We start from the raw sequence: 55,621 nt of genomic DNA, 5'->3' as shown, positions 1-55,621 counted from the left end.
GACTCCCAGGAAGGCTCCATACCGGTCCACTGCATCCTGCACGGCGTCCTCCGCAGCCGGTCCCGCGGCAGCGAAAAGCCTGATATCCAGCTCACAACGGCCGGCGAACATGGTGTGCCGCCAGGAGCCGGCCATCCGCCCGTCCAGCAGGACCACATGAATCGGCGCCCCGGCAACCGGGAAAGCCGGAGCGGTACCACCCAGATAGTGCCGCGTTGCCGAATAGCCCATCACGTATTCGTCGTAGCACTGGATCAGGTCGATCCGCGGTCCGGCTGCCTGTCCGGGCGCCTGCCCGGCGCCGCCGTCCGCAGCAGCGTCGAAATAATGCGCGACGCCGTCAATCACCAACGTTGCCAGCGTTTCGGGGGCTGCCGCCAGGGACTGTTGAACGCCGAGCCGCACGTCGGCCATGGTGAGCCCGGACCAATCGGCGCAGTCCTTGACCGTGGCCGGGCCGCGGCTGGTGAAGTAGCGCCGGACGAGTTCGCTGAGCGCTTCGGTCCGGGCGGGCGGCATGGCCGGGCCGGGAGGCACACGCTCGTCAAAAAGCGCGTAGGTCTGCTTCAGGGCACCGCCAGCACTGCGCACCGGTGACCCGCTGGCCAGGATCCCGCTGACCTCGGCGTGCATGATCAGGTAGGCCAGCCCGACCCCGGTGGCCGCGAACCCTTCGTCCTGCAGCCGCGCGGCCAGCTGTTCCCGGGTCAGGTGCTGCCCGCCCCGGACGGCTTCGGCCAGGACCTGCCCGCTCCGTTCAGCGGCGGCTGCATCAATCCCGCTCTGCCGGTACATGCCCGCGTTGCCCTGGTGAAGCCGCGGCGCCGACAAGGCCGTCAGCCAGCGAAGATCCTCGCGGTGCACAAAATGCCAGGTGGGCCGCAGGATATGGGTGCGCAGGATGCGCCCGTCGGACACCGCCTCCTCCACCACCGCGGCAGTGGCCACCGCAGCCTCGGCAGCAACACGATGAGACGGGTCCCGGACGGCAGCTCCAAGCCTGGCCCGTTGCGCCAGGCTCCAGCGGGCGTAGGGAAACTCCTGCGCCTGGACCGCCAGCAGGTGCCGGACGGCGTCCTCCGGGGAGCCCAGGCCGGGCCCGCGCAGCCGTTGGGCGTGAAGCCGCCGACGCACCACCTCATCCGGCTCCATGCCTGTCCGGGGGAGCTGTCCCTGGCTCATGCAGTCCGCCGCTCACGCCGCTAGCGCCGGGCGTCGGTGGTGCCCAGCGGCCCCTCGCCGGAACCTAACGGAACGCCCGGGCCGAACACGGGTCCCGGCGTCGGGCGTTTTGCGGTGATTCCGTCGCCGGAGGAGCGGTGGCGCAGCCGCCGCACCACCCACGGGACAAAGTACTCGCGGGCCCACACGAGGTCCTCGGAGCGGGCTGCCCGCCACGTGCGGGCGGGCAGGGGCTTGGGCCGGAGCGGCTCAAGCGTGTGGTCCACGTTCAGCGAATCCAGCACCATGGCAGCGATGGTGTGGTGTCCCAGCGGCGAAAAATGCAGGCGGTCCTCGTCCCACATCTGCGGATCGTTCAGCTGCTTGAGCGACCACATGTCGGCGATGATGGCGTCATGGCGGGCGGCCACTGTGCGGAGGTTCTCGTTGTAGATGGCCACCTTGCTGCGGATCCTTCCCAGGACCGAGGAACCGGTATCCGGGCCGTTGAACAGCACCACCGTGGCGCCGCCCATGGCCAGGATCTGGACCACTGAATCAAGTTTTTCGGCGAGGGCGTCGGGGTCGCCGCCGGGCCTGATGAGATCGTTGCCGCCGGCGGAAAGGGTTATCAGGTCCGGCTTCAGCGCCAGGCATGGAGCGAGCTGCTGGTCCACGATCTGCTGCAGCAGCCGGCCGCGGACGGCCAGGTTGGCATAGGCGAAGTCGGCCTGGCCCCGGCCCAGTTCCTCGGCCACCCGGTCCGCCCAGCCGCGGAAGCCGCCTGGGCTTGTGGGGTCGGGGTCGCCGATACCCTCGGTGAACGAATCTCCCATCGCTACATAGCGGGTCCAGGGGTGGGCTTCCGGGGCCCTGGGCGGGCTCTGCATGGCTTTTGCTTCATTCACGGTCCTATCCTGCCTCCTTGCTCACAAGCTACGCCACCGTAGGTAGTTACCGCCGGGTAACTGTAAGAATGGAAACCATGACTGACGCCCAAGTATTTCCCGCCCCCGTTGTTCTGTGGTCCCGGCCGGAGGACCAGCGCGCCGGAAAGCCGCTGCTGGTGCTGCTGCACGGCTACGGCGCCAACGAACAGGACCTGCTGAGCCTGGCGGATATGCTTCCCGAAGATTTTGTGGTCGCCTCACTCCGGGCGCCCCTGCCCACGGGCCCTGGGTTTATGTGGTTCCCCTTGACGGACTCCATCGAATACACCCTGGACGCGGTCAAGGCCGCAGCCGCATACGTGCAGGACTGGATTGATACCGTCAAGGCCAACCACCCGACGGTCACGCTGCTCGGATTCTCCATGGGAATGGCGATGGCCACCACGTTGCTCCGGCAGCGCCCCGCTGACTACGCCGCCGTCGTCGGGCTTTCCGGTTTTGTGGTCAACGCGGACGGGGACCCCACGTTCAAGGATGGCGAACTGGACGGTACGGTGCCGCTCTTCTGGGGCCGGGACCAGCAGGACCCTGTGATCACGCCCGACAAGATCGAGTACACCATGGGCTGGGTGCGCGGGCACGTCAAGCTCACCAAAGTGCTCTACACGGGCATGTGGCACGGCATCAACCAGCAGGAAATCGGGCACGTCTCCGAGTTCCTGACGCACGAGGTGCTGAACAAATAGCGTACGACGGCGGCCGGCGGCACAGTGCGCCGGCCGCTTACGCTGCCTTCACCGGCTGAGCTGAGCCAGGCCTGTTAGATCAGGCCTCCGGTGCCACAACCTGCACGGTCTGCCCGTTGACCGTGACAGTGTCGCCGTTGTGCAGCTGGCGTCCGCGGCGGTCGTCGATCTCGCCGTTAACCTTGACGAGTCCGTTCTTGATCAGCTCGGCGGCTTCCACGCCGTCCTCCACCAGGCTGGCGAGCTTCAGGAGCTGGCCAAGGCGGATCATGCTGTCGCGGATGGGGATCTCTTGAATGTCCTGGTTGCTCATACAAGCAATAATGCCTGACGTAAGGTGAATCCAATGACCCACACCCCACGGCTGTCGCGGTTCGCGGGGCTCCCGCTGGCCGTCGGCGCGGGACTGGCCATTCCGGTCCAGGGCCGGATCAACGGCGCACTTGGGGCCCGGCTCAATGACGGGATCGCCGCGGCGGTGGTGAGCTTCAGCACTGGTCTGGTCCTGATGATCCTGATTTCCCTGGCCCTTCCGCGCGGGCGCGCCGGCCTGGCCAGGATCATCCCCGCCGTCCGCAGCCGCGCCTTCCCGCCCGTGTATGTCCTGGCCGGCGGGATCGGGGCACTCTTTGTCTTTGCCCAGACCTTCACCGTTGGCCTCCTGGGCGTGGCCCTGTTCACCGTGGCCACCGTGACCGGCCAGACCGTGAGCGGCCTGCTGGTGGACCGGCTGGGGATCGGCCCCGCGGGCAAGAAGCCGGTGACCGGCATCCGGATCACAGGCTGCGTCCTCACCATCGCCGCCGTGGCATGGGCGGTCTCGCCCCGGTTCGAGGCTCCTGCAGCGGCCTCAGCTGGAGCTTCCGGAGCGGCCGCCGGGCCGGAGACGCTGCTGCTGCCGCTCCTGCTTCCAGTCCTCGCCGGATTCCTGATGAGCTTCCAGCAGGCCATGAACGGAACAGCCACCGTCCACTACGGCACGCCCATCGCGGCAACGCTGGTCAACTTCGTGGCCGGCACCGTGGTGCTGTGGACGGCGTGGGGCATCAAGGTTGCCGTTGCCGGGCTTGGCAGCCCCTTGCCGGGGGAGTGGTGGTATTACCTGGGCGGGCCCATGGGCTGTGTGTTCATCGGCCTGGGCGCACTCCTGGTCCGCAGCCTCGGAGTCCTGGTGACCGGGCTCGGCATGATCGCCGGACAGCTCCTTGGCTCCCTGGGGCTGGACTTCCTGGTGCCGGCGCCCGGGAGCGTCGTGGCCCCGGCAACCGTCCTGGGAACACTGTTGACGCTGGCCGCCATCATCCTGGCCACACTGCCGTGGCCGCGGGGCGCCTTCCGGAGGCAGGCAGCTTCCGGAGGCAGCGGCCGGTAGGCTAGGACACGCAGTTCTCTGCATCTCGTTCCTTCGCCCGCCCCGCCCGCACCCAGCGGTGATGCACCCACGTGCAGCGGGGCCAGATACCCGCGGACCGCACCCAGCGGCCCTGTAGAAATTGGAGTCCACCATGGCAGCAAAATCCGTACTCGACCAGGTCATTTCCCTTTCCAAGCGAAGGGGTTTTGTGTTCCAGGCCGGTGAAATCTACGGAGGCTCCCGCTCTGCCTGGGACTACGGACCACTCGGCGCCGAGCTGAAGGAAAACATCAAGCGCCAGTGGTGGCAGTCCATGGTCCGCGGCCGCGAGGATGTGGTGGGCCTGGATTCCTCCGTCATCCTGCCCCGTCAGGTATGGGAAGCCTCCGGCCACGTTGATGTCTTCTCGGACCCGCTCGTGGAGTGCCTCTCCTGCCACAAGCGCTACCGTGCCGACCACCTCGAGGAAGAGTACGAGGAAAAGAAGGGCCGCCCCGCCGAGAACGGCCTGAAGGACATTGCCTGCGTCAACTGCGGCACGCGCGGCGAATGGACCGAACCCCAGGAGTTCTCCGGCCTGCTCAAGACCTTCCTCGGCCCGGTGGCAAGCGACGAAGGCATGCACTACCTCCGCCCCGAAACGGCCCAGGGCATCTTCGTGAACTTCAGCAACGTCCTGACCACGTCCCGCAAGAAGCCGCCCTTCGGCATCGGCCAGATCGGCAAGTCCTTCCGGAACGAGATCACACCGGGCAACTTCATCTTCCGCACCCGTGAGTTCGAGCAGATGGAAATGGAGTTCTTCGTCGAGCCCGGCACGGACGAAGAGTGGCACCAGTACTGGATGAAGGAGCGCATGTCCTGGTACACCGGCCTGGGCATCCGGGAAGAGAACCTTCGCTTCTTCGAGCACCCGCTGGACAAGCTGAGCCACTACTCCAAGGGCACCACGGACATCGAATACCGCTTCGGCTTCCAGGGCTCCGAATGGGGCGAGCTCGAAGGCATCGCCAACCGCACCGACTTCGACCTCTCCACGCACTCCAAGGCCTCCGGCCAGGACCTGAGCTACTTCAACCAGGCCACCAACGAGCGCTACACCCCGTACGTGATCGAGCCCGCCGCAGGCCTGACCCGTTCCTTCATGGCGTTCCTGGTGGACGCGTACACCGAGGACGAGGCACCCAACGCCAAGGGCGGCGTCGACGTCCGTACCGTCCTGCGCCTTGACCCGCGACTGGCCCCCGTCAAGGCTGCGGTGCTGCCGCTGAGCCGCAACGAGGACCTCTCGCCGAAGGCCAAGGACCTGGGCGCGCAGCTGCGCAAGAACTGGAACATCGACTTCGACGACGCCGGCGCGATCGGCCGCCGCTACCGCCGCCAGGATGAGATCGGCACCCCGTTCTGCATCACCGTGGACTTCGACACCCTCGAGGACCAGGCCGTGACCATCCGCGAACGCGACACCATGAGCCAGGAACGCGTCTCGCTGGACAAGGTGGAAGGCTACCTGGCCGCCCGCCTGATCGGCGCCTGAGCATGGCCATCGAATACCGCGAATGGGTTGAGGGCAATGACCTGACGCTGCTGGAAATCTGGGGCGGCCCGGAGACCGAACAGGCCCGGCAGTTCCGCGGTGCCCTGGCCGTTTCCTCGGCCGGCACGGACGGCACGCCGTGGCGCCGCTGCATCGTGGCCGAGGACGTCATTGACGGCATCGGTATTCCGGTGGCGGCAGGCGTCGTCTACGAGGCCTCGCTGCACCCGGAGCGGCTGTGGACCTACATCGAGGTGGCGCGCGATCACCGCCGCGCCGGCATCGGTGCCACGCTCCTGACCATGCTGCGCCGCGAAGCCGAGCAGGCGCCGTCGGGCGTTACCCGGCTGCGCGCGAAGGTGCAGCCGGGCACTCCGGGGGCCGCGTTCGCCGAGGCGTTCGGGCTCGCGCCCATCCAGCGTTCCCGGCTGGTGGTGGTGGAGCCGGGCGCGCTCAAGCTGCCCGTGTTCCCTGCGAAGAACGACGGCGGCGGGCTGGCCAACGACGAAAACGCCGGTTCCGACGTCGTGATGGACCTCGCCACGGGCTCCGTGGAGCTGACCGACGTCGTGGGGCGGTACTACACGTCGATCCACGACTGGGATTCGCCGGGCGTGCTGTCGGTGGGGCAGGTCCAGAAGCTGTTCCTGGATGATCTCACCGGCGCCCACGGTGCGCTGGTGCTGCGCGCCGAGCCGGGATCCGCCTTTGGCGCTGGGGTTTCCCCCAGCAAGAAGGGCCGGATCCGCGCCTTTGCGGTGAGCTATGCGGAGGCAGCCCAGGACCCGACGTCGGATGCGTCGGCGCAGGGCGCGAAGGCCACGGATGTGTTTGTCGGCCACGAACCCGCGCTTGAGGCGGACGACGCCGCAGCCGCCGTCCGTGACCTGCTCTCGCTCCTCGCGTACCAGCACCCGGTCATGCTGGAACTGGACGATTCGATGACAGCGCTGCGCGCCGCCGTCGAGCCCCTGCTGGAATCCGGCAAGGCGCGCCAGGCCGGTGCCGAAACGCTGATCGTCTCGGACTGACCCCACCCCCAACTGGGTCGCAGCAGGTGTCGTTTTGAGCGCTCATAACGACCTGCTGCGACCCGGTTTTGTTGGGGGCGGTCACCGGCGTTTGGGCGGCCACGGGATGAAGCCGCTGGTGGCCTCGACATATTCCCGGTAGCCGGGCCGGCCGGACATCGCCTTTTCCGTGAGGGGCTTCCCGGTCTTTCCAGCCAGCGTCCACACCATCAGTGCCGGGGACAGGATGGTCAGGGTGCCCGGCCAAGAGTCTGCTGCAATGAGGAAAAGCCCCGTCCAGATGGCCGCGTCGCCGAAATAGTTGGGATGCCGGGTGTACCGCCACAAACCGGTGTCCAGCACCGTGCCGCGGCGGGACGGATCCTTCTTGAACCGGGCCAGCTGCCAGTCGCCCACGGTCTCGAACACAAACCCCGTCACCCACAGCAGGACGCCGAGCACGGCCACCCACCCCACAGGCCCGGCGGCGAACATCCCCACCTGCAGCGTCAGGGACACAAAAAACATCACCACGCCCTGCGGCAGGTAGACACGGCGGAGCGCAAAGGCGTTCCTGGATCCGGGCGCGGGGTCCAGCAGGGCCTTGTAGCGCGGGTCTTCATGTCCGTCGCGGGCCCGCCAGCCAATGTGGGCTCCGAGCCGCAACCCCCAGACCGCCGTCAGCAGAAGCAACAAGGCGCGGCGGGTGTCATCGCCCGATCCGGCCGACAGGATCCAGGACACCGCGGCCACCGCAACACAGCCGGGGCCCCACGCGACGTCCATCACCGAGTGCCGCCCCTGCCGGACGGCCACGCCGAACGTCAGCGCCAGGACCGCCAGCACGGCCAGTGCCGTCCAGGGCAGCGACGCGGCGAACGCCGGCCAGGGAAAAGGGCTCACAGGGCCACCTCGGCGGCGGACCCGGGCACCAGCTCAGCCAGCGTGCGAGCGGCAGGGTGTGTGAATCCCGCGCGCTCGGCGAAAGCCTTCATCACAAAACCGGTGGCCAGCGTGTGCCACAGCCGACCGCGGCGGACCATAAAATGCCCGGCACCGTGCAGCGAAACGTACTGCATGGAGGCTGTTGCCCGGGTGGCTCGGCGCGCAAACGCCAAAGACTGGGACGGGCTGGTCATATGGTCGCCCGTGCCGTGGACCATCAGGACCTTGCGTCCGGCGAGCGGAGTGACGGGTGTCTCCGGGCTGAGCCACGGGGCCAGCGCCACCACGGCGTCCACCTGCGGATGGTCCGCGGCGCTCACGGCGGTGAGGCCGCCCATTGAGTGCCCCACCAGATACACGGGAACCCCAGGGTGCTGCGCACTGATTTGCTGGAGGGCCCAACGTGCATCCTGCAGTGCGGACCTGTCCGGCCCGTTCCAGCCACGCACGCTGTTCCGCAGGGACCACACCGCCAGCCCGTGGTCCTTCCCGGCGCGGTGCAGGTGAAGGGCGAACGTGACCATGCGCAGCGGGCTCAGGTGGCGGGCCTCCACGGGCTCAAAGCTGTGTGCTTTACCCCCGTGCAGGACCAGGGCCACGCCCCGCGTTGTCCCGGGGGCCGCCAGCACAGTGAGTGCCGCCTCCCGCCTCGCAGCAGGTCCGTTGGTGTGGAATTCAGTCCTGCGGTCCGTCACGCGTGGCTCCTCCCGGTTCCTGCCATTTACCAACCCTAAGGCGCCGGACGTAGAGTTCAAGGTATGAGGTTCAACTGCTGATGGGCTCCGGTCACACCCACGTTTCAACAGATCATTCGGAGCCGACGCCCCAGGCGATTGCTGCGCGCCGGAAGGCAAACAGCATCCTGGCCGCGGTGCTGGTGCCGCTGACGCTTCTGACCCTGGCGGGAATGGCCATGCTGTGGCCGTCCGGGTCCAAGGACGGCATCTCCCTCGCCAACCCCTATTCGGCGGCGCCCGGCGTCACGTTCGATACGGGCAAGGTCCAGAGCGTCGTGGAAGAAAGCTGCACGCAGGGCTCCACCGCCCCCGGCCAATCCCCGGACACCAGCGGCCAGCCCGCCCCCGCCGGGTCCGACTGCATGTTTGCCTTTACGGAACCGGACCGGGGCGGCAGCCCCGTCAAAGTGGTGATCAACCCGGATGTGGCACAATCCCATGGCGTGAAGCCGGGGGACCAGATCCGGTACCTCAACCTTTCCAATGCCCTGGGCGCCACCGCGTCGCAGGGCTCCCCGGCCTACATTTTCGTTGACTTCGTCCGGACCCTGCCCATCGTGATCCTGGCGCTCCTTTATGCCCTGGTGGTCATCGCGGTGGCGCGCTGGCGGGGACTCCGGGCACTGCTGGGGCTGGTGGGCGCGTATTTCGTCCTGGCCAGCTTTATGCTGCCCGGGCTGGTGGAGGGCAAACCTCCGCTGCTGCTGGCACTGGTGGGATCAACGGTGATCATGATCGGGGTCCTGTATTTTGCCCACGGATTCTCAGCCCGCACATCAACGGCGCTGCTGGGCACCATGTTCGGCCTGGCCATCACGGCGCTGTTGGCAGCCTGGGCCACCGACGCCGCCAACCTCGCCGGAGTGGGCAGCCATGACGCCACCACCCTGATCAATACCTCGGCCAACATCTCCATTTCCGGGGTGATCCTGTGCGGCCTCATCATCTCCGGCCTTGGCGTCCTGAACGACGTCACCATCACGCAATCGTCCGCCGTCTGGGAACTCTACGAGTTGGCTCCCGGCACCAGCGCCCGCAAGCTCTTCACGTCCGCCATGCGGATCGGCCGGGACCACATTGCTTCCACGGTCTACACCATCGCGTTCGCCTATGCCGGCGCAGCCCTGCCCATCCTGATCATTGTGATGCTGTACGACCGGCCGCTGGGGGACACCCTCACCAGCGCCGAACTGTCCGAAGAAGTCATCCGCACCCTCGTCGGCTCCATAGGCCTGGTCCTCGCCATTCCCGTGACCACCCTGATCGCCGTGCTGGTGGTCAAAGCCACCGGCATCCGGACGGCCGGACAGTCCGCCATCGGCGTCCCGGACCAAGGCCGCCGCCCCGACGGCGCCTCGGGCGCCGCCGCCATCAACGCGGACGACGTCGACGATACCGGTGCGCTCGCAGCGGCCACATTCGATAGGCGGTCACGGCAGTCCACCGAAGGTTCCGCCGGTCCCGCCACCACCCAAAGGGGACGCCGGGCAGACCGCGGTTGACCGGCAGCCGGACGGAGCCGGGGGACCCAAATAGGCCCGGCGAGCCGATTTGCCCGTCTTTGCGACAATGGACAAGTGACTGTTACCGCAACGCCTCCCGCCCCCAAGCTGGAACTCCCGCCCCTGAAGCTGGGCCCCATCACGGTGGACACCCCCGTGATCCTGGCTCCGATGGCGGGCATCACCAACTCCGCGTTTCGTCGCTTGTGCCGTGAATACGGCGGCGGCCTGTACGTGGCGGAGATGGTCACCTCGCGCGCCCTGGTGGAACGCACGCCCGAATCACTGCGCATCATCTCGCACGACGACGACGAAAAGGTCCGCTCCGTCCAGCTGTACGGCGTGGACCCCGTTACGGTGGGCCACGCAGTGCGCATGCTGGTCGAAGAGGACCGCGCGGACCATATCGACCTGAACTTCGGCTGCCCCGTTCCCAAGGTGACCCGGCGCGGCGGCGGGTCCGCGCTGCCCTGGAAGACCGATCTCTTCACGTCGATCGTCCAGACCGCGGTCAAGGAAGCGTCCAAGGGCAACGTCCCGCTCACCATCAAGATGCGCAAAGGCATCGACGATGACCACCTGACGTACCTCGACGCCGGCCGGATCGCCCGCGATGCCGGGGTGGCCGCCGTCGCGCTTCACGGCCGCACCGCGGCGCAGTTCTACTCCGGCCAGGCGGACTGGACCGCAATCGCCCGCCTGCGCGAAGCCCTGCCGGACATCCCTGTCCTGGGTAACGGCGATATCTGGTCAGCGGAGGACGCCGTCCGCATGGTCCGTGAAACCGGCGTGGACGGCGTGGTGGTGGGCCGCGGCTGCCAGGGACGCCCGTGGCTGTTCGGTGACCTCATGGCAGCCTTCGAAGGAAGCGACGTCCGCCACAAGCCGGACCTGCACCAGGTGGCCGAGAGCGTCTACCGGCATGCCGAGTTGATGGTGGAAACCTTCGGTGACGAGGGCAAGGCCCTGCGGGAGATCCGCAAGCACATGGCCTGGTACTTCAAGGGTTATGTGGTGGGCAGCGAACTGCGGACGAAGCTGGCCATGGTGACCAGCCTGGAGGTGCTGCGCGAGACCCTGGACCAGCTGGACCTTGACTCGCCGTACCCCGGCGTGGATGCCGAAGGCCCGCGCGGCCGCGCAGGCTCGCCCAAAAAGCCGGCGCTGCCCAAGGACTGGCTGGAATCCCGTGCGCTTAACGCCGCGCAGTCCCAGGACATCTCCGCCGCGGAGCTGGATGTTTCCGGTGGCTGAGACGCGCACCACGGCACAGGCGCTGCCCGGCTACGAGGCCCACGATTCCGCTCGCTGGGTGGAGGAACCGCCCAAAAACAACTACCGCTCCGATTTTGAGCGGGACCGCGCCCGGGTGCTGCACTCTTCCGCCCTGCGCCGCCTCGGCGCGAAAACCCAGGTAGTTGCCCCGGACACCGACGACTTCGTCCGCACCCGCCTGACGCACAGCCTCGAGGTTGCCCAGGTGGGACGGGAACTGGGCCGCGCCCTGGGCTGCGACCCGGACGTGGTGGACACCGCCTGCCTGAGCCATGACCTGGGGCACCCGCCGTTCGGCCACAACGGCGAGTCCGCCCTGAACGAGGTGGCACATGCCATCGGCGGTTTCGAAGGCAACGCCCAGACCCTCCGGCTCCTCACCCGGCTGGAGCCCAAGGTCCTGGCCACCGACGGCCGCCCGGCCGGCCTGAACCTCACGAGGGCCAGCCTGGACGCGGCCGCGAAATACCCGTGGTCGGCACTAAACGCGCCGGTCATCCACGGCCAGCGCACCAGCAAGTTCGGCGCCTATGAGGACGATCTGCCCATCTTCAACTGGATCAGGGAGGGCGCGCCGGAACGCCGCTCCTGCCTGGAGGCGCAGGTTATGGACCTGGCCGACGACATTTCGTATTCCGTGCACGACGTCGAGGACGCGATCGTGGCCGGGCACTTCCAGCTGCGCTGGATGGACAACCCGGACCACCGGGCCCGTGTGGTGGGCTACGCCAAGCAGTGGTATCTCCCGCACAACGACCCCGTCGCCATCGACGCCGCCCTGGCCCGGTTGGAAGCCACCGACGTGTGGGTCCGGGAGGCCGACGGCAGCCGCAAGTCCATGGCCGCCCTGAAGAACATGACCAGCCAGCTGATCGGCCGGTTCTGCCAGAGCGCCCTGGAGGCCACACGTGCCGTCTACGGCCCGGAAAACCTCACCCGGTACAGCGCTGAGCTGATGGTCCCGGACGAGACGGTCATGGAGATCGCGGTGATGAAGGGGCTGGCCACCACGTTTGTGATGACCACCGAACACCGCCAGCCCATCTACGAGCGCCAGCGCGAGGTGCTGCACGCGCTGGTCACCGCCCTGAGCGCCACGGGGGACCGCCACCTGGAGCCGATGTTCGCTGCCGACTGGCGGGACGCGCCCGACGACGGCGCACGGCTCAGGGTGGTCATCGACCAGGTGGCGTCGCTGACAGACGGCTCGGCGCTGGCTATGTATGAACGGCTCGTGGGGAGCCTTCCCTCGCTGTGGTGACAGACGCCATAGCGACGCGTTCGCTGTCGTGCCCCGGGACTAGGATGGCTCTGTGGCTGGCCTGATCAAACGTGAAGACATAGACGAAGTACGCCAGCGCACGGACATCAAGGAAGTGGTTGACGGCTACGTCACGCTCAAGGGTGCCGGGCTGGGGACCTACAAGGGCCTGTGCCCGTTCCACGACGAGCGGTCGCCGTCGTTCACCGTCCGCCCCCAGGTGGGCAGATACCACTGCTTCGGGTGCGGCGAAGACGGGGACGTCATCGCCTTTGTGCAGAAACAGGACCATACTTCATTCCACGAGGCAGTGGAAAAGCTGGCTGCCCGCATCGGGTACGAACTGCGCTACGAAGACGGCGGCACCGGCCCCAACCGTGAGGAAGTGGGCAAACGCCAGCGCCTCCTGGATGCCCATAAAATCGCCGATGAGTTCTTCCGCGCCCAGCTGCTGACGCCGGGGGCCGCCGAAGGCCGGAACTTCCTGCACGGCCGGGGCTTTGACCGGGCCGCCTCGGAGCAGTTCGGCGTGGGCTACGCGCCGCAGGGCTGGGATGCGCTGCTGAAGCACCTCCGCGGCCGTGGCTTCACGGACCAGGAGCTGAAGCTGACGGGCATGTTCTCCGAAGGCAACCGGGGGATCTACGATCGTTTCCGCGGCCGCCTCATCTGGCCCATCCGCGACATCGCCGGTGACACCATCGGCTTCGGTGCCCGCAAGCTGTATGAGGACGACCAGGGCCCCAAGTACCTCAACACCCCGGAAACCACGCTCTACAAGAAGTCCCAGGTGCTCTACGGGATCGACCTCGCCAAGCGCAGCATCGCCAAGGACCGCCAGCTCGTGGTGGTGGAGGGATACACCGACGTGATGGCCTGCCACCTGGCGGGAATTCCGACGGCGGTGGCCACCTGCGGGACCGCTTTCGGCACGGAGCACATCAAGATCGCCCGCCGCCTGCTGTCGGACGACGGCACCGGGGGAGAAGTCATCTTCACCTTTGACGGCGACGCCGCCGGGCAGAAAGCGGCCCTGCGGGCCTTTGAAGAGGACCAGCGGTTCACGGCCCAGACCTATGTGGCGGTGGAGCCCACGGGCGCCGACCCCTGCGACCTGCGCCAAAGCAGGGGCGACGCCGCCGTGCGGGACCTGATCGCCACCCGCCGGCCGCTGTTCGAGTTTGCCATCAAGGCCACGCTCAGGCGCCACAACCTGGACACCGTGGAGGGCCGGGTGGCCGCGTTGCGGGAATCGGCTCCGGTGGTAGCCCAGATCCGCGACGCAGCCATCAGGCCCGAGTACGCCCGGGAACTGGCCGGCTGGCTCGGCATCTCGGTTGAAGACGTCAGCCGGGCTGTGGGCGTCGCCATGAAGCGTGCCGCCCCGGGCGGGCCGGCTGCACCGGGGATGCCCGCCGGCGCCCCGGGTCAGGTGCCGTCCGCCCAGTCGGGGGCCGTGCAGTCGGGTTCCGCCCAGGCGGGCGGACCCGGCGTGGCTGCCGGCCCGACGTCGGGCGCTGTCCCTTCGTACCAGCGGCCGGACCCCCGGGACCCCGTGGCCTCCATGGAGCGGCAGGCGCTGGAAGTGGCGCTGCAGGAGTCCGCCCTCCTGGGCGGCGGCATCTGGGAGCGCTTCGCGGCCGCACGGTTCGTGACGCCGGCGTTCCAGGCTGTCCATGACGCCATGCGCGCCTCCGGTCCCGGATTGATCGGGGAGCCCCTGCGCTGGGTGGAGCAGGTGATGCACGAAGTCCCGGATCCCCTGCGGCCGCTGGTGTCCGAGCTTGCCGTGGTGCCGCTGCCCGCGAGCACCGCTGAAGCCGTCCAGAAGTACTGCAAAGATATTCTGTCCCGGCTGTTCGAGCTCCAGATCACGCGGGTCAAGGCGGACAAGATGGGCCAGCTGCAACGGCTGGATCCGGCGGCGAACCCGGCGGATTTCCAGCGGCTCAACAGGGAACTGATGATGCTCGAAATGGAACGCCGGGCACTGCGCTCGGACGCCTGAAACGCGCCGATTTCACTCCTGATTTCGCTTCCAGCCGGTGTCTTTGCTAGGCTGATACCCGCTTCATTCCTCCTTAGCTCAATTGGCAGAGCATTCGACTGTTAATCGAAGGGTTGCTGGTTCAAGTCCAGCAGGAGGAGCGCACAATCCCCGTTCCGGGTCTCCGGAACGGGGATTTTTTTATACCCGGGGAGGGTATTTCGTCGTGCGCAGCGGTCGATTTCACATTCCAGGGAAACCTTTGCTAATGTCGTACCTGCTTCATTCCTCCTTAGCTCAATTGGCAGAGCATTCGACTGTTAATCGAAGGGTTGCTGGTTCAAGTCCAGCAGGAGGAGCAAACAAACAAAAGATCCCCGTCCTCCTCTGTGAGGGCGGGGATTTTTTGCATTCACACAAAGTCCATTTCCACCTGCAGGAACCGCTCAGCCTCGGCTATGGCCGCCTGGAAGGCGTCCTGCTCGGTGGGGTACTTGCGCGGCTCGCGCGGATGCCACTCATGGGGTGCTGAGTACACGCGGACGAAGCCGGAGGCCGGTGGTGCGTAGAAGATCCCGAAGCGCTGCACGGGCCACTCGGGCGAGGTCTCCGGGGCCACCAGGAGGGCGGCGTTGAAGGCGGCGTTGAACCACTGCGCGATGGGCCGGCGCCGGTCGTCCGTGAAGAGCCCGGCGGCATAGAGGGCTGCGGACTGCTGGCCGGTTTGGGCGCACAGCCGGTCCCACCACATGGGCAAGATACCTGAGTCGCAACGTTGCCATGTGGCCGGGGGTGGCGAGTGGAACTGCCAGCTGGGCACGGATTTATTTTATCGTGGGAAAGCTACCGGGCGGCAGGGGTGGGCCCCTCCCCGGCGGACCGGGATTCGGCGCCACGTCCCAACAGCTAGGGACGGTTCCAGGGGCCCGGGTTGACCCGGTACAGCAGGGCAGCGCCTGCCAGCGTGCCGAGGATGATGCCGATGGCGCCACTGCCGAACACTCGCCCAAGGAAGTAACCGGCGACGGCGCCCAGCACCGCCCCAAGGAACAGTCCCCGGGGGTTGCGGTGCGGTTTGCGTTTCATGGGTTTCATCAATGCGTCGACTGGCTTCAGTGGATCGAGGGTACGGTGCGGGGCCTGACGACCAGCCAGAGGCCTGCTATCGCGACCAGTATGCACGCGGCCTGCACGGCGCCCATGGGGGTGGAGCTGGTGATGCCCAGCCAACCAGCCACCGGTGAAACCAGGCCGGCCATCAGGAAGGTCGCGGCGCCCAGGAGGGATGCAGCCGTCCCGGCCTGTGCGCCGTGGCTGCTGAGGGCCAGCACCTGCACGCAGGGGAATGTAAAGCCTGCGCCCATGATGTAGAACCAGAGCGGAACCATCACGCCCCAGAGTCCCAGGCCGGCCTGGTCAAAGACGACGATCAGCAGCGCCATAAGGAACATCCAGGCCGTGGAACAAGCAAGGATCCATTGCGGCGGGACAGTACGGATGAGCCTGGAGCTGGTCTGGACGCCGGCCACAATGCCCAGGGAATTGATGCCGAACAGCAGGCCGTATTCCTGCGGCGAGAACCCGAAGATGTCCTGGAACAGGAACGGCGACGCGGACAGGTAGGTGAAGAGGCCAGCGAAGTTCATGCCGCCCACCACCAGCAGGCCCACGAAGATCCGGTCCGTGAAAAGCACCTTGTAGCGCTGGCCGGCGGTCATACCGGTCAGGCCGCGCTTCTCGGGTGGCAGTGTTTCGCGGACCAAAACGAGCGCGGCGATGATCACCACGGTGCCGTAGCCGGCCAGGAACACGAAGATTCCCGGCCAGGGCATCACCAGGAGCAGCTGTGATCCGATCACGGGGGCCAGGATCGGTGCCAGCCCGTTCACCAGGGCCATGCGCGAGAACATCCGGACCATGGCATAGCCGGAGAACAGGTCCCGCACCATTGCCATCGCCACCACGCCGCCGCCCGCAGCACCCACGCCCATGAGGACGCGGAAGAGGCCCAGCGTGGAGATATCGGTGGACAGGGCTGCTCCCACGGATGCAGCGATGTGCAGGGCGGTGGCCAGGATCAGCGGGAGCCGCCGGCCGAACTTGTCGCTGAAGGGGCCCACCACCAGCTGGCCGAGGGCAAAGCCCACGGTGGTGCCGGCCAGGGTCAGCTGGACCTGGGCCTCGGTGACCCCAAGGCTCGCTTCCAGTGCCGGGAACGCAGGCAGGTACAGGTCTATCGTGAACGGACCCAACGCGGTGAGGGCGCCGAGGAGGAGGATGTACAACAGTTTCCGGCGGCGGGTCAGCGAATCGCCCGGATTCGAGGGAATGGTCACGGAGATCAATCCTAGGCCCGGAAGTTCCATCTTTCCGGGGTTGCAGGCGCGCCGTGCGGCCAACCCGGAAGTTTGTCCTGAACCTGAATGATAGTTTTGGGGGCGGGACCGTGCATCCGCGGGCTCCCACAGCACACGGATGCCGAACCGACCAGGCAGCAGACTACGCAACAAGTTAGGCGGGAACCGATGAGCGGACGTCACACCGGGCGCACCAGCCAGGGATTGCGGATCACCGCGCTGCCCAGGACGCTGAAACTTCTTTTCCGTCTGGCCCCTCGCCAACTCAACGATGAAATCGCCTTCGCCAAGATCGAGCTCAAGCGCAAGGGCATCCAGGTAGGTGTCGCCGCCGCCTTCTTCGCGGTTGCGCTTATTTTTGTGGCGTTCCTGGTGGTTGGCCTGATCGTGGCCGCCGTTATGGGCCTGGCCACCATCATGCCGGCGTGGCTCGCCGCGCTGCTTGTCTGCGCCCTGTTCCTGGTCATCGCCCTCATCGGCGGCCTGATCGGCGTCCGCAAATTCAAGCAGGCCATGCCCCTGGTCCCGGCCGAGACCATCCGCGGTATCAAACACGATCTCGGCATCGTCAAGGAAGGCTCGGACTTCAACGCCGCCTTGCTCGATCCTGCCAGCCCGGAGGCCAAGGCCGCCAAGGCTGCCAAGGCTGCCAAGGCCGAGGCTGCCGCGAAGGCCAAGGCCGAGAAGGAAGCCAAGGCCGAGGCGCACAAAATAGAGTTCCCGCAGGCGTCCGAGCCCGAGCTTCACCGCCGCCTGGAACAGCGCCGGCGCCACCTGGCCCAGGTCCGCGACGAACTGGATGCCGAGCTCGACGTCAAGCCGCAGGCCGTGTTCCTGCTGGGCGCTGCCAAGGAAAAACTGGGGGAGGGCAAGGCTGCCGTTGAACATGGCGCTGCCAAGGCCAGCCAAAAGTTGGCTGACTTTTCCGGATCCCAGGACGGCGCCGGCCTCCGCTGGAAGCCACTTGCCGCACTTGCAGCCTCCGCAACGATCTTTGTGGTGCTCCTGCGCAGGCTGCTGCGGAACCCCTAACAACACACCACGTGACACTGGGCACTGAAGTCACACTGGGCTCTAAGGAAGGGGACGGATTGAGGTTCATCGGCGCTGGTGCGCGGCCCGGCCGCCCCCAGGTTGACCACGACCGCGTCTTCACTATCCCCAACGCCCTGACAGTGCTGCGCTTTATGGGCGTACCACTTTTTGTCTGGCTCGTGCTGGCCCGGAAGGAATATGGGACCGCCGTTGTGGTCCTGCTGGTCATGGCGGGAACCGACTGGATTGATGGCTACGTGGCCCGCCGCTTCGACCAGGCGTCCAAGCTCGGCCGCGTCATGGATCCGCTGGCTGACCGGCTTGCCCTGATCGCGGTGGCGGTCACCCTGGTGATTGCCGGCGTCGTCCATTGGCTGTACCTGGCCGCCCTCCTGGTGCCTGACGCCGTGCTCCTGGTGCTGACGCTCTCCTACTTCCGGGGCCATCCGGACCTGCCGGTGAGCCGTGTGGGCAAAGTCCGCACCGGACTCCTGCTCCTGGGCACACCGCTGCTGGTCCTGTCGCGATTGGACACCCCGTTTGCCGGACCGCTGTATGTTGCAGCCTGGATCGTGCTGGGACTTGGGCTCACCGGCCACTGGATCGCCGCGTACAACTATTTCTGGGCCATTCTGCGGAAGGGCCGTCAGCAGTCCCATCACGACGGCGGCACCGCCTGATGGTATGGGTGGCGGTCCTGCTGGCGGTGCTTGGCGCATTCTGCCTTGCCCTGGGTGCGCAGAAGCAGGGGAGCGCCGTCAAAGCCGACACCGGCGGGCTGGCGCTGAGTTCAAACGGCTTCCTCCGCCTGCTCCGCAATCCGCGGTGGGTGCTGGGACTTCTCCTGCTGAGCCTCGGGATGGGAATGAACGCGGTGGCCCTGGTCTCCGCGCCGCTGACGGTGGTGCAGCCGATCGGCGCCATTGCGCTGGTCATTACCACCGTGGTGAACGCCCGCGACCAGGACATCACCATCAACCGGGCCACCATGGTGTCCATCGCGGCCTGCGTGAGCGGTTCCGCACTTTTTGTCCTGCTCGCCGTCAACGTGACGCAGGAGAACCACCATGTGAGCCAGGAGGACGAGCTCACCATCGTGCTGCTGCTGGCACTGGCCGTCGGCGTGTTCGGCACCCTGGCGGTCATGTTCCGGCACCGGATGAGCGCGTTTGTCTACATCCTCGGCGCCGGCGTCCTGTTCGGCTTTGTCGCGGTGCTGACGCGCATCATCGGCAAGCACCTGCTGGACCCCAACGGGCTGGCACTGCTCAATGTCCAGTGGTATTCGGTGGTGGCCATCGCGGCGGCCGGCGGCCTGGGTTCCTGGTTTGTGCAGAGCGCCTACTCGGGCGGTCCGCCGGACCTGGTCATCGCCGGGCTGACGGTCATCGACCCGATCGTGGGTATCGCCATCGGCATCGTGATCCTGGGCGAGCTGCGCCCGGACGTCCACGCCGTGATGGCGATTGCGATGGCTACGGCGGCTTCGCTTGCTATCGTGGGGGTGATCGCCCTTTCCAGGCACCATCCCGAGGTCACCAAGCGCAGGAAAGATGCGCGGAAGGCGGCGGGCAGGGCGTCCCACTAGCTTGTTACCCAACTCGCGCACTTTCATGACCAGTCGATTCCAAGAGGCCCCGCGCCACCGTGCCGGCGGCCCACCGGTGCGGCCAGCGACAGCTGCCCGTGCCGTGACCTTCAGGAGCTCTTCACGTGACAACGCCCTCTGACCAGCCTCCCCTGACCGTCCTGATCGCCGCGGATACGTATCCGCCCCACATCAACGGGGCCGCGCAGTTCAGCTACCGTCTGGCCAACGGCATGAGCGGACGCGGCCACAACGTGCATGTGCTGGCTTGCCGGGCGGACGACGGCGCGAGCTTCACAGAGTTCCGCTCGGAGGCCACCGTGCACCGGCTTCGTTCCCACGGGGTCTTCACCCACGAGTACTTCCGTATCTGCTTCCCCTGGGAAATCAAGAAGGAGATCGGCCTCCTTTTCGACCGGATCAAGCCCGATGTGGTGCACATCCAGAGCCACTACATGATCGGCGAGCACGTCCTCTACGAAGCGGCGAAGCGGGGCATCAGGATTGTGGCCACCAACCACTTCATGCCGGAAAACCTGAACCCGTTCCTGCCGTTCCCGCAGTGGTTCAAGGACATCATCGGCAAGATCTCCTGGAAGGACATGGGCAAGGTCATGGGCCAGGCCGACGTCGTCACCACGCCCACCCCCCTGGCCGCCAAGGCCATGCACCAGCACGCTTTCCTGCACAAGGTGCTGCCACTCTCCAACGGCATTGACTCCGCAGCCTATGAGCTGCAGCCTGGCGAAGTGATCGAACCGCACGAGCACCCAACAGTGGTGTTTGCGGGGCGCCTGGCCGAGGAAAAGCACGTGGACGTGCTCATCAATGCCGTGTCCAAGACGCCCGCGGAGCTCAACGTCCACCTGGAAATTGTGGGCGGTGGCGAAGTCCGTGCCGCTCTTGAAGCGCAGGCGGAACGGCTTGGACTCGGGGAGCGGGTGAAATTCCTGGGACTGGCCAGCGATGAGGACCTCCGTGAGGCCTACATCAAGGCGGATCTGTTCTGCATGCCGGGCACCGCCGAGCTTCAGTCCCTGGTGACCCTGGAGGCGATGTCGGCTTCCACGCCCGTCCTGTTGGCGGATGCCATGGCCCTCCCGCACCTGGTGCGCGACGGCGAGAACGGCTATCTGTTCACACCCAACGACAGCGACGACCTCGCAGCCAAGATCACGCGGATCCTCCAGCTGCCGGCCGAGGAACGGGCGGCAATGGGCCGGGCAAGCCGGCGGATGGTGGAACCGCACAGCATCGAGGGCACGCTGCAGACCTTTGAGGACCTCTACCGGGGTGCAAGTTACGACGACAAGGCCCTCTGACAGCGGTCTCACACGGGCCCGCTCCAGCCTGACCGGGGCGTGGCGTCCTGACTGCGTGGTCTTGATGCCCGCCACTGTTTGCTAGAGTGTTTTTGCCCTGCAGAAGCCGAAGTCCTCCGCGGACCTGGTTGGCAGGGCGGGGGGCTATAGCTCAGCTGGTTAGAGCGCGGGACTCATAATCCTAAGGTCCTCGGTTCAAGTCCGAGTAGCCCTACCATTTTGAATGCCCTCCGGATTGCGGGAACGCAGCCCGGAGGGCATCCCTGTCTCAGAACGATGTCTTGTCAAGAATGGCAGTCGTGAGCTTTTGGCGGATCACGTGTTCTTCCCCGTTCCCGGTGGTCGGTAGCCGCAGGAGCGAAATGCCGTGCACGAGGCAGATCGCGTCCTTGAGGTCGTCCCGGACTCTTTGCACAGGATCAGCCTCGTGGAAGGCAAAACCGTCAACTTCCACAGCAAGGACAGGCACATTGGTGATGCGGTTGTATATGACGAAGTCCACCGTGGCGCGGTTCCGCACGTAGGCCATCTGCCGGGGCGTGAGCCTGGACAGGTCCGGGAGCAGATTGCGCAAAACGACCTGCTGAGCCACGGCCAAATCCGTATAGTTTGCCTCAGCAAGAATTTCGAGGAGCAGCGTCCACACGATGTTTTCAGAAGCAAACTTGGACGTGTTCTGAATGCGGGCAGCCAAAGGCCTGAGCAGCGCTGAGTATTCCTTGTAGAGGAGATCGAATACGGAAAGGACTGCGCTGTCGAACACACCGTGCTCGGGATCCTGGTATTGGATGAACTGGACCAGATCGCGGAGGTGACGGCTGGCTGGCAGCATGTCGTAATTCGTGACCAGAACAAACCGTTTAACCGCCCGGGATACTGCCACGTTCACCAGCTGGGGGTTATCCACAAATTCAACCCCGAAACGTCCGCTTTTGGTTTCGTCCAGGACCGTGCTCATGATGATGACTTGCTTCTCCAGGCCCTGGAATTTGTGGACGGTATCAGCCTGGATGGTGTTGACGAGGGCTTCCGCCACTTTGTCCACTTGCAGACGGTACGGGGTGACCACACCTATGTCTTCAGGCCGCGTGTCAGAGCAGAATTCCTGGAGGACTTCCTGCGCAATGACGTCCGCTTCCCTCTGATTGGTGCGACCGCCCACATGCTGCCGCATGTGGTTTCCTTGGACAGTGCGTACCACTACGAGCGCCTTATTTGCCGGGTCGCTGATGGTGTAGGGGACGAGTTGGCCACCATAAAACTTCTTGTTGCAGAAGTCGATGATGGCGGGGTCGCAGCGGTAGTGCTCCCGGAGCATTGTGCGCGGGAGGCCGGTGCCGAAGCGCTCGATGACTGAGGACAGGATGCTGTGCCGCCCGTAGTCGTAACTGGGTGCAGGTGCTGGCCGGGCACGTTCTGCTGCATCCTCATTGGCAATGTGTGGGAGCTGCTGCAGGTCGCCCACCACGATGACGTTCCGTGCGCAGGCAAGCGCCACGCCCGCTACGAGCAGGTCCACCTGGGAGGCTTCGTCAATGATCAGGTAGTCCAGCAGGAAACCAGCCGGGATGCTTCGCAGTAGCGAGTGGCAGGTACTCAAAATCACCGGATAGTCGTTGGCAAAATTTTTGAAGTCCCGGCGATAGGTGTCCTCCGAATAACCTCTCGACCGGCCACCGGCATAGCGCTGGTGCAGGCTTGCGTCCAGCGCTTGCCGTGACAGGTTCCTCAATTCGTTTTCGAGACCGGGAGTATGGTTCTGATCGAGCTGTGCTTCCGCTTGCTCAATCTGCTCTTCCAATTCCGCAATTTTGCTGTCGTAGAAGGCAGCCTGGAGACGCAGGACTACATCGGTGCTGTTGGGATCGATGTGCTTTGTGGATCCATAGCGGAGTCGTCCCCTGAAGCGTCGAAAAAATCGCTTGAAGGGACTTTCATCGGCTGGAACTGACGCTGTCTCCGCGAGGAATTCGAGGATACGGCCCGACGGCCGCTGCAGGATCGTCAAGGCTGGCAGTGGCGGCAGATTATGGCTGTCGACGTGGTGGCGGAAGTGACGCCGCTCGAGTCTGTAGGCGGCCACCTCCTGCCGCCGAATCGCCAGCTCCCTGGTCAGCACCTGCAAGTGCTGGAGGCGCTCGTCGAGATCCGAAATCCGTCCGGCTGCCGGCATGGACACAGAGGAGCTGCCGGCGTGGCGTTGCGCCTCAACATTCTCGGCATGTTGTCCCGCGAAGAACTTACGTCTCACGTCGCTGCGCCCCAGGTCTGCAACGACATGGCCGAGCCCTTCCCGTGCAAGCTTGTCGCGGACGTTTTCCACCGCAGCATTGTTGGAAGACACAATGCCCACAGTCTTTCCCGGGGTGCGGATGATGTTGGCAACCAGGCTGAGTATTGTTGCCGTCTTACCAGTTCCGGGAGGCCCGTCGATGACAGAGAGACGGTGGGTGAGACCTTTTCTGAGGGCTTCGCGTTGGCTGAGGTTGGATGGGAACGGGAAGATCAATTCTTCGACGTCGGCGGACGTATCCACAGCCTCCCCGCGAAGATACAGATCGAGGACGCTCCCCGGGGGAACTGTCTTGAACTGTTGGTAGAGCGGGCCCAAGGGATCGGTCGTTTTCAGATGGGTAACGACGTCTTGCCAATAGTTGAGGACTTCATACGCTTCGGTGGGGAGCTCAGTGGCCTGGATGATGCTGAACTCATCCTGCCCACACGTTTGATAGCTCTCGCGTTCGCCAGCTCTTGAGAAAACCCGCCACCACGTCTGGCCAGGACCATCGAAGCGCCAGACTTCCGTCACTCCCTGCACGAACTGCCTTCGGATGCTGACGCGGTCCCTGTTCCCCAGTACGTGCCGTACCGGGTTGCTGAGAATCATTACTCTCTGGGCCGCGTACCTGTACTTCCTCGGTCCGTTGGCCGGCAGGAAAGTTACGTGGGTGAAGTCTGCGCCCGCAACGTATTCCAGGACTTCGGAGGTCTTGTCGTCAAAAGCTGAGCTATCGGGGCGCCGGATGAGGACCGCCTCGCGGCGCGGGTCAGTCATTTCAATTCCCCCAAGTACAAGACGCAACATCCTTGCACCCGACGTTATCGAAGTTCGCGGCACCGTTCGACTGCCGCGGCGTTTGCAACTCCAGTTTCCTTCCATCGCCGTTGCATACGGTAAGGGCGATGCGATAAGTTACTCACCAGTAACTTAATGGACTTCGGGGGATGTTCACGCCTTGGAGCCGTTCACCAGCATCGATCCCTAGCGAGGAAAACCATGTCCAAAGCTTCTGTTGACATCAACAACCTTCCGTACGCCGACGGCGACTTCTTCGCCTTCGAGCAGCTTCTCACCGCCAAGGAGCAGGACCGGCTCGCCGAGATCCGGGGCTTCCTCGCCCGAGAAGTCCGGCCGATTGCCGTGGACTGCTGGAACCGCGGCGAGTTCCCCATGGAGCTCATTCCCAAGCTGGCCGAAATCGACCTGGTGAGCCCCGTGCGGCGCCAGGGCTACTCCAACCTGTTTGCTGGCCTGGTCCATGCCGAGGCTACGCGCGCCGATACCTCCATCGCCACTTTCATGGGCGTGCACGACGGACTGTTTACCGGCTCCATCGAAGCCCTGGCTTCCCAGGAACAGCAGGACGCCTGGCTTCCGGATATCTATTCGCTGAAGAAGATCGGCGCGTTCGGGCTCACCGAACCGCTGGGAGGTTCCGACGTCGCCGGCGGCACGCGCACCACGGCACAGCGCGACGGCGACACCTGGATCCTCAATGGCGCCAAGCGCTGGATCGGCAACGCTACCTTCTCGGATTGGGTGGTCGTCTACGCCCGGGACCTCGCCGACAACCAGGTCAAGGGTTTCCTCGTGGATACAGCGCTGCCGGGCTTTAGCGCCACCAAGATTGAAAACAAGATCTCCCTTCGGACCGTCCAGAACGCGGACATCGTCCTGGAGAACGTGGTGGTTCCGGACTTCTTCAAGCTGGCGGGCGCCAACAGCTTCCGCGACACCAACAAGGTCCTGAAAGTCACTCGGCTGTCCGTCGGCTGGCAGGCAGTCGGCCAGCAGCTGGCAGCCTTTGACGTGGCCCGCCGCTATGCCGTGGAACGCCACCAGTTCGGCCGCCCGCTCGCGTCGTTCCAGCTCGTCCAAAGCCAGCTGGTCCAGATTCTGGGGAACGCCGTGAGCTCCATGGGCATGATGGTCCGGCTTTCCCAGTTGGAAGATGCCGGCCAGGCCAAGGATGAACAGTCCGCCCTGGCTAAGGCATTCACCACCGCCCGGATGCGCGAGAGCGTAGCGATCGGCCGCAGCCTCCTGGGTGGCAACGGCATCGTGACCGACTTCGAGATGGCAAAGATCTTTGCAGATGCCGAAGCCATCTACTCGTATGAGGGAACCCACGAGATCAACACGCTCGTGACCGGCCGCGCCATCACCGGGATCTCGGCGATCGTCTAGAGCCGTAAGCCGTAAGCCGTAAGCCGTAAGCCGTAAGCCGTAAGCCGTCAGCCGTCAGTCGTCGGCGGTCAGCCAGTGTCCAGCCCCAGGGGCAGCAGGATGGACGGGCGGAGGTCGGTGACGAATTCCAGCGGATTGATGTAGGCGTCCCCCTGCCTCAGGCCCCAGTGGACGCAGGCAAGAGCGCCGCAGTGCCCGGGTTGCTGCGTTCCGATGGTTTCGCCCTTCGCCACCACGGCCCCGGCCGTGAGCGGGCTTTCGACTGGCTCAAAACTGCTGCGGAGACCGCCCCCGTGATCGATGGTGATCACGGGGCGGTCCACCACTACTCCCACGAAACTGACGGTGCCGGATTCCGGCGAGGTGACCGGGACGCCGTCGTGCGTTGCCTCAAGGTCCACGCCGCGGTGCCCGCTCATCCATGGCTTGTCCGGCGGGTCAAAGGCGCGCAGCACCGCGGGCCTGGGGGAGAGCGGCCACTCCCAGGAACCGCGCGGTGCTGTATCCGCTGGAGCCGCCGCGGCCGGCAGTAAGAGCACTGCCGCGAGGGCAACAATTGCTTTCATAAACCCAGCTTTGCCTGCCGGATCCCGCAGCGGGAGTGCGCACTTCGGCCATGTGGAAAACGCCCGTCGAAGGCCTTCGGGTTGTTCTTCGGCTATTGGCTCCTGTTGTACACTTGACGGAGCAGTTTGCTGTGCCCTCAACGCTTGCGTCGGCACGCCTCATTCAGGAATGCGGGGGAGCAGCAACTGACTACGCGTATCCAGCCCTCCAAATCTGAAGCCCCGGCTTTGTATGAGGAGGATTGTGTCTCTTGCGGTCAGGGCCTCGCGGTCCTGATTAGAGTCGCAATGGATGCCAGGAGCACGGCCCGCCTTGGGCCACGCTAATCAACCGTCAACTATTGGCAGGGTAAGAGGGCCGCAAGGCTTTCTCATGAATGACCTGCCGGAAGGAGCGCCGGCATGCCCGTCGTAACTATGCGCCAGCTGCTTGACAGCGGCGTCCACTTTGGACACCAGACCCGCCGTTGGAACCCGAAGATGAAGCGATTCATCTTCACGGAGCGCAACGGCATTTACATCATTGACCTTCAGCAGTCGCTGTCCTACATCGACCGCGCCTACGAGTTCGTCAAGGCCACCGTTGCACACGGCGGCACCGTACTCTTCGTCGGCACCAAGAAGCAGGCCCAGGAATCCATCGCTGAGCAGGCTACCCGCGTTGGACAGCCTTACGTGAACCAGCGCTGGCTCGGCGGTATGCTGACCAACTTCCAGACCGTTTCCAAGCGCATCCAGCGCATGAAGGAACTGGAAGAGATCGACTTCGACGACGTCGCCGGTTCCGCGTACACCAAGAAGGAACTGCTGCTCCTTCGCCGTGAACTCACCAAGCTGCAAACCAACCTCGGCGGTATCCGCAACCTGACCAAGGCACCTTCCGTGCTCTGGATCGTGGACACCAAGAAGGAACACCTGGCCGTTGACGAAGCCAAGAAGCTGAACATCCCGGTTGTGGCCATCCTGGACACCAACTGCGATCCTGACGAAGTCGACTTCCCGATCCCGGGCAACGACGACGCCATCCGCTCCGTGAACCTGCTGACCCGCGTTGTCGCCGACGCCGTTGCTGAGGGCCTCATCGCCCGCCACAACCGCGCCACGGGCACCACGGAAGTTCCGGAAGAGCCGCTGGCTGAGTGGGAGCGCGAACTCCTCGAAGGCAGCAAGACTGAAGAAGCACCTGCCGCTGAGGCTGCTCCGGCTGCTGAAGAAGCTGCCGCTCCGGCAGTCGAAGAAGCTGCTCCGGTTGCCGAGGAAGCTCCGGCTGCTGCCGAGGCTCCCGCCGCCGACGCTGACAAGTAACACGAGTAAATCCGGATTCTCCGGCGCTGCCTGCAGCGCCGGAGCACCTGACAGGATGGCGGCTCACCCGGTGAGTCGCTGTCCTGTCGGTCCGTACACCACATACATTTTCTAGACAGAGGGGTTCACATGGCGAACTACACTGCCGCTGATATCAAGGCTCTGCGCGAGCGCACCGGCGCCGGCATGATGGATGTCAAGAAGGCTCTTGACGAAGCCAACGGTGACGCCGAAAAGGCTATCGAGATCATCCGCATCAAGGGCCTCAAGGGCGCTACCAAGCGCGAAGGCCGCTCAACCGCCGAAGGCCTGGTGGCCGCAAAGGTCAGCAACGGCGTCGGCGTGATGATCGAGGTCAACTGCGAGACCGACTTCGTCGCCAAGGCTGACAAGTTCATCCAGCTGGCCGACAAGGTCCTGGCCGTGGCTGTGGAGTCCGGCGCTGCCGACCTCGACACCCTCCTGGCCATCGAAGTTGATGGCAAGCCGCTGTCCGAGGTTGTCGTCGAAGAAGGCGCAATCCTCGGCGAAAAGGTTGTTGTCCGCAAGCTGTCCCGCATTGAGGGCGGCACTGTTGACGCTTACCTGCACAAGACGTCCAAGGATCTCCCGGCCCAGGTCGGCGTCCTGTTCGCTGTTGACGGTGAAGGCGAAGCCGCTGCCACCGCCGCACACGACATTGCAGTGCACATCGCAGCGATGTCCCCGAACTACCTGACCCGCGACGACGTTCCGTCCGACCTGGTCGAGTCCGAGCGTCGCATCGCCGAAGAGACCGCCAAGGCTGAAGGCAAGCCCGAGGCCGCAATGTCCAAGATTGTGGAAGGCCGCGTTACGGGCTTCTACAAGGGTGAGGTCCTGGTTGACCAGGCTTTCGCTAAGGACGCCAAGAAGTCTGTGGCGCAGGTCCTCGAAGAGGCCGGCGTCAAGGGTACGTCCTTCGCACGTTTCCGCGTCGGCTCCTAGTCGAATCCGCAAAGGGGTGGCCACTTCGGTGGCCGCCCCTTTTGCATGCAACGGCTAAACGTCCGATGAGACCTTTGGCCATCCGGCACGATAACCTTTTTCAGAGTTCACCAACGGGAAGGCACCCATGGAAGCCGTCAATTCTTCAAGCCAGCCAGAGAAAAGCAGGCGCCGCGTCCTCCTGAAGTTGTCGGGCGAGGTCTTCGGCGGCGGCAAGCTGGGCGTTGATCCCGACACCGTGCGCGACGTCGCCAAGCAGATCGCCGCAGCGGTCCCCGAAGTGGAAGTTGCCATCGTCGTCGGCGGCGGCAACTTCTTCCGCGGCGCGGAACTGTCCCAGAGCGGCATGGACCGCTCGCGCGCCGACTATATGGGCATGCTCGGCACCGTCATGAACTGCCTGGCGCTGCAGGACTTCCTGGAGCAGGCCGGCGTTGAAACCCGCGTCCAGAGCGCCATCACCATGGGCCAGGTCGCCGAGGCGTACATTCCCCGCCGGGCCATCCGCCACATGGAAAAGGGCCGCGTGGTCATCTTCGGCGCCGGTGCCGGCCTGCCGTACTTCTCCACGGACACAGTGGCCGCCCAGCGCGCCCTGGAGGTCCACGCGGACGTCGTCCTGATGGCCAAGAGCGGCGTGGACGCCGTCTACACCGCGGATCCCAAGAAGGACCCCACTGCCGAGAAGCTGGACACTCTGAGCTACGACGACGCCCTGCGCCGCGACATCAGGGTCATGGACCAGACCGCAATGACCATGTGCAAGGACAACAACCTGTCCATGGTGGTTTTCGGGATGGAAGGCGAAGGGAACGTCACCCGCGCGATCCTGGGCGAAAAGCTCGGTACCCTGGTGACCCCGTAGCTGCGGCTAGGATGATCTGAGCACGGTTCCATGCCCGCAACAGGGCAACAATGGAGCCAGGAACCATGAACCAAGATTGTGCAGGAAACCGGTACCCGGACTGCACTGATTTCTGAGGAGAGACAGTGATCGAAGAAACCTTGCTCGAAGCCGAAGAGAAGATGGACAAGGCGGTAGAGGTAGCCAAGGAAGACTTCGCCTCGATCCGCACAGGACGGGCAAACCCGGGCCTTTACAACAAGGTCCTGGTGGACTACTACGGTTCGCCCACCCCGCTGCAGCAGCTTGCCTCCTTTGCCATTCCGGACGCGCGCACCATCCTCATCACGCCGTTCGATAAGACCGCACTGCGCGACATCGAGCGGGCCTTGAGCGATTCCGAGGTGGGTGCCAACCCCTCCAACGACGGCAACGTCATCAGGATCACCATCCCGGACCTGACCCAGGAACGCCGCAAGGAATACGTCAAGATCGTCAAGACCAAGGGCGAGGACGCGAAGATCTCCATCCGCAACATCCGGCGCAAGGCCAAGGAAACGCTGGACAAGCTCGTCAAAGACGGCGAAGCCGGCGAGGACGAAGGCAGCCGCGCCGAAAAGGAACTGGATGGCCTGACCAAATCGCACGTGGACGGCATCGACGAGCTGCTCAAGCGCAAGGAAGCAGAGCTGCTCGAAGTCTGATGAGCCAGGCAGAGCAGGCCCCCACCCAACGGGCGCGCACCAGGGGGAAACAGTTGCGGAGCAATCCGACGCCCAAGGCCGGCCGGAATCTTCCGGCAGCCATTGTGGTGGGCCTGGCCATGCTGATCGGTGTGCTGGGCGGCCTGGTTTTCCTCCCGCTCGGATTCGTGGCTGTCACCACCGGGTTCGCGGTTTTCGGAGTCTGGGAGATCTTCCGTGCCCTGGAGGCGAACGGGACCAGGATGCCCATCGTCCCGGTCATGGTGGGTACAGTGGCCATGCCGTTCGCCGCCTATCTCGGCGGTCTTGAGAGCCTGCTTTTCGCCATGCTCCTGAGCTGCGTGGCAGTCCTCCTCTGGCGTTCAGTGGAGAACCCCGCCGGATCAGCGAACAGCATCTTTGCCGGCGTGTTCACGCTGGGCTGGGTCCCGTTCTTCATCAGTTTCGCCACATTGCCGCTGCACGCCGTCGGCGTCGCCACCCCGGTAGGCCTCTGGCCTGGCGGAACCGTGCCGCCCGGGGCCTGGCAGGTGGCCGTGATGCTGCTGCTGGTGGTCTCGAACGACACCTTCGGGTACCTCGTGGGCGCATCGCTGGGCAAACACCCCATGGCCCCGAAGATCAGCCCCAAGAAATCATGGGAAGGCTTCGCCGGTTCCATTGCCGGGGCCATGCTCATCGGCGTTCTTGCCAGCATTTTCCTGCTGGGCAAGCCCTGGTGGGTGGGTGTGATCCTCGCCGTGGGCGTCGTTGCAGCATCCACCGCAGGGGACCTGGCGGAGTCGATGGTCAAACGTGAACTCGGGATCAAGGACATGAGCAGCATCCTGCCCGGACATGGGGGCGTCATGGACCGCCTGGACTCCATCGTCTTCGCCTGTCCCGTGGCCTTCGTGCTGTTCGCACTGGTTGCGGGCGTCTGACGCGACCGTCTCGGACCATCTTCGCCGGACCGCCGGCAGCGCCAATAGACTGGTGCGTAACCTGACCCAGCTGAAGCAACAAAGGATCAACAGTGGCATTGGACTTTCAACGGAAAATCCCCGCGTCGTTTGAGCGCGTGCGGGGCAACGAATTCGGGTACAACGCCAAACAGGTGGACCAGTTCCTCCAGCGGGCCAGGGTGGCACTGGAGACGCCGAACGCCGCCATCCACGCCGTCACCAGCGCCGATGTCCGAAGCGTCTCCTTTGACCCGGTCAAGGGAGGCTATGCTGCCGCCGTCGTCGACGCAGCGCTGGACCGGCTCGAAGACGCCTTCGCCCGCCGCGAACGGGACGAACTGATCGCCGCCAGGGGCGAGGATGCCTGGCTGCGGGAGATCGGCAGCCTCTCCGGGATCCTCCGGGGCCGCCTCCACCGGCCTGACGGTGAGCGCTTCCGGCGCCCGTCAAAAAAGAAGGCCCGCAGTTACAACATCCTGGACGTGGACAATCTTTGCTACGACCTGATCGGCTACCTCGAGAAGGACAAGCCCCTCAGCGTGGACAATGTCCGCAGGGTGGTCTTCCGTCCCGCCGTGGGCAAGGACGGTTACGAAGAGACCCAGGTTGATGCCTTCCTGGACCGCGTGGTTGAGCTCATGGCGGCCATCGACTGACTGCCCCTTAGCTGGTCACGGGACTCAGCGTTCGGTCACCAACGGCCGTTCGGGAGTGTGCAGCCGGGTCATGACGCGGCTCATGGTCCGCGGAATCCGGTGTTTTGTCCCCCGGGAGACAATCACCATCACGGCGAAGGCGGCGGGAACCGTCCACGCCGCCGGCTGGGCCAGCCAGAAGGGCGTGCCGGCAGCGCCCAGGACCGTTCCCCACACCATGGCGCCGCCGCAGAGGACGCCGCCGGTCACCATTCCGGCAATGGCGCCGGCATCGGTGAGTCCCCGCCACCAGATGCCCAGCAGGAGCACCGGGCACACAGTGGAGGCGGTAAACGCGAACACCAGGCCCACACTGCCGGCCAGAGCCAGGGAATCAGTCATGACGGCAAATCCCAGCGGAACCACAGCGGAGACGACGGCGGCGAGCCGGAATCCCCGCACGCTGCCGCCCAGGACGTCCTGGCTGATCACGCCAGCCAGCGAGACCACCAGGCCCGAGGTAGTGGACAGGAACGCGGCGAAGGCCCCGGCCACCACCAGCGCTGAGAGCAGGTCGCCCGCGGTTCCACCGAGCAGCTGCCCCGGCAGCAGGAGAACCACCGCGTCCGCCTGCCCTGACCGGGCAAGTTCGGGCGCGAACATCCGCCCCACCAGCCCGTAGGCGGTGGGAAACAGGTAAAAAACGGAGAGCAGCCCGAGCACGATCAGCGTGGTCCGCCGTGCCGAGTGTCCGTCCGGATTCGTGTAGAAGCGGACCAGGACGTGGGGGAGCCCCAGAGTGCCGAACAGCAGCGCCACCAGCAGCGAGATGTTCTGGTACGGCCCGGCGGGGGCCAGTCCGGTGGGATTCACGACGGCGGGGGCCACGGCGGCGCTCCCGTCACCGGCGAGCGTGAACACTATGAACAGGACGGGCACGGCAAGGGCGGTGAGCTTCAGCCAGAACTGGAAGGCCTGCACAAAGGTAATGGAGCGCATGCCGCCGGCCACGACAGTCAGGCACACTACGACCACCACGGCCACGGAGCCTACCCAGGCCGGCAGCCCGGTGGTGATCCGGATGGTCAAGGCCGCGCCGTGGAGCTGAGGCACAATGTACAGCCAGCCCACCACAACCACCACCACGCTGGTCACACGGCGGACCGCGCGCGAATCCAGCCTCGCTTCGGTGAAGTCCGGGATCGTGTAGGCGCCGGACCGGCGCAGCGGCGCAGCCACAAACAGCAGCAGCATCAGGTAGCCGGCGGTGTAGCCCACGGGAAACCACAACGCGTCGGTACCGGACAGCAGGATCAGCCCGGCCACGCCCAGGAAGCTCGCCGCCGAGAGGTACTCCCCGCCGATGGCCGAGGCGTTCCACCATGGCTTGACGGTCCGGGAAGCCACGTAGAAATCGCCGGTGGTCCGGGAAATCCGCAGGCCGTAAAACCCGATAGCGGCTGTTGCCAGCGAAACCGACACGAGAGCGATCACACCCACTGCGGGATTCATGAGGTGGTCACTCGTCACCGGCCAGGTCCCGGTAGCGGGCTTCGTTCCGGGCGGCGGTCCGGATATAGAGCCAGGCGCTGAGGCCGATGACGGGATAAATGCCTGCGCCGAGCAGGATCCAGTCGAACGGGATCCCCGCGATCCGGGTCTCGGCGAGGCCCGGTAGGGCGGCCAGCAGCAACGGGAACGCGCACAGGATGAGCATAAAGCCGATGGCCACCACCAGGGCCAGCCGCAGCTGGGAACGGATCAGGGAGCGGACGAAGACCTGCCCCACCTCGGATTCCTCCGCCGCCTCGCGCGACTCCCGGGCCGGCCGGGGTGCCGAGCGCGGAGCGGTGACACGGACCCGCGTCATGCCTGCGGCCGGATGCGGGTGGCTTCCAGTTTTTCCCTGACCGTGGGAAGGTGGCGGCGGCTGATGGGCAGGCCGGCTCCCGCGACCGAGACGCTGGGTTTGTCCGCCGTCAGCTTCATGGACTGCACATGCTTCAGCGCCACGAGGTAGGACCGGTGCGTCCGGATAAACCCGGCCCCGGCCCACTGCTGCTCCAGGTCTGCCAGCGGAACCCGGATGAGATAGCTGGCATCCGCGGTGTGCAGCCGGGCGTAGTCGCCCTGCGCCTGGACGTACGTGACGTCGTCGCGCCTGATCATCCTGGTGGTGCCGCCCTGGTCAACGGTGATCATCTCGGGGGCGGGGCCGCCGCCGTCGCGCAGCAGCTCGCTGATCCGTCCCACCGTCCGGGACAGCCGTTCGGCCCGGACGGGCTTCAGGAGGTAATCCACGGCGGCAAGCTCGAACGCCTCCAGGGCGCAGTCCTCGTCCGCCGTGACGAACACCACCACCGGCGGTTTGCTGCTGCGCGCGATGGCGCGGGCGACATCAAGGCCGGACACGGCGGGCATGTGAATATCCAGGAAGACGGCGTCAACCGTTGCGGTGTTCAGGGCCCGCAGCGCTTCGGTGCCCGAAATGGCCCGGTGGATGACCCCGATCCGGTCATCCTTGCCCAGGAGGTAGGCCAACTCCTCCACGGCGGGTAACTCGTCGTCGGCGACGAGGACATTAATCATGGTCCTACATTAGCCGCCGCAGGCGGCTGGAATCAGGCGGCTGAGATCGTACAGCTGGGTTCAGGCGTCGTGGCCGGGCTGGGACTTGGGCACGCGCATGGTGATCAGAGTGCCTTCGCCCGGGGCCGTCTCGATCACCAGGCCGTGCTGGTCCCCGTAGACCTGCCGGAGCCGGGCGTCAACGTTGCGCAGCCCCACGTGGTCGCCGTCGTGGTGCCCGGCCAGCATCGCCTGGAGCTCGGCAGGGTCCATCCCCACGCCGTCGTCCTCTATGGTCACTTCCGCATAGGCGCCCGAATCATTGGCCGTGATGGTGATGTGGCCCGCCCCTTCCTTGGCCTCCAGGCCGTGCCTGACGGCGTTCTCCACCAGCGGCTGCAGGCTCAGGAACGGGATGACGGTGCTCAGGACTTCAGGCGCGATCCGCAGGCTGACCTGGACGCGGTCACCGAAACGGGCGCGCTCCAGCAGCAGGTACCGGTCGATGCAGCGCAGTTCCTCCGCCAGCGTCGTGAAGTCACCGTGGCGCCGGAACGAGTACCTCGTAAAATCAGCGAACTCCACCACCAGCTCGCGCGCCCGCTCCGGATCCGTGTTGATGAACGACGCGATCGCGTTCAGCGAGTTGTAGATGAAATGCGGACTGATCTGGGCACGCAGCGCCCGCACTTCGGCTTCCATCAGCAGCGTCCGGGACGCGTCCAGCTCTGCCAGCTCCACTTGGACGGCCACCCAGTCCGCCACTTCGCTGGTGGCACGGACCAGGCCTGCGCCCGCCGCCGGGGCAAACGCCGCCACAACGCCCACCACCCGTGAGCCCGCACGGACCGGCGCGATGACGGCGGCGAAGCTTCCGGAGGCATGGCCCGTCCCCAGGTCCCGCGCCTGGAGCACCGCCGTCCGCCCGCCGATCAGGACGTCCGCAGCCAGTTCCATCAACCGGGGCTTCAGTTCCTCGGCGGCACCGTCCCAGGCCAGGACGCCCGCCGTATCGGTGATGGCCAGCGCATCACAGCCCAGCAGGTTCCTGAGCTGCCGGCTCGCCTTGGCGGCGCCCGCCGGATTGAGGCCCGTACGCAGATGCTGGCCGGCACTCGAGGCAGCGTGGAGGGTGTTGTACGTGGCGCGCTCGGCGTCGGTGCCCAGCTCACGGAAGGACCGGAGCAGCTTGATGCCAACACCGACGACGACGGCGATCGCCAGCACAATCACCGCAACTGCGGCGGCGGTCAGGAGCGGGGAGTCCGGCATGGTGCCCAGCGTAGCGGCGGGTGCCGTTAGTCGCAGCATCGTAACCGCTGAGCGACCGTTCCGGCCATGGTTCTGGAATAGACGACTACCGCAGCGCAGAGTGATTGCAGTCACATTGTCCGTATCCTGTCCGCAGGCCGGTCCGTGTGAACCAGGCAAGTCTCAATGAGGAGGAACGATGGGTAACGATGCCCACACTCCGGACGCAGCGGCGTCCGTGGACTTCGAACAGGTCCAGTCGACAGAGCGGTTCCAGGAACTGCGCAAACGTCACCGCAGCTTTGTGTTCCCCATGGCCGTGGCATTCCTGCTGTGGTACTTCGCGTATGTCCTGCTGGCTGACTACGCCGTCGAGTTTATGTCCACCAAAGTGTGGGGCAACATCAACGTCGGCCTGATCCTGGGCCTGCTGCAGTTCGTCTCCACGTTCGCCATCACCGGCTGGTATGTCAGCTACTCCAACCGGAAGCTGGACCCCATCGCGGCGGAGATCCGCAACGAAATCGAAGGCCATGAGTTTGATAAGGACGGCAACATCATGAGCGGAGTGACCAAATGATCGGGATTGCCACGGCTGTGGACGTCGCCGACCTGAAAGAAACCACGCTGCTCAACATGGGCATCTTTGGCCTGTTCGTTGCTGTGACCATGGTCATTGTGCTGCGGGCCAGCCGCAACAACAAAACCGCCGCTGACTACTACGCGGCCGGCCGTTCCTTCACCGGCTCGCAGAACGGCACGGCCATCGCCGGCGACTACCTTTCCGCGGCCTCGTTCCTGGGCATCACCGGTGCCATTGCCATCAACGGCTATGACGGCTTTATGTACTCCATCGGCTTCCTCGTGGCCTGGCTTGTCGCCCTGCTGCTCGTCGCCGAACTGCTCCGCAACACCGGCAAGTTCACCATGGCCGATGTCCTCTCCTTCCGGCTCAAGCAGGGCCCCGTCCGCATCGCTGCGGCCATTTCCACGCTGGCTGTCTGCTTCTTCTACCTCCTGGCGCAGATGGCCGGAGCCGGCAGCCTCATTTCACTGCTGCTGGGCATCAGCGACTGGGGCGGACAGGCACTGGTAATCATCGTCGTCGGCGTCCTGATGATCACGTACGTCCTGATCGGCGGCATGAAGGGCACCACCTGGGTCCAGATCATCAAGGCAATTCTGCTGATCGCCGGCGCGGCCGTGATGACTTTCTGGGTCCTGGCAATCTACGGCTTCAACCTCTCCAGCCTGCTCGGTGCAGCCGTGGAGACTTCCAACAACCCGGCGGTTCTGAACCCCGGCCTGCAGTACGGCAAGACCGGGACCTCCAAACTGGACTTCATGTCCCTGGGTCTCGCCCTGGTCCTGGGTACCGCTGCCCTGCCGCACGTCCTGATGCGTTTCTACACTGTGCCCACGGCCAAGGAAGCCCGCAAGTCTGTGGTGTGGTCCATCTGGCTGATCGGCCTCTTCTACCTGTTCACCCTGGTCCTCGGCTACGGTGCGGCGGCCCTCGTCGGTGCGGAAACCATCAAGTCAGCCCCCGGCGGCGTCAACTCCGCAGCTCCGCTGCTCGCCTTCCACCTCGGTGGCCCGCTGCTCCTGGGCTTCATTTCCGCCGTGGCTTTCGCCACCATCCTGGCAGTGGTGGCCGGCCTGACCATCACCGCCGCGGCGTCCTTCGCCCACGACATCTACGCCAGCGTCATCTCCAAGGGCAAGGCCGACGCCGACACGGAGGTCAAGGTGGCGCGGCGCACCGTGGTGGTCATCGGCGTCATGGCCATCTTGGGCGGCATCTTCGCCAACGGTCAGAACGTGGCCTTCCTGGTGGCTCTGGCCTTCGCCGTCGCGGCGTCGGCCAACCTGCCCACCATCGTTTACTCGCTGTTCTGGCGGCGGTTCACCACCCAGGGCGCGGTCTGGAGCATGTACGGCGGTCTGGGTTCGGCCATCATCCTGATCATCTTCTCGCCGGTGGTATCGGGTGGGGCGACCTCCATGATCAAGGACGCCAACTTCGCCTTCTTCCCGTTGAGCAACCCCGGCATTGTGTCCATCCCGCTGGCGTTCCTGCTCGGCTGGCTCGGAACGGTGTTGGACAAGAAGCGCGAGGACACCGCCAAGCAGGCCGAGATGGAAGTACGGTCCCTGACCGGTGTGGGTGCGGAGAAAGCCGTGGACCACTGATAGATGACTGAGTCAGAGAGCCCCTGTGCCGCATGGCATAGGGGCTCTCTGACGTTCCAGCTGCAGGCGACGCTCAGCCGCAGGCGACGTTCAGCCGCAGGCGACGTTCAAAAGGCGGGGGCGTCAGCGCTGATGGTGGCCCGCCGGCATGGCCGGACCGCCGTGCCGACCATGCGGCACCGCAAACTGGCCCGCTGTGGAAGCGGCGAGTCCAGGCGTCGCGATTCCGGCCACCAGCAACGGCACCGGCGAAAGCGGTGACCAGCAGGATGCCCGGGCGGGCAGCGGCGGGCGCCATGCCGTCGTCGTCCATTCCCCGGAGCCGGCGCCCCTCTGCCAGGGGCCCGACGCGACAATCATGAGCGTGAGCAGCAGCGCCGCGAGGTGGCTGAGGAGATAGACGGCATCGACGCCGGTGTTGACCGTGCGGGCCATGGCCGTGCTTTTCAGGCCCGCGTACAGAAGTGCGCCGCCGATCGCGAGGTGGATGACATTGTGCAGCGGATTCACTTCAAGAATGATGAGGTTGGCGCCCTCCGTGGCGAAGAAGCCGATGCCGGAGGTCACCACGAAACCCCGGAGACCGACAAGAAGATCAACGGGCCCGTGAGGATGGCGTGCGGGCTTGGGCTGTGTGGCGCTAGGCCTGGGGCTTGAGCTTGATGTTGATCATTTTCAGCTCGTCGGTGCCTTCGAAGCGGTAGACGAGGTCGATCTTCTTGTCGCCGTCGCAGGTGATGAGGCCGGCGACGTCGGCCGACTTGGTGCCGTTCTCGGTGCTTGCCTTGACCTCGTTGTAGACAGTCTTGCAGGTGCTGTCCATCGCCAGGGTTTTGATGCCGGCGATGAAGTCCTCCTTGGTCAGCTGCTCATGGAGGGCGGGGTCAAGATAGTCGTCGTAGGCCCTGGAACTGTCGCCGGCAATCACCAGCTTGGTGAAGCTGTCAGCCAGGCCCCGGGCATGGTTGGTGGCGCCGTTGACAATGTTGACCAGGATGAGGACGCCCACGACCGCCAGCAGCAGGACACCTCCCACAACGCCGAGGATGGTCCACAGCTTCCGGCGGCTTTGCGCCGGGGGCTCTTGTCCAGGCAGGCCGAACGGCCCCTCGGACGAGTATTGCGCGGGCGCACGGAACTGCGCGGGCGCACGGAACTGCGACGGTGCACCGTGCTGTGGCGGGTTGCCGGGCAGCGGTGGCGCGCCATGCTCCCCGGGGTTGCCGGGCTTCCCCGTTGGTTGCGCGGGCTGCCCCGTTGGTTGCGCGGGCCAGGCCGCCGGCTGGACCGGCTGGTACGGTCCCTGAGGATTGCTCACGATGGAGCCTTTCCGGCAACGCACTGGCACTGCCTTATTGTTGGGACCCGCTGAAGAGCACCCATGGATTCACCTTGGAACAGCCTATAACCCAGCCCGCCGGGGCCGGGTATCGGGGGCGGTAGTGGGGGCTGCTGGCCCTATGTGTCTTCGGATCCCCGCTCGAGCAGCGGCTGGATGCGGAACGGGATGAGTTCGCTCATGGCCAGTGCCGTGTCCGTCCTGTCCACTCCATCGCACGCCAGGATTTTCCCGTTGATCCGGAAGAGGTCCTCGGCGTCCAGGGCCACTACCCGGAGCAGGAGGTCAGCAGAGCCGGTGAGGCCGTAGCCTTCCAGGATTTCCGGAATGCCGGCGAGGTCATGGGCCAGCTGTCCCAGTTTCTGCTGCTGGACGTGGACGGAAATGAACGCCATGAGCGGATAGCCCAGGGATGCCGGGTTGATACGACGTTCGAAGGACAGGAAGACGTGCTTCTTCTCCAGCTGGGCCATGCGCGCCTGCACGGTGTTCCGGGACAGTCCCAGCTTCTGGGCCAACGCCACCACGGTCCGCCGGGGGTCGCGGGCAAGGGCCGAGAGTAGCCGTGTGTCGGTGCCATCCAAAGCTTGCATAATGCGCAACGTTAGCACGGTGAGAGCGGTGCAGATAGGGCATAATGCGCAGTATCCACGGCGGTGGTTGTACCCATTGAGCATTGTGAGTAGGGTCACAATTATCCGGGGCAACGGCGCCCGGGCGGCCGGCGGCGGGCGGGACCACAAGTCCCCAGGCTCCGGTCAAACGACGTGAGAAGGTTGCGTGCCATCGTGTCTACAGACAGGAACCTGATCCAGCTGGTTACCCCGGCAGGGGAGCGGATCAGCCACCCGGAGTTTGATCCCTGGGTGAAGGACATCGGGGATGAGCAGTTGTGTTCCCTCTACGAGGACCTGACGGTCATCCGGCGGATCGATGTTGAGGCCACCGCCCTCCAGCGTCAGGGCGAGCTCGGTCTTTGGCCCCCGTTGCTGGGGCAGGAGGCGGCGCAGGTCGGTTCCGGCCGGGCCCTGCGCGAGGACGACTTTGTCTTCTCCAGCTACCGGGAAAACGGCGTGGCGTACTGCCGCGGCGTGGACCTGACGGACATCACCCGGGTGTGGCGCGGCACGGCATCCTCCGGGTGGGATCCGTATACCGTGAATATGGCCACCCCGCAGATCATCATCGGCGCGCAGACCCTGCATGCCACGGGCTACGCCATGGGCATCCAGAACGACGGCGCGGACTCGGTGGCGGTGACATACTTCGGCGACGGTGCCACGAGCGAAGGCGACGTCAACGAGGCCATGGTCTTTGCCGCCAGCTTCCAGGCGCCCGTAGTCTTCTTCTGCTCCAACAACCACTGGGCCATCTCAGAGCCCGTGCGGCTGCAGTCCCACATCCAGATCGCGGACCGGGCCGCCGGGTTCGGCATTCCGAGCCTCCGGGTGGACGGCAATGATGTGCTGGCCGTGATGGCAGCCACGCGGGTGGCATTGGACCGTGCCCGGCACGGCGGCGGGCCCACCTTCATCGAAGCGGTCACCTACCGTATGGGACCTCACACCACCGCCGACGATCCCACCCGCTACCGTGACGCCAATGAACTGGAGGACTGGGCTGCCAAGGATCCCATCCTGCGGGTCAAGGCCCTGCTGGAACGCAAAGGACTCCTCACGGATCGGGTCCAACAGCACGTTCACGACAAGGCGGAGTCAGTCGCCCGCGAACTCCGTTCGGGTTGCATCGGCATGCCCGATCCCGAGCCGATGGACATCTTCAAGCACGTGTACAGCGAGCCCAACTCGTGGTTGGACCGGCAGCAGGACCACTACGCCCGTTACCTGGCTTCCTTCGGCGATCCCGCGGGAGCCACCTCAGAAGAAGGTGCACGCTGATGACCCAGATGACCTTTGCCCGTGCCATCAATTCCGGCCTGCGCAAATCCCTTGAAAACGATCCAAAAGTCATCCTCATGGGCGAGGATATCGGTACCCTCGGCGGTGTCTTCCGGGTGACCGACGGCCTCCAGAAGGATTTCGGCACCCACCGTGTGGTGGACACGCCGCTGGCCGAGTCGGCCATCATGGGCACCGCCGTCGGCCTCGCCTACCGCGGTTACCGCCCGGTGGTGGAGATCCAGTTCGACGGCTTTATCTACCCTGCCTTCGACCAGATCGTGAGCCAGGTGGCAAAGCTGCACTACCGCACCCAGGGGGCCGTGAAGATGCCCATCACCATCCGCGTCCCGTTCGGAGGCGGCATCGGCTCGCCCGAGCACCACTCCGAGTCGCCCGAGGCGTACTTCACGCATACGTCGGGGCTTCGCGTGGTCAGCGTCTCCAACCCGCAGGATGCCCACACCGTGATCCAGCAGGCCATCCTGTCCGATGACCCGGTCCTGTACTTCGAACCCAAGCGCCGCTACCACGACAAGGGTGAAGTGGATGAGGGCATCGATCCGCGCACCGCGCTGCCCATGGACTCCGCCCGAGTTGTCACCGAGGGTACGGACGTGACGCTCGTGGCCTACGGGCCGTTGGTGAAGACGGCCAGGGACGCAGCAATCGCGGCCGCCGACGAAGGCGTCTCCATCGAGGTCATTGACCTGCGCTCGCTGGCACCCGTGGACTACGCAAGCGTTGAAGCATCTGTCCGGAAAACAGGCAGGCTGGTGGTCACCCATGAAGCCGGCCAGTCCGGTGGCCTGGGCGCCGAAGTTGCGGCCAGCATTACGGAGCGGTGCTTCTACCACCTCGAAACCGCCCCCGTCCGTATCACCGGGTTCGATATTCCCTACCCGTACTCCAAGCTTGAAATGCACCATCTGCCCGGCCTGGACCGGATCCTCGACGGCGTGGACCGCGCCCTCGGACGCCCGAACTCCCTCAGCGGGTTGGAAGGATGAGCGCCACCATGATCAAGGAATTCAGGCTCCCGGACCTCGGCGAAGGCCTCACGGAATCAGAAATCCTCAGCTGGAAGGTGGCAGTGGGGGACACGGTAACGCTGAACCAGGTCATCGCCGAGGTTGAAACCGCAAAGGCCGTCGTGGAGCTGCCGTCACCTTTCGCGGGCGTGATCACTGCGCTGCATGAAGAGCCGGGAACAATCGTGGAGGTGGGCAAGCCGATCGTCTCCTTCGAAGTAGCGGACGACGGCGGCGCCTCACGTTCAGGGGCGGCGCCCGCCGGGGCGGCCCCTGCTGCAGCGGGGACCGCGAAACGCGAGCCGAACCTGGTGGGGTACGGCGCCGTCGTCGAAAGCTCAGGCCGTCCCGCCCGCCGGGCCCGCACCTTTACAACGCCGGCGGCTGAACCTGTTCGCGCTTCGGTTGTTGAGCCCGTAAGGACCGAGCTCGTCGAAACCGAGCCTGTCAGACCCGAAAACCCTCTGGTTGAGCCTGTCGAAACCGACGCCGCGGAGCGCCCACGCTCCACCCCGCCGGTCCGGAAACTGGCCAAGGACCTCGGCGTCGAGCTGGCCGCGGTCGCGGGCACGGGAGCCGGCGGCCTGATCACGCGGGAGGATGTCCAGAATTTTGTTGGCGGTGGCGAATTGTCGGCACCGGTACGCCATCTTTCCGCCGTATCCGATTCGGTTTCCCGCGCCGGACTGGCGCCACAGGGTGGGCGGGAAGTCAGGACCCCCATAAAGGGTGTCCGCAAGTTCACGGCCGCCGCGATGGTGGCAAGTGCCTTCACGGCTCCCCACGCGACGGAATTCCTCACGGTGGATGTCACGCCCACCATGGACCTGCTGGCCAAGCTGAAGGCGAGCCGGGCCTTTTCCGGCTACAAGCTCACGCCGCTGACGCTCGTGGCGAAGGCTGTGCTGATCGCGCTGCGGCGGAACCCGTCGCTGAACTCGCGGTGGGAGGAAGCCAGCCAGGAGATCGTGCAGTTCAACTACGTGAACCTGGGCATCGCCGCCGCGACGCCTCGTGGGCTCACGGTGCCGAACATCAAGGACGCGGATACCCTGTCGCTGCTGGAACTTTCCGAAGCCCTGACCGGGTTGACCGAGACGGCACGGGCCGGCAAGACCGCGCCGGCAGACCTGTCCGGCGGCACCATCTCCATCACGAACATCGGGGTCTTCGGCATCGACGCGGGCACTCCCATCCTGAACCCCGGCGAGGCTGCCATCCTGGCCATGGGGGCCGTGCGGAAGATGCCGTGGGAATTCCAGGATGAGGTGGCCCTGCGCCAGGTCATGACGCTGAGTCTGTCCTTTGACCATCGCCTGGTGGACGGGGAGCAGGGTTCGAGGTTCCTCGCCGATATTGGCGCCATCCTGGCCGAACCCGGCATGGTGCTCACGATGGTCTAACCCGCGGGTCTTTGTCCAGATAATCCGGGTTTCGGACGGTTGAACTCGGGTTATCTGGACAAAAACTCCGGGGCCTGGGCCGCGTAACTTCCTGCGTCAGGTCCTGATTCGTAAGTGCGGCCTTGGCCCGCATTAGCGGTGCTGCCCCGCACCGGTTATGCGGGCCAGGGCCGCTCCTGTGGCCGGGAGCCTCTGGGGCCCGCTCTTGAAATCGTGTCCCGGTCAGGAGGCTTGGGGAACTTTCACCGTGAGCGCCGCCAGCGCCATGCTCTCGAGAAGTGGCCTCGCCGTTTTGGGCGCGATTTTCCGTCCGTGGTTCCGCACCGAGTGCGGCGTGGAGTTGATCAGGCCGAACGTAGCGTGCGCCCGCATCCGCAGTTCGACGGCGTCGGTGCCCGGATGCAGCAGCGCCAGGACCTCCACCCAAATCTCCACGTAGTTCCGCTGCAGTGCCCGTACCTCGGACTGGTCCTTCTGGCTGAGGCTGCTGAAATCCCGGTCCTGCACCCGGATCACGTCAGGCTTGCCAAGGGCAAACTCCACGTGGAACCTCACCAGCCTGCGGAGCGCTGCGAGGGGGTCCGTGGTCTCGGCAATGACGCGCCGGCCGCCGTCGAGCAGCTCGCGGCTGACGGTAAGCAACAGGTCTCCCAGCACCGCCTGCTTGCCCTCGAAGTGGCGGTAGACGGCCGGGCCGCTGACACCGGCCGCGGCGCCCAGGTCTTCCAGCGATACCCGGTTGAATCCGTGCAGGGCGAAGAGCCCCGCGGCGGCGGCAAGCAGCGCCTGGCGGCGGTTCTCCTTCGCCTGGCTGCGCGGCGTCCCGGGGGCTGCCGCGGCCGCGGGTGTTCCTTGAGCTGCCGGCGTCGCCGAAGCGGCCCGCGTAGCTGAATCGGGCTGTGCTGCTGAATCCGGCTGGGCTGCCAAAGCCGGTGCGGACGGCTTGACCGGTCGGGTGGTGGGCACGCTTTTCCTCCTAGGAACAGCCGATTCTAGCAATGTCCTGCTGTGTTGGACATCACAGTTAATAAAGACTAACCTGAATTCCAGTTATAAAGCATTAACCGAGCTGGCTTTTACGGCTCTCGCCGGTGGCCCTTGGTGGCTTTCAATAGATGATGAACGGATGCAGTCGATGGAGACTCTCGCCAGCCGGCTTGATGCCGCAAGTGAAGCGTTTGCTGCAAACAACGCTGCCCAGCTCGCGCTGGCCGCCGAGCTCCGGACCAGGCTGGCTGAGGCCGCGTTGGGCGGGCCGGAGAAGTCGCGGGAGCGCCATGTGGGGCGCGGGAAGCTGCTGCCCCGGGAGCGCATTGACCGGCTGCTCGATGATGGCAGCCCGTTCCTGGAGATCGCGCCGCTGGCAGCCAACGGCATGTACAACAACGACTCGCCGGGCGCCGGGGTTATTGCCGGCATCGGCCTGGTCCACGGCCGCCAGGTGCTGGTGATCTCCAACGACGCCACCGTCAAGGGCGGCACCTACTACCCGATGACCGTGAAGAAGCACCTCCGCGCCCAGGAGATAGCGCTGGAGAACCGGTTGCCGTGCATCTATCTGGTGGATTCGGGCGGGGCGTTCCTCCCGAAGCAGGACGAAGTTTTTCCCGACAAGGAGCATTTCGGCCGGATCTTCTTCAACCAGGCGAAGATGTCTGCCGCGAAGATCCCGCAGATCGCCTCGGTGATGGGCTCCTGCACGGCAGGCGGCGCTTACGTTCCGGCGATGAGCGATGAGACGGTGATCGTGCGGAACCAGGGCACCATCTTCCTGGGCGGTCCGCCGCTGGTGAAGGCTGCCATCGGGGAGATCGTCACGGCGGAGGAACTGGGCGGCGGTGACGTGCACTCGAAAATCTCCGGTGTGACGGACCACCTGGCGGAGAACGATGAGCATGCCCTGCAGATCGTCCGGGACATCGTCTCCACCCTGCCGAGGCCGGCTGCCCCTGCCTGGAATGTGGACACCGTCGTCGAGCCCCTCGCGGATCCGGCGGAGTTGTACGGTGCCGTCCCGACGGACGTCAACGCGCAGTACGACGTCCACGAGGTCATTGCCCGGCTGGTGGACGGCAGCAGGTTCCACGAGTTCAAGAAGGAGTACGGCACCACCCTGGTCACGGGTTTTGCCAGACTGCACGGGCACCCGGTGGGGATCGTGGCCAACAACGGCGTGCTCTTCAGCGAGTCCTCGCTCAAGGGCGCGCACTTCATCGAACTCTGCGACCAGCGCGGCATTCCGCTTATTTTCCTGCAGAACATTTCCGGGTTCATGGTGGGCAGGGATTCCGAGCAGGGTGGCATTGCCAAGAACGGCGCCAAGATGGTCACAGCCGTCGCCACCGCCCGGGTGCCGAAGCTGACCGTCGTCATCGGCGGGTCCTTCGGCGCCGGCAACTACTCCATGTGCGGGCGGGCGTACTCGCCGCGCTTCCTGTGGATGTGGCCGGCAAGCCGCATCTCGGTGATGGGAGGGAACCAGGCCTCCGGCGTTCTCGCAACCGTCAAGCGTGACCAGTACGAGGCCCGTGGCGAGGAATGGTCCGCAGAGGAGGAGGAAGCCTTCAAGGCCCCGATCAAACAGCAGTACGAAGACCAGGGTAGCCCGTACTATTCCACCGCCCGCCTCTGGGACGACGGCGTGATCGACCCCGCGGATACCCGCACCGTCCTGGGACTGGCGCTCGACGTCGTCTCCCGCACCCCCCTGCCGGAGACCTCCTTCGGCCTTTTCCGGATGTGAGCCAGCCATGACCGTTTCCATGCCCGCCGTTCCTTCCGCAATCCGGCAGAAGCCGCTGTTCAGCACCGTGCTCGTCGCCAACCGCGGGGAGATCGCCTGCCGCGTCATCCGCACACTGCGTGCCCTGGGTATCCGCTCCGTAGCCGTCTATTCCGACGCCGACGCCGGGGCCCGCCACGTTCGCGAGGCTGACACCGCCGTGCGGATCGGCCCTGCCGCCGCAGGAGAAAGCTACCTGAAGATCGAGGCGATCCTCCAGGCCTGCCGCGAGACCGGTGCCGAGGCCGTACACCCCGGTTACGGCTTCCTCAGCGAGAACGTCGATTTTGCCCGCGCCCTCGAAGCCGCCGGCATCACCTTCATCGGCCCCGGCGTCGAGTCGCTGAACATCATGGGCGACAAGATCCGCTCCAAGAACCACGTGGCCGGCTACGGGGTTCCCGTGGTGCCGGGGATTGCCGAACCGGGCATGACCGACGCGCAGCTCATGGAGGCCGCGCCCGCCGTCGGGTTCCCGCTGCTCATCAAACCGTCAGCGGGCGGCGGCGGCAAGGGCATGCATATCGTGGAGCGCCACGAGGACCTCGAAGCCACGCTGGCCACCGCCCGCCGCGTCGCCGCGAGCGCCTTCGGCGATGACACGCTTTTCCTTGAACGGCTGGTCCGCACGCCGCGGCACATCGAGGTCCAGGTCCTGGCGGACAACCACGGCAACGTGATCCATCTGGGGGAGCGGGAATGCTCGCTGCAGCGCCGCCACCAAAAGGTGATTGAGGAAGCGCCGTCGCCGCTGCTGGAGTCGTTGCACGACGGCGGGGCCACCAGGGCCCGGATCGGCGAGGCCGCCTGCCAGGCGGCCCGCAGCGTCCACTACAGCGGCGCGGGAACTGTGGAGTTCCTGGTCTCCGACGAGGCCCCTGACGAGTTCTTCTTTATGGAGATGAATACCCGCCTCCAGGTGGAGCACCCGGTGACCGAAATGGTCACCGGCGTTGACCTGGTCGAATGGCAGGTGCGGATCGCCGCCGGTGAGGAACTGACGGTCCGCCAGTCCGACGTCGAACTCAACGGGCACGCCGCCGAAGCCCGCGTCTACGCGGAAATCCCGGAGCGGAACTTCATGCCGTCCACCGGGACGGTGCTACTGCTGGACGAAATGCCCCATCACGGAGCCGGCATGATCCGGGTGGATTCGGCCCTGCTCGAGGGGCTCGAGATCTCCTCCAGCTACGATCCGATGATCTCCAAAGTCATCGCGTGGGGCCCGGACCGCACCGTTGCCCTGGATACCTTGGACGCGGCCCTCGCTGGCTACACGGCCCTTGGCATCGACACGAATGTTGAGTACCTGAGGCTGCTGATCAACGACGCCGACGTCCGCGCCGGGCATCTCGACACCGGCCTGATCGAGCGCAAGATGCCGGACTTCTCCTTCCGGCGGATTGACGACGCCGAACTGGTCGCGGCCGCCTTGTACGCCGTTGTGAGCGGGGAACAGGACACGGCCGGGACGCCCCCCGGTCCCTGGCAGGCCGGCAACGGCTGGCGGATCGGAGCGCCGGCGCCCCGGCGGATCAGCCTGGGAACGCCTGACGGCGGCATCGCAGCAGTGAGTGTCACAGGCCGCGTGGCCGCCGGCCCGGTCCAGGTCCGCGTCGGCGACGGGCCCTGGCGGACGGCCTCGCTGCGGCTGCCGGGCCGCGGGAGCCTTGTCCTGATCCTGGACGGCGAAACCACGGAGTATTCCCTGGCCCCGGTGGACGCGGGCCCGGTCAGCCTCACCCCGGCCAACCTGCCCGCCGGAGTCTCCGCGGAACTGTTCCTCGGCAACGGTGGCTGGTCCTGCCGGCTCGAGGTGCTGACGCGGGAGTCCCGGCTTGTCCGGGTGCTCGCCGCCGTCGAGCGTGAGGAAGGCGCCGCGGACCCGGAGGTGCGCTCGCCCATGCCCGGCACGGTGGTATCCGTTGCGGTCAGCAACGGCGACACCGTGGATGCCGGCCAGGTCCTTCTCTCCGTGGAAGCCATGAAGATGGAACACCAGCTGGTCGCAGAGGTGGCCGGCACGGTCCATATCAGCATCAAGGCCGGTCAGCCGGTCAAAGCGGACCAGGTGCTGGCCACCATCCACCCTTCAACCACCGATCCAGACGCAGATTCACTTCAGGATTCCATCACGGAGTCGAACACGGATTCCAACAAGGATTCCAACAACACAGGCAAGGGAGCCTAGCCATGGCAGATTTTGAGCTCAGCGAGGAATACCAGGACCTCAGCGATACCGTCCGGGACTTCGCGGACAACGTGGTGGCGCCGGTCTCGGCCAAGCACGATGAGGAGCACAGCTTCCCGTATGAGGTGGTGTCCCAGATGGCGGACATGGGCCTGTTCGGGCTGCCGTTCCCGGAAGAGCACGGCGGGATGGGAGGGGACTACTTCGCTCTGGCACTCGCCCTCGAACAGCTGGGCCGGGTGGACCAGTCCGTGGCCATCACGCTGGAAGCAGGCGTCTCCCTCGGCGCCATGCCGGTGTATCGGTTCGGCACCGAGGCCCAGAAAGAGGAGTGGCTGCCGCTGCTGGCCTCGGGCAAGGCGCTCGCCGGCTTCGGACTCACGGAGCCGGAAGCGGGCTCGGACGCCGGCGGAACCAAGACGCACGCCCATCGCGAGAACGGGGACTGGGTGATCAACGGCAACAAGGAATTCATCACCAACTCCGGGACCGACATCACGCGCCTGGTCACGGTCACCGCGGTGACGGGTCACAAGGAACGCAAGGATGGCAGCCTCAAGAAGCAGATTTCCACCATCCTGGTACCTACCAGCACTGCGGGTTTCAGGGCGGAGAAGGCCTACAACAAGGTGGGCTGGAACGCCTCGGACACGCACCCGCTGACGCTCAAGGACGTCCGGGTGCCGGAAGCGAACCTGCTCGGTGCGGAGGGGCGGGGCTACGCGAATTTCCTTTCCATCCTGGACGAGGGCCGGATCGCCATCGCGGCTTTGGCGACGGGGGCGGCGCAGGGCTGTGTTGACCTGTCGGTGAAGTACGCCAAGGAACGCAGCGCGTTTGGTCATCACATCGGCAAGTACCAGGCCATCTCGTTCAAGATCGCCCGGATGCAGGCCCGGGCCCATACTGCCCGCCTGGCGTACTACGACGCCGCGTCCAGGATGCTGGCCGGGAAGCCGTTCAAGACGCAGGCGGCCATCGCTAAGATGGTCGCAGGCGAGGCGGCCATGGACAACGCGCGGGATGCCACCCAGGTATTCGGCGGCTATGGCTTCATCAACGAATTCACCGTGGCACGCCACTACCGCGACTCCAAGATCCTTGAAGTCGGTGAGGGCACCACGGAGGTCCAGCTGATGCTCATCGCCCGCGAACTCGGACTGTAACCAGCCCGCTGGTCGGGAATGCCACGCGGTGGTCGAGCCTGTCGAGACCCTTGAAAGGACCAACGATGATCAACAAGGTTGTTGCCAGCGCCGAGGAAGCCATTGCGGATATTCCCGACGGCGCGTCGCTCGCGGTGGGAGGGTTCGGCCTCTGCGGAATCCCGGTGGCCTTGATCGATGCCCTGCACCGGCACGGCACGAAGGACCTCGAGACCGTGAGCAACAACTGCGGCGTGGACGACTGGGGGCTGGGCGTCCTGCTCCGTGACGGCAGGATCCGGCGGACTGTCAGTTCCTACGTCGGCGAGAACAAGGAGTTCGCACGCCAGTACCTGTCCGGCGAGCTTGAGGTGGTCCTCACCCCGCAGGGGACGCTGGCGGAAAAGCTCCGGGCCGGCGGCGCCGGGATCCCCGCTTTCTACACCAAGGCAGGGGTCGGCACCCAGGTGTCCGACGGCGGCCTGCCGCAGAAGTACGACGCCGACGGCGGCATCGCCATCGCCTCAGCCGCCAAGGAAGTACGCCCTTTCAACGGTGTGGACTACGTCCTCGAGGAATCGCTGACACCCGACTTCGGCCTTGTCCACGCCTGGAAGGGCGACCGCCACGGCAACCTCGTCTTCCACGCAACGGCCATGAACTTCAACCCGCTCTGCGCCATGGCCGGCAAGATCACCATTGCCGAGGTGGAGGAGCTGGTGGAACCGGGGGAGCTGGACCCCGAACACGTCCACACTCCCGGCATCTTTGTCCAGCGGGTGGTGGTGGTGCCCGCCGGCGAGAAGCGGATCGAGAAGCGGACGGTCGCCCTTGCCCAGGCTGCCGGAACCGAAAGCGCCACCGAACAGGCAGGAGCGTAGCCATGGAGTCCAACAGCACGCAGGGAGCGCCTCCCCGCCCCGAAGCCGTACGGCCCGAATACCGGCGTGCCACCGTCGGCCATCCGGAAGGCACCAATCCGGAGGCCAAAGGGTGGACGCGCAACGAACTGGCCGCCCGGGTGGCCCGGGAGCTCAGCAACGGGCAGTACGTCAACCTCGGCATCGGCATGCCCACGCTCATTCCCAACTACATCCCGGCGGGCGTCGAGGTGGTGCTCCACTCGGAGAACGGGATCCTGGGCGTGGGACCGTACCCCAGCGAGGACGCGGTGGATCCGGACCTCATCAACGCCGGCAAGGAAACCGTCACGGTCAACAAGGGGGCCGCGTTCTTCGACTCCGCCTTGTCGTTCGGCATGATCCGCGGCGGGCACGTTGACGTGGCCGTGCTCGGCGCCATGGAAGTGGCGCAGAACGGCGACCTGGCCAACTGGATGATCCCGGGCAAGATGGTCAAAGGCATGGGCGGGGCCATGGACCTGGTCTTCGGCGCCAAGAAGGTGATCGTGATGATGGAACACGTGGACCGCAACGGCAACCCCAAGATCGTGGAGCACTGCTCACTGCCGCTGACCGGCAAGGCCTGCGTGGACCGGATCATAACCGACCTCGCCGTGATCGACGTCGTCACCGAAGGGGGGCGGTCCCGGTTGGTTCTCCGCGAACTGGCCCCCAACGTCTCCGTGGAGGACGTGGCCGCGGCCACCGGCGCCGAGCTGTTCGAAGAGGACCAGGAGCTCACCGTATGAGCGGGGCTTCGGCGGGCGCAACCCCCGACGGTCCGGGCGCAAGCGCCGCCCCCCGCATCATCGAGCAGCGCGGCCTGTACTTTGACGAACTCGAAGAAGGCGTTGTCTACGCGCACCGGCCCGGCCGCACCGTGACCGAGGCGGACAACGTCCTGTTCACAACGCTCACCATGAACACCCAAGCCCTGCACCTGGACGCCGCCTGGAGCGCAGGGCAGCCGTTTGGCCAGCGGCTGGTCAACTCCATGTTCACGCTGTCCACCCTGGTGGGGCAGTCCGTATCGCAGCTCACCCAGGGCACCATCGTCGCCCAGCTTGGCCTGACGGACGTCTCTTTCCCGCACCCGCTGTTCCACGGGGACACGCTCTACACCGAGACGGTGATCACCGGCAAACGGCTCTCGGGGTCGCGACCCGGCCAGGGGATTGTGACCATGCACCACACCGGGCGGAAACAGGACGGCACCGTGGTGGCGCTGGCCACACGGAGCTGCCTGATGTGGACCCGGGACGCCCATGTGGCGCAGTCTTCTGGACAACACGTGCAGCCTCCGGGAGCTGAAAAGGGGAGCGTGCCGGGCCCCGAAAAGAGGACAATGTCCGTATGACATTCGTGATGGGTCCCGCCCTGCTCTTCTGCCCTGCCGACCGCCCGGAGCGCTTCCCCAAGGCCGCCCAACGCGCCGACGCTGTCATCGTGGACCTCGAGGACGCCGTGGCACCCGCGGACAAGCAGCGGGCGCGCGGCGCCATCCTGGCCCAGCTGGGCGCTGCCGGGGAGGGGCCCGAACTTGACCCCAGCCGCACCATCATCAGAATCAATCCGGCGGGCACCGACGAGTTCGAGAAGGACCTGCACTGCCTGGCCCACACCCCGTACCGCACGGTGATGCTGGCCAAGGCCGAGAGTGCGGCCCAGCTCGAAGCCCTGGCGGACTACCACGTCATCGCCCTGTGCGAGACCGCCGTCGGGGTCCTGAACGCGCCTGCCATCGCGGCGGCCCCGAACGTGGTGGCACTGATGTGGGGCGCCGAGGACCTCCTGGCTTCCCTCAGCGGTACGTCCAGCAGAGCGGACGACGGCGGCTACCGCGCCGTGGCGCTGCACGCCCGGTCCGCGGTGCTGCTCGCCGCCCGGGCTTTCGGGAAAGAAGCCGTGGACGCCGTGTACGTCAACATCCCGGACCTTGAAGGGCTGGCGCAGGAGGCAGCCGATGCCGCAGCGTCAGGATTCGGCTCCAAAGCCTGCATCCACCCCACGCAGGCGGACGTTGTACGGGGCGCCTACGCCCCGTCCGAGGCCGATGTCGCCGCCGCCACGGAACTGCTTCAGGTCGCGGCTGTTGCCGGATCCGGCGTGTTCCAGCACGGCGGCAAAATGATCGACGGCCCCATCCTCAAGCACGCCGAAGCCACCATCCGCCGGGCAGGCATCCACTCCTAGGGCTGCGGGCCCCGAATCACCGCCGCCGCCCCCGGGAACCGCCGAGTGAAAGCGGCGGGATGGCCTCAAAGAGCGGCATCCTGACCCAGCGCTCGCCCGTCTCCCGGAACTCAGCCCTGGTGGCGAAACGGTACAGGTAGCTGTTGGCACGCACCCAGCGCGGCGGATCGCCGTCGAACGGGTCGGCGCGGAGTAGCCGCAGCGTCCGCTGGTCCGCCTCCAGCAGTTTCGTGAGGAACGCGTAAAACCACTCCTCGTGGACGGTGCGCAACGGCAGGAACCACATCAGCCAGTCCAGCCGCAGGTGGTAGGGCGCCCACTGGCGGGGCAGCCGGCGGAGATCTCCGGGTTTGCCCTTAAACCCATATTCGCGCCAGTCCGCCGAGTCCTCAGGTTCTTCGTCCAGTGTGCCCTCCACCACGATCTCGACGCGGTGCTTGGTCACCGTGCCAAACGCGCCGTACGTGTTGACCAGCTGCCAGCGGTTGAAGCTGGCATTCATCAGCTGCCCCTTGGAGAGCAGGTTGCGCACGGGCCAGTAGCTGAGGACCACCAGCAGCATTGTGGCCACCAGGGTGACGGCAAGCCAGTACGGGGGACTGCCGCGGCTGCCTTCCTCAGGATTCCCGTCCTGCGGCAGGAACGGCAAGACGGCGTGGGCCACGGGGTCGCTGACCGCGGCGAAGGCCAGCACAATGGCCATCCAGTTCAGCCACGCGAAGTTGCCGCTGGCCACCAGCCACAGCTGGGTGAAGATGATGATTCCGGCGGCGGCGCTTGCCACGGGCTGCGGAGCGAAGAGGAAGAACGGCACCACGAGCTGAGCGAAATGGTTCCCCAGGACCTCCAGCCGGTGGAAGGGTTTGGGCAGGAGATGGGCCTGTCTGCTCAGCGGCCCCGGCATCGGCTGCGTTTCGTGGTGATAGTAGAGGGCGGTCAGGTCACGCCACTCCCGGCCGCCGCGGATCTTGATCATCCCGGCGCCGAACTCCAGCCGGAACACCAGCCAGGCCAACAGGAGCAGGATGGTGCGCGGCGGCTCCGTCTGGTCCGAGCCAAGGAAGGCCACCGTGAACCCGGCCTCCAGCAGCAGCATTTCCCAGCCGAAGCCGTAAAACGTCTGCCCGACGTTGACGATCGACATGTAAAGCAGCCACAGGGCCAGGAAGGCGATCAGCGGAACCCACGGCGGCCCAAGCTGGGGGATGCCGGCCACCAGGAGGGCGGAAATTGCCAGTCCGGTGAGGCAGACACCACGCAGCAGCCGGTCCGAATAGCGCCAACGGAACAGCGTGGGCCGCCGGCGCGCGCCGAATCCCTCCAGATAGTCCGGAACCGGCAACAGGCCACGTTCGCCCAGCAGCGCAGGGAACTGGTTCAGGGAGGACAGGAACGCAACGAAGAACAGTGCCGCCACACCTCGCTGCAGCACCTGCCGGGCGAATCCGTACTCCGGCGCATCGAACCAGGAAACCCAGTCCACACAATCTACGTTACGCCCGGCGTCGCTGTCCGCCCACTAGGATCGGATGGTGTTTGCATTGGTGCTCATTGCCGTTGTTGCGGGGGCACTGGCCCAGCGGCTGGCCGGCCTCGGATTCGGCCTTCTCGTCTCTCCCGTCCTGGTGGTGCTGCTCGGCCCCTTCGACGGCGTCATGATCATCAACCTGTGCGGCGCGGCCTCATCCCTCCTGATCCTCTCCAGGGTCTGGCGGCACGTGGAGTGGAAGCGCTACTTCGGACTGGCGCTCGCGGCCCTCGCAGGGGTATTGCCGGGTGCCTGGCTGGCCAGCAACGTGGCCGAAGCGCCGCTGGAGATCTGCATCGGCATCCTCCTCATCATCGCCCTGCTGGCTTCGCAGCGGCTGACCCGGAGCTCCTGGCGCGCCAGTGGCCCCGTTCCCATGGTCTCCCTCGGCTTCACCAGCGGACTGATGAACGCGGCAGCGGGCGTCGGCGGGCCGGCCATCACCGCGTACGCCATTGCCACCCGGTGGGAGCAGAAGAGTTTCGGCGCCACACTCCAGCCCTATTTCGTGACCACCGGACTGTCTTCCCTGGTGATCAAGTACGTACTGTCCGGTGGACATGTTCCCGGACTGGACGGCTGGCAATGGCTCAGCATCCTGGCCGCCATGGTGGCGGGAATCATGGCGGGCGATCTGCTGTCCGGCAAGGTCAAACCGGCCGCCGTGCGGCGGATCGTTGTGGCTATCGCCTACATCGGAGCCGTGTCCACGCTGGCCAAGGGTTTCATCGAGCTGGCGGCGGGCTGACCGGACCGCGGGCCAGGTGCGGGCCGGGGTGCGGGATACTTAACAAATGCAGCCTCGCAGAATCGTCATCCTCGGATCCACCGGTTCCATCGGCACCCAGGCGATTGACGTCGTCGACGGCGCCCCGCACCTTTTTGAGGTAGTGGCGCTCAGCGCCGGCGGAGGGAACCTGCAGCTCCTGGCCCGCCAGGCCGTCCACACCGGTGCCGCCGCTGTGGGCATCGCCGCGGGGGATCCGCACAAGCTGCGGGACCTGATCTCCGAGGCCGCCCGCCTGGCGGGGCGGCAGGACTACCGCCCCGAAATCATCGCCGGCCCGGACGCCTCGGCCCGCATCGCCGCCGTAGAAGCGGACGTGGTGCTCAACGGCATTACCGGCTCCATCGGGCTGGCCCCGACCCTCGCCGCCCTGACGTCAGGTGCAACGCTGGCGCTGGCCAACAAGGAATCGCTGATCGTCGGCGGAGCGCTCGTCAAGGCCGCCGCCCGCGAGGGGCAGATCGTGCCCGTGGATTCCGAGCACTCAGCTATAGCGCAGTGCCTGCGCTCCGGCTCCGCGGCCGAAGTTGAGAAGCTCATCCTGACGGCTTCCGGAGGGCCTTTCCGCGGCCGGACAAGGGAAGAGCTCCACGACGTGACGCCGAAAGAGGCCCTGGCGCACCCCACGTGGGACATGGGGCTGATGGTCACCACGAACTCGGCCACGCTCGTCAACAAAGGCCTTGAGCTCATCGAGGCCTATCTGCTCTTCGACGTGCCGCTGGACCGGATCGACGTTGTGGTCCACCCGCAGTCTGTGGTCCACTCCATGGTCCAGTTCATCGACGGGTCCGTCATCGCCCAGGCGTCCCCGCCGGACATGCGCCTCCCCATTGCCTTAGGGCTGGGCTGGCCGGACAGGGTCCCCAAAGCGGCCTCCCCGTGTGACTGGACCAAAGCCACCAGCTGGACGTTCGAACCGCTGGACACCGTCGCTTTCCCGGCCGTGGGCCTGGCCAAGGACGCCGCCAAGCAGGGGAGTACTTTTCCCGCCGTCTTTAACGCGGCAAACGAGGAAGCGGTCATGGCGTTCCACGCGGGACGCATCCGCTTCACCGAAATCGTGGACACTATCGATGCTGTCCTCAGCGAACATTCAGGATCCTCCGGGCTGACGCTGGAGTCGGTACTGGATGCTGAAGACTGGGCACGCTCGCGTGCCCACGAACGTTTAGCAGTCAGCAGTCTCTAGGAAGCAGCAGATCCACGCATGAGCCCCGTCCTCCTCTTTATCCTCGGCGTCGTCTTTGTGGCGATCGGCATTGCCGTGT

52 protein-coding genes, 3 tRNA genes and 1 pseudogene (2 of these 56 running past the window's edge) are annotated in these 55,621 nt (G+C 65.7%); 37 read left to right on the top strand and 19 right to left on the bottom strand.

What is annotated here, in order from left to right:
- Positions 1-1,182, bottom strand: the 5' portion of a protein-coding gene (locus NFC73_RS03845) for a winged helix DNA-binding domain-containing protein (protein WP_254747756.1). Its footprint begins 48 nt before the window's first position; 1,182 of the gene's 1,230 nt are visible here — the first part of the coding sequence; it begins with the start codon at positions 1,180-1,182; its stop codon lies beyond the left edge, outside the window.
- Between the two features lie 20 nt (positions 1,183-1,202).
- Positions 1,203-2,051, bottom strand: a complete 849-nt coding sequence (locus NFC73_RS03840; RefSeq protein ID WP_256548618.1) for an SGNH/GDSL hydrolase family protein — start codon at positions 2,049-2,051, stop codon at positions 1,203-1,205.
- Between the two features lie 95 nt (positions 2,052-2,146).
- Between NFC73_RS03840 and NFC73_RS03835 the strand changes: the two genes are divergently transcribed.
- Positions 2,147-2,797, top strand: a complete 651-nt coding sequence (locus NFC73_RS03835) for an alpha/beta hydrolase (protein WP_254747752.1) — start codon at positions 2,147-2,149, stop codon at positions 2,795-2,797.
- A gap of 79 nt (positions 2,798-2,876) precedes the next feature.
- Here the strand turns inward: NFC73_RS03835 and NFC73_RS03830 are convergent, their stop codons facing one another.
- Positions 2,877-3,110, bottom strand: a complete 234-nt coding sequence (locus NFC73_RS03830; protein ID WP_056348226.1) for an RNA-binding S4 domain-containing protein — start codon at positions 3,108-3,110, stop codon at positions 2,877-2,879.
- A 33-nt stretch (positions 3,111-3,143) separates the two neighbouring features.
- Between NFC73_RS03830 and NFC73_RS03825 the strand changes: the two genes are divergently transcribed.
- The 3 genes from NFC73_RS03825 (at position 3,144) to NFC73_RS03815 (ending at position 6,719) form a co-directional block, all read left to right on the top strand.
- A complete protein-coding gene (locus NFC73_RS03825; RefSeq protein ID WP_254747750.1) occupies positions 3,144-4,169 on the top strand; it encodes a DMT family transporter in 1,026 nt (341 codons plus the stop codon).
- A 133-nt stretch (positions 4,170-4,302) separates the two neighbouring features.
- Positions 4,303-5,688: a glycine--tRNA ligase gene (locus NFC73_RS03820; RefSeq protein WP_056348229.1), complete on the top strand. Its 1,386-nt coding sequence runs from the start codon at positions 4,303-4,305 to the stop codon at positions 5,686-5,688.
- 2 nt (positions 5,689-5,690) lie between these two features.
- Positions 5,691-6,719 (top strand): GNAT family N-acetyltransferase, encoded by a 1,029-nt coding sequence (locus NFC73_RS03815; RefSeq protein WP_254747749.1) that lies wholly within the window; start codon positions 5,691-5,693, stop codon positions 6,717-6,719.
- Positions 6,720-6,800: 81 nt separating this feature from the next.
- On the opposite strand, the gene NFC73_RS03810 is transcribed toward NFC73_RS03815, so the two are convergent.
- Both NFC73_RS03810 and NFC73_RS03805 read right to left on the bottom strand, forming a co-directional pair.
- Positions 6,801-7,601: a DUF1295 domain-containing protein gene (locus NFC73_RS03810; RefSeq protein ID WP_254747748.1), complete on the bottom strand. Its 801-nt coding sequence runs from the start codon at positions 7,599-7,601 to the stop codon at positions 6,801-6,803.
- Complete coding sequence (locus NFC73_RS03805) at positions 7,598-8,338, bottom strand: alpha/beta hydrolase (RefSeq protein ID WP_254747747.1); 741 nt, start codon at positions 8,336-8,338, stop codon at positions 7,598-7,600. The genes NFC73_RS03810 and NFC73_RS03805 overlap by 4 nt, the downstream gene beginning before the upstream one ends.
- Before the next feature lie 80 nt (positions 8,339-8,418).
- Between NFC73_RS03805 and NFC73_RS03800 the strand changes: the two genes are divergently transcribed.
- The 6 genes from NFC73_RS03800 to NFC73_RS03775 all read left to right on the top strand — a co-directional run bounded on the left by NFC73_RS03800 (position 8,419) and on the right by NFC73_RS03775 (position 14,764).
- Positions 8,419-9,882, top strand: coding sequence for a YibE/F family protein (locus tag NFC73_RS03800; protein WP_254747746.1), 1,464 nt, complete (start codon positions 8,419-8,421; stop codon positions 9,880-9,882).
- 75 nt (positions 9,883-9,957) lie between these two features.
- On the top strand, positions 9,958-11,136 hold the full coding sequence (gene dusB / locus NFC73_RS03795; RefSeq protein ID WP_254747745.1) for a tRNA dihydrouridine synthase DusB: 1,179 nt from the start codon (positions 9,958-9,960) through the stop codon (positions 11,134-11,136).
- The gene (locus NFC73_RS03790) at positions 11,120-12,418 is read left to right on the top strand and encodes a deoxyguanosinetriphosphate triphosphohydrolase (protein WP_372494567.1); all 1,299 of its coding nucleotides are present in this window, start codon (positions 11,120-11,122) and stop codon (positions 12,416-12,418) included. Before dusB ends, NFC73_RS03790 begins: the two co-directional genes overlap by 17 nt.
- Before the next feature lie 52 nt (positions 12,419-12,470).
- A complete protein-coding gene (gene dnaG, locus NFC73_RS03785; protein WP_254747743.1) occupies positions 12,471-14,426 on the top strand; it encodes a DNA primase in 1,956 nt (651 codons plus the stop codon).
- A 67-nt stretch (positions 14,427-14,493) separates the two neighbouring features.
- Positions 14,494-14,566: transfer RNA gene (locus NFC73_RS03780), tRNA-Asn, on the top strand.
- 125 nt (positions 14,567-14,691) lie between these two features.
- Positions 14,692-14,764 (top strand) — tRNA-Asn (locus tag NFC73_RS03775).
- Positions 14,765-14,817: 53 nt separating this feature from the next.
- Here the strand turns inward: NFC73_RS03775 and NFC73_RS03770 are convergent.
- The 3 genes from NFC73_RS03770 to NFC73_RS03760 all read right to left on the bottom strand — a co-directional run bounded on the left by NFC73_RS03770 (position 14,818) and on the right by NFC73_RS03760 (position 16,741).
- Positions 14,818-15,225 carry a hypothetical protein gene (locus NFC73_RS03770; protein ID WP_254747742.1) on the bottom strand — a complete coding sequence of 136 codons (408 nt, stop codon included), beginning with the start codon at positions 15,223-15,225 and terminating at the stop codon, positions 14,818-14,820.
- Positions 15,226-15,311: 86 nt separating this feature from the next.
- Positions 15,312-15,491 carry a complement resistance protein TraT gene (locus tag NFC73_RS03765; RefSeq protein WP_254747741.1) on the bottom strand — a complete coding sequence of 60 codons (180 nt, stop codon included), beginning with the start codon at positions 15,489-15,491 and terminating at the stop codon, positions 15,312-15,314.
- A gap of 26 nt (positions 15,492-15,517) precedes the next feature.
- Complete coding sequence (locus NFC73_RS03760) at positions 15,518-16,741, bottom strand: multidrug effflux MFS transporter (protein WP_254747740.1); 1,224 nt, start codon at positions 16,739-16,741, stop codon at positions 15,518-15,520.
- A 189-nt stretch (positions 16,742-16,930) separates the two neighbouring features.
- Here NFC73_RS03760 and NFC73_RS03755 point away from each other — a divergent pair, with 189 nt between their 5' ends.
- From NFC73_RS03755 to NFC73_RS03735, 5 genes are all read left to right on the top strand, one after another.
- The gene (locus tag NFC73_RS03755) at positions 16,931-17,794 is read left to right on the top strand and encodes a phage holin family protein (RefSeq protein ID WP_254747739.1); all 864 of its coding nucleotides are present in this window, start codon (positions 16,931-16,933) and stop codon (positions 17,792-17,794) included.
- 59 nt (positions 17,795-17,853) lie between these two features.
- Positions 17,854-18,477 (top strand): CDP-alcohol phosphatidyltransferase family protein, encoded by a 624-nt coding sequence (locus NFC73_RS03750; protein ID WP_254748237.1) that lies wholly within the window; start codon positions 17,854-17,856, stop codon positions 18,475-18,477.
- The gene (locus NFC73_RS03745) at positions 18,477-19,385 is read left to right on the top strand and encodes a DMT family transporter (RefSeq protein WP_254747737.1); all 909 of its coding nucleotides are present in this window, start codon (positions 18,477-18,479) and stop codon (positions 19,383-19,385) included. The genes NFC73_RS03750 and NFC73_RS03745 overlap by 1 nt, the downstream gene beginning before the upstream one ends.
- Before the next feature lie 125 nt (positions 19,386-19,510).
- Entirely contained in the window at positions 19,511-20,707 is a 1,197-nt protein-coding gene (locus NFC73_RS03740) for a glycosyltransferase (protein WP_254747735.1), read from the top strand.
- A gap of 140 nt (positions 20,708-20,847) precedes the next feature.
- A tRNA-Ile gene (locus NFC73_RS03735) sits at positions 20,848-20,924 on the top strand.
- A 51-nt stretch (positions 20,925-20,975) separates the two neighbouring features.
- On the opposite strand, the gene NFC73_RS03730 is transcribed toward NFC73_RS03735, so the two are convergent.
- Complete coding sequence (locus tag NFC73_RS03730) at positions 20,976-23,762, bottom strand: AAA domain-containing protein (RefSeq protein WP_254747733.1); 2,787 nt, start codon at positions 23,760-23,762, stop codon at positions 20,976-20,978.
- Between the two features lie 222 nt (positions 23,763-23,984).
- Here NFC73_RS03730 and NFC73_RS03725 point away from each other — a divergent pair, with 222 nt between their 5' ends.
- Complete coding sequence (locus NFC73_RS03725) at positions 23,985-25,175, top strand: acyl-CoA dehydrogenase family protein (protein ID WP_254747731.1); 1,191 nt, start codon at positions 23,985-23,987, stop codon at positions 25,173-25,175.
- Between the two features lie 68 nt (positions 25,176-25,243).
- Here the strand turns inward: NFC73_RS03725 and NFC73_RS03720 are convergent, their stop codons facing one another.
- Entirely contained in the window at positions 25,244-25,741 is a 498-nt protein-coding gene (locus tag NFC73_RS03720) for a murein hydrolase activator EnvC family protein (RefSeq protein ID WP_254747729.1), read from the bottom strand.
- 402 nt (positions 25,742-26,143) lie between these two features.
- On the opposite strand from NFC73_RS03720, the gene rpsB reads away from it, so the two are divergent.
- The 6 genes from rpsB to NFC73_RS03690 all read left to right on the top strand — a co-directional run bounded on the left by rpsB (position 26,144) and on the right by NFC73_RS03690 (position 31,160).
- Positions 26,144-27,046, top strand: coding sequence for a 30S ribosomal protein S2 (gene rpsB / locus NFC73_RS03715; protein ID WP_254747727.1), 903 nt, complete (start codon positions 26,144-26,146; stop codon positions 27,044-27,046).
- 129 nt (positions 27,047-27,175) lie between these two features.
- On the top strand, positions 27,176-28,012 hold the full coding sequence (gene tsf / locus NFC73_RS03710; RefSeq protein WP_254747725.1) for a translation elongation factor Ts: 837 nt from the start codon (positions 27,176-27,178) through the stop codon (positions 28,010-28,012).
- 127 nt (positions 28,013-28,139) lie between these two features.
- Positions 28,140-28,877, top strand: a complete 738-nt coding sequence (gene pyrH / locus NFC73_RS03705) for a UMP kinase (RefSeq protein ID WP_056348271.1) — start codon at positions 28,140-28,142, stop codon at positions 28,875-28,877.
- 125 nt (positions 28,878-29,002) lie between these two features.
- Complete coding sequence (gene frr / locus NFC73_RS03700) at positions 29,003-29,560, top strand: ribosome recycling factor (RefSeq protein WP_056348274.1); 558 nt, start codon at positions 29,003-29,005, stop codon at positions 29,558-29,560.
- On the top strand, positions 29,560-30,483 hold the full coding sequence (locus NFC73_RS03695; RefSeq protein ID WP_254747723.1) for a phosphatidate cytidylyltransferase: 924 nt from the start codon (positions 29,560-29,562) through the stop codon (positions 30,481-30,483). The genes frr and NFC73_RS03695 overlap by 1 nt, the downstream gene beginning before the upstream one ends.
- Before the next feature lie 92 nt (positions 30,484-30,575).
- Positions 30,576-31,160, top strand: a complete 585-nt coding sequence (locus NFC73_RS03690) for a DivIVA domain-containing protein (RefSeq protein WP_254747720.1) — start codon at positions 30,576-30,578, stop codon at positions 31,158-31,160.
- 24 nt (positions 31,161-31,184) lie between these two features.
- Here NFC73_RS03690 and NFC73_RS03685 read toward each other — a convergent pair whose 3' ends face one another.
- From NFC73_RS03685 to NFC73_RS03670, 4 genes are read right to left on the bottom strand one after another with little or no spacing between them, the layout of a single operon-like run.
- Entirely contained in the window at positions 31,185-32,651 is a 1,467-nt protein-coding gene (locus tag NFC73_RS03685) for a sodium/solute symporter (RefSeq protein WP_254747719.1), read from the bottom strand.
- Between the two features lie 7 nt (positions 32,652-32,658).
- Entirely contained in the window at positions 32,659-33,009 is a 351-nt protein-coding gene (locus NFC73_RS03680) for a hypothetical protein (protein WP_104063075.1), read from the bottom strand.
- Positions 33,006-33,728 carry a LytR/AlgR family response regulator transcription factor gene (locus tag NFC73_RS03675; protein ID WP_254747718.1) on the bottom strand — a complete coding sequence of 241 codons (723 nt, stop codon included), beginning with the start codon at positions 33,726-33,728 and terminating at the stop codon, positions 33,006-33,008. The genes NFC73_RS03680 and NFC73_RS03675 overlap by 4 nt, the downstream gene beginning before the upstream one ends.
- Before the next feature lie 60 nt (positions 33,729-33,788).
- Positions 33,789-34,979, bottom strand: a complete 1,191-nt coding sequence (locus NFC73_RS03670; protein ID WP_141139975.1) for a sensor histidine kinase — start codon at positions 34,977-34,979, stop codon at positions 33,789-33,791.
- 178 nt (positions 34,980-35,157) lie between these two features.
- Here NFC73_RS03670 and NFC73_RS03665 point away from each other — a divergent pair, with 178 nt between their 5' ends.
- Both NFC73_RS03665 and NFC73_RS03660 read left to right on the top strand, forming a co-directional pair.
- Positions 35,158-35,538, top strand: a complete 381-nt coding sequence (locus tag NFC73_RS03665; RefSeq protein WP_254747717.1) for a DUF485 domain-containing protein — start codon at positions 35,158-35,160, stop codon at positions 35,536-35,538.
- The gene (locus tag NFC73_RS03660) at positions 35,535-37,151 is read left to right on the top strand and encodes a monocarboxylic acid transporter (RefSeq protein WP_254747716.1); all 1,617 of its coding nucleotides are present in this window, start codon (positions 35,535-35,537) and stop codon (positions 37,149-37,151) included. The genes NFC73_RS03665 and NFC73_RS03660 overlap by 4 nt, the downstream gene beginning before the upstream one ends.
- 123 nt (positions 37,152-37,274) lie before the next feature.
- Here NFC73_RS03660 and NFC73_RS20685 read toward each other — a convergent pair.
- From NFC73_RS20685 to NFC73_RS03645, 3 genes and pseudogenes are all read right to left on the bottom strand, one after another.
- Positions 37,275-37,736 (bottom strand): annotated as a pseudogene (locus NFC73_RS20685) (DUF4383 domain-containing protein); the annotation flags it as partial.
- 55 nt (positions 37,737-37,791) lie between these two features.
- Positions 37,792-38,469 (bottom strand): hypothetical protein, encoded by a 678-nt coding sequence (locus NFC73_RS03650; RefSeq protein WP_254747715.1) that lies wholly within the window; start codon positions 38,467-38,469, stop codon positions 37,792-37,794.
- Positions 38,470-38,609: 140 nt separating this feature from the next.
- Positions 38,610-39,083 carry an Lrp/AsnC family transcriptional regulator gene (locus tag NFC73_RS03645; RefSeq protein ID WP_254747714.1) on the bottom strand — a complete coding sequence of 158 codons (474 nt, stop codon included), beginning with the start codon at positions 39,081-39,083 and terminating at the stop codon, positions 38,610-38,612.
- Positions 39,084-39,278: 195 nt separating this feature from the next.
- On the opposite strand from NFC73_RS03645, the gene pdhA reads away from it, so the two are divergent.
- The 3 genes from pdhA to NFC73_RS03630 are packed head-to-tail and all read left to right on the top strand — an operon-like array spanning position 39,279 to position 42,822.
- Positions 39,279-40,388, top strand: coding sequence for a pyruvate dehydrogenase (acetyl-transferring) E1 component subunit alpha (gene pdhA / locus NFC73_RS03640; RefSeq protein ID WP_254747713.1), 1,110 nt, complete (start codon positions 39,279-39,281; stop codon positions 40,386-40,388).
- Positions 40,388-41,398, top strand: coding sequence for an alpha-ketoacid dehydrogenase subunit beta (locus NFC73_RS03635; protein ID WP_254747712.1), 1,011 nt, complete (start codon positions 40,388-40,390; stop codon positions 41,396-41,398). Before pdhA ends, NFC73_RS03635 begins: the two co-directional genes overlap by 1 nt.
- Positions 41,395-42,822 carry a dihydrolipoamide acetyltransferase family protein gene (locus tag NFC73_RS03630; RefSeq protein ID WP_254747711.1) on the top strand — a complete coding sequence of 476 codons (1,428 nt, stop codon included), beginning with the start codon at positions 41,395-41,397 and terminating at the stop codon, positions 42,820-42,822. The genes NFC73_RS03635 and NFC73_RS03630 overlap by 4 nt, the downstream gene beginning before the upstream one ends.
- A gap of 222 nt (positions 42,823-43,044) precedes the next feature.
- Here the strand turns inward: NFC73_RS03630 and NFC73_RS03625 are convergent, their stop codons facing one another.
- Positions 43,045-43,749, bottom strand: a complete 705-nt coding sequence (locus tag NFC73_RS03625; protein WP_305884503.1) for an SACE_7040 family transcriptional regulator — start codon at positions 43,747-43,749, stop codon at positions 43,045-43,047.
- Positions 43,750-43,957: 208 nt separating this feature from the next.
- Between NFC73_RS03625 and NFC73_RS03620 the strand changes: the two genes are divergently transcribed.
- The 7 genes from NFC73_RS03620 to NFC73_RS03590 all read left to right on the top strand — a co-directional run bounded on the left by NFC73_RS03620 (position 43,958) and on the right by NFC73_RS03590 (position 52,035).
- A complete protein-coding gene (locus NFC73_RS03620) occupies positions 43,958-45,565 on the top strand; it encodes a carboxyl transferase domain-containing protein (RefSeq protein ID WP_254747709.1) in 1,608 nt (535 codons plus the stop codon).
- Positions 45,566-45,572: 7 nt separating this feature from the next.
- Complete coding sequence (locus NFC73_RS03615) at positions 45,573-47,795, top strand: acetyl/propionyl/methylcrotonyl-CoA carboxylase subunit alpha (protein WP_254747707.1); 2,223 nt, start codon at positions 45,573-45,575, stop codon at positions 47,793-47,795.
- 2 nt (positions 47,796-47,797) lie between these two features.
- Entirely contained in the window at positions 47,798-48,961 is a 1,164-nt protein-coding gene (locus NFC73_RS03610; RefSeq protein WP_254747704.1) for an acyl-CoA dehydrogenase family protein, read from the top strand.
- 65 nt (positions 48,962-49,026) lie between these two features.
- The gene (locus tag NFC73_RS03605; protein WP_254747702.1) at positions 49,027-49,821 is read left to right on the top strand and encodes a CoA transferase subunit A; all 795 of its coding nucleotides are present in this window, start codon (positions 49,027-49,029) and stop codon (positions 49,819-49,821) included.
- 2 nt (positions 49,822-49,823) lie between these two features.
- Positions 49,824-50,591 (top strand): CoA transferase subunit B, encoded by a 768-nt coding sequence (locus NFC73_RS03600; RefSeq protein WP_254747700.1) that lies wholly within the window; start codon positions 49,824-49,826, stop codon positions 50,589-50,591.
- Complete coding sequence (locus NFC73_RS03595; protein WP_254747698.1) at positions 50,588-51,199, top strand: MaoC family dehydratase; 612 nt, start codon at positions 50,588-50,590, stop codon at positions 51,197-51,199. Before NFC73_RS03600 ends, NFC73_RS03595 begins: the two co-directional genes overlap by 4 nt.
- The gene (locus tag NFC73_RS03590) at positions 51,196-52,035 is read left to right on the top strand and encodes an HpcH/HpaI aldolase/citrate lyase family protein (protein ID WP_254747696.1); all 840 of its coding nucleotides are present in this window, start codon (positions 51,196-51,198) and stop codon (positions 52,033-52,035) included. Before NFC73_RS03595 ends, NFC73_RS03590 begins: the two co-directional genes overlap by 4 nt.
- Positions 52,036-52,051: 16 nt before the next feature.
- On the opposite strand, the gene NFC73_RS03585 is transcribed toward NFC73_RS03590, so the two are convergent.
- On the bottom strand, positions 52,052-53,518 hold the full coding sequence (locus NFC73_RS03585) for a lipase maturation factor family protein (RefSeq protein ID WP_254747694.1): 1,467 nt from the start codon (positions 53,516-53,518) through the stop codon (positions 52,052-52,054).
- 46 nt (positions 53,519-53,564) lie between these two features.
- On the opposite strand from NFC73_RS03585, the gene NFC73_RS03580 reads away from it, so the two are divergent.
- The 3 genes in view from NFC73_RS03580 to NFC73_RS03570 are tightly spaced (at most 46 nt apart) and all read left to right on the top strand, a layout consistent with a single transcriptional unit that may run on beyond the window.
- Positions 53,565-54,311, top strand: coding sequence for a TSUP family transporter (locus NFC73_RS03580; RefSeq protein ID WP_254747692.1), 747 nt, complete (start codon positions 53,565-53,567; stop codon positions 54,309-54,311).
- Between the two features lie 46 nt (positions 54,312-54,357).
- Positions 54,358-55,542 (top strand): 1-deoxy-D-xylulose-5-phosphate reductoisomerase, encoded by a 1,185-nt coding sequence (gene dxr / locus NFC73_RS03575; RefSeq protein ID WP_254747690.1) that lies wholly within the window; start codon positions 54,358-54,360, stop codon positions 55,540-55,542.
- An 18-nt stretch (positions 55,543-55,560) separates the two neighbouring features.
- Positions 55,561-55,621, top strand: partial view of a M50 family metallopeptidase gene (locus NFC73_RS03570; RefSeq protein WP_254747688.1) — the beginning only. Its footprint extends 1,271 nt past the window's final position; only the first 61 of its 1,332 coding nucleotides appear in the window; its start codon is at positions 55,561-55,563; the stop codon falls past the right edge of the window.

The organism is Pseudarthrobacter humi (genome assembly GCF_024294965.1).
Taxonomy (GTDB): Bacteria; Actinomycetota; Actinomycetes; order Actinomycetales; family Micrococcaceae; genus Arthrobacter; species Arthrobacter humi.
This window is presented reverse-complemented; position numbering and strand designations above follow the sequence as displayed.

What these genes read in the sequence shown, in the direction of transcription:
- NFC73_RS03840 (WP_256548618.1), bottom strand. Translation starts at nt 2,051, where the DNA reads ATGCAGAGCCCGCCCAGGGCCCCGGAAGCCCACCCCTGGACCCGCTAT.
- NFC73_RS03835 (WP_254747752.1), top strand. Translation starts at nt 2,147, where the DNA reads ATGACTGACGCCCAAGTATTTCCCGCCCCCGTTGTTCTGTGGTCCCGG.
- NFC73_RS03830 (WP_056348226.1), bottom strand. Translation starts at nt 3,110, where the DNA reads ATGAGCAACCAGGACATTCAAGAGATCCCCATCCGCGACAGCATGATC.
- NFC73_RS03825 (WP_254747750.1), top strand. Translation starts at nt 3,144, where the DNA reads ATGACCCACACCCCACGGCTGTCGCGGTTCGCGGGGCTCCCGCTGGCC.
- NFC73_RS03820 (WP_056348229.1), top strand. Translation starts at nt 4,303, where the DNA reads ATGGCAGCAAAATCCGTACTCGACCAGGTCATTTCCCTTTCCAAGCGA.
- NFC73_RS03815 (WP_254747749.1), top strand. Translation starts at nt 5,691, where the DNA reads ATGGCCATCGAATACCGCGAATGGGTTGAGGGCAATGACCTGACGCTG.
- NFC73_RS03800 (WP_254747746.1), top strand. Translation starts at nt 8,419, where the DNA reads ATGGGCTCCGGTCACACCCACGTTTCAACAGATCATTCGGAGCCGACG.
- NFC73_RS03790 (WP_372494567.1), top strand. Translation starts at nt 11,120, where the DNA reads ATGTTTCCGGTGGCTGAGACGCGCACCACGGCACAGGCGCTGCCCGGC.
- NFC73_RS03765 (WP_254747741.1), bottom strand. Translation starts at nt 15,491, where the DNA reads ATGAAACGCAAACCGCACCGCAACCCCCGGGGACTGTTCCTTGGGGCG.
- NFC73_RS03755 (WP_254747739.1), top strand. Translation starts at nt 16,931, where the DNA reads ATGAGCGGACGTCACACCGGGCGCACCAGCCAGGGATTGCGGATCACC.
- NFC73_RS03745 (WP_254747737.1), top strand. Translation starts at nt 18,477, where the DNA reads ATGGTATGGGTGGCGGTCCTGCTGGCGGTGCTTGGCGCATTCTGCCTT.
- NFC73_RS03730 (WP_254747733.1), bottom strand. Translation starts at nt 23,762, where the DNA reads ATGACTGACCCGCGCCGCGAGGCGGTCCTCATCCGGCGCCCCGATAGC.
- NFC73_RS03725 (WP_254747731.1), top strand. Translation starts at nt 23,985, where the DNA reads ATGTCCAAAGCTTCTGTTGACATCAACAACCTTCCGTACGCCGACGGC.
- NFC73_RS03720 (WP_254747729.1), bottom strand. Translation starts at nt 25,741, where the DNA reads ATGAAAGCAATTGTTGCCCTCGCGGCAGTGCTCTTACTGCCGGCCGCG.
- rpsB (WP_254747727.1), top strand. Translation starts at nt 26,144, where the DNA reads ATGCCCGTCGTAACTATGCGCCAGCTGCTTGACAGCGGCGTCCACTTT.
- tsf (WP_254747725.1), top strand. Translation starts at nt 27,176, where the DNA reads ATGGCGAACTACACTGCCGCTGATATCAAGGCTCTGCGCGAGCGCACC.
- pyrH (WP_056348271.1), top strand. Translation starts at nt 28,140, where the DNA reads ATGGAAGCCGTCAATTCTTCAAGCCAGCCAGAGAAAAGCAGGCGCCGC.
- NFC73_RS03695 (WP_254747723.1), top strand. Translation starts at nt 29,560, where the DNA reads ATGAGCCAGGCAGAGCAGGCCCCCACCCAACGGGCGCGCACCAGGGGG.
- NFC73_RS03685 (WP_254747719.1), bottom strand. Translation starts at nt 32,651, where the DNA reads ATGAATCCCGCAGTGGGTGTGATCGCTCTCGTGTCGGTTTCGCTGGCA.
- NFC73_RS03680 (WP_104063075.1), bottom strand. Translation starts at nt 33,009, where the DNA reads ATGACGCGGGTCCGTGTCACCGCTCCGCGCTCGGCACCCCGGCCGGCC.
- NFC73_RS03675 (WP_254747718.1), bottom strand. Translation starts at nt 33,728, where the DNA reads ATGATTAATGTCCTCGTCGCCGACGACGAGTTACCCGCCGTGGAGGAG.
- NFC73_RS03670 (WP_141139975.1), bottom strand. Translation starts at nt 34,979, where the DNA reads ATGCCGGACTCCCCGCTCCTGACCGCCGCCGCAGTTGCGGTGATTGTG.
- NFC73_RS03665 (WP_254747717.1), top strand. Translation starts at nt 35,158, where the DNA reads ATGGGTAACGATGCCCACACTCCGGACGCAGCGGCGTCCGTGGACTTC.
- NFC73_RS03660 (WP_254747716.1), top strand. Translation starts at nt 35,535, where the DNA reads ATGATCGGGATTGCCACGGCTGTGGACGTCGCCGACCTGAAAGAAACC.
- NFC73_RS03645 (WP_254747714.1), bottom strand. Translation starts at nt 39,083, where the DNA reads ATGCAAGCTTTGGATGGCACCGACACACGGCTACTCTCGGCCCTTGCC.
- NFC73_RS03635 (WP_254747712.1), top strand. Translation starts at nt 40,388, where the DNA reads ATGACCCAGATGACCTTTGCCCGTGCCATCAATTCCGGCCTGCGCAAA.
- NFC73_RS03630 (WP_254747711.1), top strand. Translation starts at nt 41,395, where the DNA reads ATGAGCGCCACCATGATCAAGGAATTCAGGCTCCCGGACCTCGGCGAA.
- NFC73_RS03620 (WP_254747709.1), top strand. Translation starts at nt 43,958, where the DNA reads ATGGAGACTCTCGCCAGCCGGCTTGATGCCGCAAGTGAAGCGTTTGCT.
- NFC73_RS03615 (WP_254747707.1), top strand. Translation starts at nt 45,573, where the DNA reads ATGACCGTTTCCATGCCCGCCGTTCCTTCCGCAATCCGGCAGAAGCCG.
- NFC73_RS03610 (WP_254747704.1), top strand. Translation starts at nt 47,798, where the DNA reads ATGGCAGATTTTGAGCTCAGCGAGGAATACCAGGACCTCAGCGATACC.
- NFC73_RS03605 (WP_254747702.1), top strand. Translation starts at nt 49,027, where the DNA reads ATGATCAACAAGGTTGTTGCCAGCGCCGAGGAAGCCATTGCGGATATT.
- NFC73_RS03600 (WP_254747700.1), top strand. Translation starts at nt 49,824, where the DNA reads ATGGAGTCCAACAGCACGCAGGGAGCGCCTCCCCGCCCCGAAGCCGTA.
- NFC73_RS03595 (WP_254747698.1), top strand. Translation starts at nt 50,588, where the DNA reads ATGAGCGGGGCTTCGGCGGGCGCAACCCCCGACGGTCCGGGCGCAAGC.
- NFC73_RS03590 (WP_254747696.1), top strand. Translation starts at nt 51,196, where the DNA reads ATGACATTCGTGATGGGTCCCGCCCTGCTCTTCTGCCCTGCCGACCGC.
- NFC73_RS03580 (WP_254747692.1), top strand. Translation starts at nt 53,565, where the DNA reads ATGGTGTTTGCATTGGTGCTCATTGCCGTTGTTGCGGGGGCACTGGCC.
- dxr (WP_254747690.1), top strand. Translation starts at nt 54,358, where the DNA reads ATGCAGCCTCGCAGAATCGTCATCCTCGGATCCACCGGTTCCATCGGC.